The following is a 57,671-nucleotide window of genomic DNA, read 5'->3' on the forward strand; positions in this document are numbered from 1 at the left end:
GTGAATTTAATGAGGGTAGACAGCGGTATAGACAACAGCGCGCCTGTCAGCGCAGCTGCAGAAGTAGTACGTTTCCAGAAGAAGCCCAATATAAAGATAGCAAATACGCCGGGGGAGATAAAGCCGGTATATTCCTGGATGTATTGGAAGCCCTGATCCAGGTTACTAAGCTGGGGCGCTACTATCACGGCCACGATGGTGGCAACAATAATAGCTATACGGCCTGTTTTCACCAGGTGCTGCTCTGTAGCATCTTTCTTGAAGAAGTGCCTGTAAATATCGAGCGTAAAGATGGTGCTGATACTGTTGGCTTTACCTGCCAGGGAAGCCACAATGGCGGCTGTTAGCGCTGCGAAGGAAAGCCCTTTCAGGCCTACCGGCAACAGGTTGAGCAGCACAGGATAGGCATGGTCCGGTTTCACCGTTCCGGAAGCATCAACCATCTCCTGCTGAAATCCTCCGTTTTTATACAATACATAAGCAGCAATCCCGGGCAGCACCACAATCACCGGCATCAGGAGCTTCAGGAAAGCAGCAAAGAGGATACCACCGCGGGCTGTTTTCAGATCTGCGCCCAGCGCACGCTGAGTGATATATTGGTTACAACCCCAGTAGTTCAGGTTCACGATCCACATACCGCCTATCAGCACCGTAAGACCGGGCAAATCATTATAGTGAGGATTGGATTTGTCTAAGATCATGTGGAAGTGCTCCGGCGCTACTTTACGCAGCTGACCGAGGCCCTGAAGGAGCCCGCTGCCACCAAAATGTTCTGCCACCAGGTTCAGGGCCAGGTAAGTGGTGGCCAAACCACCCAGGATCAGGAAGAACACCTGGATCACATCCGTATAACCGATCACCTTCATACCACCCAGTGTGATGAATACGGAAAAGATGGCTAGTCCCAGTACGCAGGTGGTGAAGCTGAACCCGGAAATCTCATGCACCGCCAGCGCGCCCAGGTATAAGATGGAAGTAAGGTTCACGAAAACGTACAGCAGCAGCCAGAAGACAGCCATGACCGTTGCTACCCGGTTATCATACCGCTGTGCGAGGAATTGCGGCATGGTGTAGATCTTATTCTTAAGATATACGGGTATAAAAAATATCGCCACAATCACCAGCGTGGCAGCCGCCATCCACTCGTAGGTAGAGATAGCGAGGCCCATTGCAAAACCGGAGCCGGACATCCCGATGAACTGCTCTGCAGAAATGTTGGATGCGATAAGGGAAGCGCCAATGGCCCACCAGGTAAGAGATCCTTCTGCCAGGAAGAAGTCCTTTGTATCAGTGGTGGCCTTCTTTTTCTTCCTGTAGATATAAATGCCGTAACCGGCCACGATAACAAAGTACACCAGAAACACGGCGTAGTCCAGGAATTGTAAGCTCTTTTGCATAATTATTTAACGTGGTGTTGAATAATGGCTTTATTTTTTGAATAACATGAAATCAAATAGCAATTGGGTTGCGATTTGGTAAAAAACGGATCAATATAGGAAAGTATTTTGGTTTAGAGAAAAATAGTCGTTAGTTGTCAGTCGTTAGTTGTCAGTTGTCAGGGATCGAAGCGGACCAGGCCGACGTCTACTAACAACTGACAACTAACGACTGACAACTGACGACTGACAACTGACAACTGACAACTGTCGACTGTCGCCTAACGACTGAGCATCATTCCCGCCAGCTCCTCTCCTACGGCGCTGCCGATGGCCACGCCCATGCCGCCCATGCGTACGCCAAGGAAAATATTTTCGGACCAGGGCCGGAGGATGGGCTGCTTGTTGGGGCCGAAGGCCATGATGCCGGTCCAGCGGTCGGCGATAGTAAAGGAGCGTCCCGGCAGGATCACGGTACGTAATTTTTCTTCGAGCGCCTCCTGGATCCGGCTATTGAGATCGAATGCAGTGGTGGCTTCCCCCGTAAAGTCAAGGTTGCGGCCTCCGCCGAAAAGTACCCTTCCCTCCAGTTCACGGAAATAGAAATAGCCTTCGTCCATATGGAAGATGCCTTTAAAGGGCAGCCCCGGAATGGGGTTGGTGATGAGCACCTGGCCACGGCCTGGCTGCAGCTCCAGTTCGGGGAGGAGCGTTTTGGTAAAGGCGTTGGTGCAGATGGCCAGCTTGCTGCAATGGAAAGGAATTTCTTCCGGTACGGCATTCTGCTGCACAATAACGTTCACGCCAGTACGTGTTTCTTCCAGGCGCAGGGCATTACAGCCTGTCTTAATCTCCACTTTCTTCTCAATGGCCAGGTCGATAAGGGCGCGCATCATTTTGCCTGTATGCAGTTCGCCTTCATAGTTATTCTGCACCAGGGCGCGGGCATAGGCAGCATTAAATGCAAAGCGCGGTATATGATCATTTACAAGCGTGAAGGCTGCGCCGCCCAATACGGGTTGCAAGAGATCATTGGTGGCAGACAGCAAATCCAGGGCAGGCAGTTCCTGTTCGCTGATCAGCTCATAGCTGCCTTGCTCGCGGTAGCCAATGCGCTCATCTCCCAGGCGTTGCCGCAGCATTTGCAGGCCTTTACGGCGTTGGGCCACCAGGGCAATAGTTTGTTCAGGAGACAGGGTCTTCAGGTCTGCCAGTATTTCGGTAAGGCTGCCAATACATGCAAAGCCAGCATTCCTGGTGCTGGCGCCCGTGGGTAGTAAAGCTCTTTCGAGCACCATCACCCTGGCCCGGGGCTCACGCTCCTTTAGGCTGATAGCGGCAGACAGGCCTACGATGCCGCTACCCAATACGATATGATCATATTGCAGCAGGCTTTGTTTTTCCCAATAACTCAGCATGGAGTAGCATTAGGTATTAATACCACCTTGCCCTGCACATGGTGCGTTTCTAGCAGCTCATGCGCTTTGGCCACCTCTTTCAATGAGAAAACGGCCGCTACTTTTACCGTCAGCTTTCCGTCTGCCATCAGGACGGCGATCTGTTCCATGCGCGCGCCGGAAGGCCTTACAATAGGCCAGATCACCTGGGCCTGCTTGTCCTTCGCCTTCGCCAGCACGGCAGGATCGTCTTTATACATGGAGGGCAGGCAAACCATCGTGCCGCCGGGTTTGATGATATCAAGGGAACGTAGAGAGGTTTCGCCGCCCATCATGTCGATCACTACATCTACCGGCTGTATCGCTTCTTCGAAACGCTGTTCCCGGTAGTCGATCACTTCATTGGCGCCCAGCTCTTTTACCCAGGCGTGGTTCGGGGCAGAAGCCGTACCAATCACATAAGCGCCTGTGATGCGCGCCAGCTGTACAGCAATATGCCCTACTCCACCTGCAGCGGCATGGATCAATACGCGCATACCTGCTTTGAGCCTGGCGTGGTCAGCCAATGCTTCCAGGGCGGTGAGGGCGGCCAGCGGCGTAGCACCGGCCATCTCGTCTGGTATATTATCAGGGATGAGGGCAAACTCGTCTTCCTGTACTACGGCAAATTGGGCATAAGCATTCGCAGGCTTGGGGAAATTGCTCATACCGAAAATACGGTCTCCGGGCTTGAATTTGTGAGCCCCCTGTCCCGCGTCTGCTATCTGGCCGGCTATATCCCAGCCCAGTATGGCGGGGAGGGTGAATTGTGCTGCCTGTCCTTTGCCTGTACGTGTTTTGTAATCTACCGGGTTCAATCCGGCTGCCTTGATCTTCACCAGCAGTTGTCCGGCGGATGGCCGGGGTATGGGAACATCTGCTATCTTAAAGGCGCCGGCATCTCCGAACCGGGGTAATATCGCTGCTTCCATCGTTGGATCGTTTTATATTCTTGCTCAATTTTGCTGCCATTCCGGGCCTGCCAAAGTGATAACGCATCCAGAGCCTGCCTGCGTATTAAAAGAATAGTTAAAACAGTTCCTTTCCCGACAGCTACACCAAATATCCGAACAAATTATCGTCTTTGTTCAATTCCGTATAATGGAAATTGTATTGGCGGAGCCTGGCGACCAGCCTGTCATAATCTTCCCGCTTCCTGAGCTCTATTCCTACCAGCGCTGGGCCGGTTTCTTTATTGTGTTTCTGGATGTACTCAAAACGCGTAATATCATCATTAGGGCCCAGCACATTGTTGAGCAGGTCTTTGAGCGCGCCCGGCCTTTGTGCAAAGCGGATAATGAAATAATGCTTCAGGCCTTCATATAACAAGGAGCGTTCCTTGATCTCCTGCATACGGTCTATATCATTGTTGCTGCCGCTTACGATGCACACCACGCGCTTGCCTTTGATTTCATCCGCAAAATCGTCGAGGGCAGCGATAGACAGTGCGCCTGCGGGTTCTACTACGATAGCGTCTTCATTGTACAATTTAAGAATGGTAGAGCATACCTTTCCTTCCGGCACCAGGTGCATTTTGCTGAGCACTTCTTTGCAGATGCTGAACGTTAGCTGCCCTACTCTTTTAACAGCAGCGCCGTCTACAAAGCGGTCAATTTCGTTGAGGGTAACAGGTGCGCCGTTCTCCAAAGCGCGCAGCATAGAAGGAGCGCCTTCGGGCTCTACGCCTACGATGGTGGTTTGCGGACTGTATGTTTTAAAATAAGTGCCTACACCTGCAGATAATCCACCGCCACCCACCGGTACAAAGAGGTAATCTACCAGGGGCTGGTCTTCGAGGATCTCCACGGCAACGGTGCCTTGTCCTTCAATGATGCGGGGATCATCGAAAGGCGGGATAAAGGTCATGCCGTGCTCTTTGGTGAAAGCCTGCGCTTCCTGGGCGCAATCATCAAAGGTATCGCCTACGAGCTCGATGCGGATATGATCGCCCCCGAACATGGTCACCTGGTTCACTTTCTGCTTGGGTGTGATGATTGGCATGAACACTACGCCATGGATGCCCATCTGGCGGCAGGCATAGGCAAAGCCCTGGGCATGGTTGCCTGCACTGGCGCAGGTAACGCCGTTCTCCAGCTGTTTGCGGTCAAGGGTGCTGAGCAGGTTATAAGCGCCGCGCAGTTTATACGAGCGTACGATCTGCATGTCTTCCCTTTTCAGGTATACATCACAATTGTAACGCCGGGAGAGGGTGGCGCTATAGGTAAGCGGCGTGCGGTTCACCACCGGTTTCAGTTTCACTGCAGCTTCGAGGATGCCGGGGACACCTACACTGCTCACGACTTCAGACATAATTACTAATTTGCTTCTATGGGTGATAATTAAGAATTAATAATTAATGATTAATAATAGCAAGGCAGTTCCTGGACGAAACGCAACTATTAAAATTAAGAATCGCAGGGCAATGTTCCATGAAACACCTCCGCTGCGATTATTAATTATTAATTCTTAATTGTTAATTGCTCTACTTGCCGGGACGCAGCTTACGCACAGCGGCGCCAGCCTGCCACATTTCGCTTTCGCGCAGTTCTTTCAGTTCTTCGTTCAGCTTTTCGCGGTAGTCTGCCTGGCTGTTGGAAGCGATAGAGCGGGCAGCTTCTTTACCAGCAGCTACGCTTGCATACAGCTCGTCGAATACGGGTTGGGTAGCGTCTTTGAACTTCTTCCACCAATCCAGTGCACCACGCTGAGCGGTAGTAGAACAGTTAGCATACATCCAGTCCATACCATTCTCTGCTACCAGCGGCATCAGGGATTGTGTCAGCTCTTCAACTGTTTCATTGAAAGCTTCAGAAGGAGAGTGACCATTCCTGCGCAGTGTTTCGTACTGAGCAGCGAAGATGCCCTGGATGCAACCCATCAGGGTACCACGCTCACCGGTCAGATCGCTGAATACTTCTTTCTTGAAATCTGTTTCAAACAGGTAACCGGAACCTACACCGATACCCAGGGCGATCACGCGCTCACGGGCTTTACCGGTAGCATCCTGGAAGATAGCAAAGCTGGAGTTCAGGCCCTGACCAGCGAGGAACAACCTGCGCAGGGAAGTACCGGAACCTTTGGGAGCTACCAGGATCACATCTACATCAGCAGGAGGAATGATGCCAGTCTGGTCTTTGTAAGTAATACCAAAGCCATGGGAAAAGTACAATGCCTTACCGGGAGTAAGATACTGCTTCAATGTAGGCCACAGCGTGATCTGGCCAGCATCAGACAGCAGGAACTGGATGATGGTGCCTTTCTGTGCAGCTTCTTCGATCTCGAACAGTGTTTTACCAGGTACCCAACCGTCAGCAACGGCTTTGTCCCAGGTTTTTGAATCCTTACGCTGACCAATGATCACATTAAAGCCATTGTCTTTCAGGTTCAATGCCTGGCCGGGGCCTTGCACGCCGTAACCGATGATAGCGATGGTTTCGTTCTTCAGCACTTCTCTCGCCTTTTCCATGGGGAATTCTTCTCTGGTTACTACGTCTTCCAGTACCCCGCCAAAATTGATGGTTGCCATGTTTTGTTTAGTTGTTAGTTTTAAGTTATCAGTTTATCAGTCGTTAGTCATTAGTCGTTAGTCGTTAGTGAATGCAGCGAATATCATCTCCGCGTTAATCACTAACGACTAACGACTAATGACTGACGACTATTTAGCTAAAATTATCTGCTTCTTTTGCCGCCAGTTCTTTCAGGTGATCATGAAAACGGCGGCTCCATTTTACAATGGCTACGCGGCCGCTTTTGGAATATTCGATCAGGCCATATGGCTCCAGCTTCTTCAGCATGTCTATCAGCTCCTGCTGGTGGCCTGTTTTTTCTATGACGAAATAATCGGCGGTGATCGTGAGAATGCGCGCGTGATTATCCCGGATCAGTTGCTCGATATTACCGTTGTGCAGCGACTTGGTAGAGATCTTGTACAGCGCCAGTTCCTGGTACACCACTTCATCTTCCTCATGTACAAAAGCACGGTGGATCTCTATCAGCTTTTCTATCTGACCTACTACTTTATCCAGCTTTTCACGTTCAGACAATACCGTGATGATGAACTTGTACACACCCGGTATCTCTGTCTCTGCAGTGGTAAGGCTGGTGATATTAATGCCCCTGCGGGTAAAGATAACGGTGATACGATTGGTGATCCCTATACGGTCTTCCGTGTATACCGTTACTGTATATTCTTTTTGCATACTTTCTACAGTTATAATGATGACTACTCCAGCCTGATGTGTGAAATAGGCGCACCGGCCGGTACCATGGGAAATACGTTGTCTTCTTTCTCTACCACTACTTCCAGCAGGTAAGCGCCTTTTGTTTGCAGCATTTCATCTACCGCTGCGCTGATCTCTGCTCTTTCCGTTACTTTCCTGCCGGGCACATAGAAGCCTTTGGCGATCTGTACGAAATCAGGGTTGATCATCTCAGTGGAGGAGTAGCGTTTGTCGAAGAACAGCTGCTGCCACTGGCGTACCATGCCCAGGAAGTTGTTATTGAGGATGACGATCTTTACGCCTATTTCCGATTGATAGATAGTGCCCAGCTCCTGTAAGGTCATCTGGAAGCAACCATCTCCTATGATAGCCACCACTTCTTTTTCGGGCGTGCCTACCTTGGCGCCCATAGCGGCAGGCAATGCAAAGCCCATGGTACCCATACCACCGGAGGTGATGTTGGTGTTCGGGTCCTGGAAGCGATAGTAACGGGAAGCGATCATCTGGTGCTGGCCTACATCTGTTACCAGGATGGCGTGACCACCTGTTTTCTCAGAGATAAGGCGGATCACTTCTGCCATTTTCAGCTGACCTTCTGTAGGATACAGCTCACGCTTGCTCACTTTCTCTTCTTCCAGCAGATCTGCTTCTTTAAAGCCCTGGATCCATTCGTCGTGACGCTGTTCCTTTATCTTAGGCAGCAATGCCTGCAGCGCCGCTTTTGCATCTGCATGTACGGCGGCATCGGCCTTGATGATCTTGTTGATCTCTGCTTTATCTATTTCTATGTGCACCACTTTTGCCTGGCGGGCATAGGAGCTCACATCGCCGGTGATACGGTCGTCAAAGCGCATCCCTACTGCAATCAGCACATCACACTCATTGGTCTTGATATTGGGACCATAGTTACCGTGCATACCAAGGTAGCCTACATAGAGCGGATGATCTACCGGTACGGCAGACAGGCCCAATAAAGTAGAGGCGATAGGGATCTGTGCTTTCTCAGCAAAGGCGATCAGCTCCTGCTGTGCATCAGCGATCAGTACACCGTGGCCGCAGAGAATATAAGGTTTCTTTGCGCTGTTAATAAGCGCTGCAGCCGCTTCCACTTCCTCTTCCTTCAGCTCAGGTACCGGGTGATAGCTGCGGATGTATTCACATTTCTTATACTCGAAATCCATTTTGGCCACCTGCGCGTTCTTAGTGATATCTACCAGCACCGGGCCGGGACGGCCGTTGCGTGCAATGTAGAACGCTTTGGCAATAGCGCCGGGAATATCTTCCGCACGTGTTACCTGGATGTTCCATTTAGTGATAGGCATGGTGATACCTATTACATCTGTTTCCTGGAAAGCATCTGTGCCCAGGAGATGCGCGGCTACCTGTCCGGTGATGCATACCATAGGCGTTGAGTCCATATGCGCATCTGCCAGGCCTGTTACCAGGTTGGTAGCGCCGGGGCCTGAAGTGGCAAACACCACACCTACCCTGCCGGATGCACGGGCATACCCCTGCGCAGCATGGGTAGCGCCCTGTTCGTGCCGGACCAGTATATGATGGACCTGATCCTGGAAATCGTACAGTGCATCATAAATTGGCATGATAGCGCCGCCGGGGTACCCGAAAATGGTCTCTACTCCTTCTGCTATGAGGGAGCGGATGACCGCTTCTGAACCTGTTATGGATTTAACAGGCGCAGTAGCTGCGGGCGCTGGCTTATCGGCCGGCTTAGCTTTCATCGGTAACACATCCTTCTGTGGCATTTTTAACAAGTTTTGCGTATTTAAATAATATACCGTTAGATGCTTTCAGCGCGGGCTGTTGCCACTGGGCCCTGCGGGCGGCCAGTTCTGCATCGCTCACTTCCACATTGATCGTGTTCTTCACTGCATCTATCTCTATCATATCATTGTCTTTAACCAGCGCAATGGTACCACCTTCAAAGGCCTCAGGCACAATGTGCCCTACCACGAAACCGTGGGTACCACCGGAGAAACGTCCGTCTGTGATCAGCGCAACGTTCTTGCCCAGGCCTGCGCCCATGATGGCGGAGGTAGGCTTCAGCATTTCAGGCATGCCGGGTGCGCCTTTCGGGCCCACGTGACGTATCACTACCACATCTCCATCTTTCACGCGGCCGCTCTGGATACCGGCGATCAGCTCGAACTCTCCATCAAATACCCTAGCAGGGCCGCGGAAACGTTCGCCTTCTTTACCGGTGATCTTGGCAACGGAGCCTTTTTCAGCCAGGTTGCCGTACAGGATCTGGATATGGCCGCTTTCTTTCAGGGGCTTATCCAGGGGGAAGATGATCTTCTGTGTTTCGAAATCAATATCAGGCACGGATGCCAGGTTCTCTGCCAGGGTTTTACCGGTTACGGTCATACAATGGCCGTGCAGGCGTCCCTGTTTGAGCAGGTATTTCATTACCAGGGGAACACCGCCAATGTTGTGCAGGTCTTCCATCAGGTATTTACCACTGGGTTTCAGATCGGCGATCAGCGGTGTTTTGTCGCTGATGCGCTGAAAATCGTCCTGGGTAAGATTGATACCTACAGACCTTGCGATGGCGATGAGGTGCAGTACCGCGTTGGTGCTGCCTCCCAGGGCGATGATCACAGTGAGCGCGTTCTCGAACGCCTCAAAGGTCATAATGTCGCGGGGTTTGATATCTCTTTCCAGCAGCAGGCGGATGTATTGACCTGCGTCTTTGCACTCCTGGATCTTTTCCTTGCTCAGGGCAGGGTTAGAAGAGCTGTAGGGCAGGCTCATACCCAGGGCTTCTGCGGCGCTGGACATGGTATTGGCAGTGTACATACCGCCACAGGCGCCGGCGCCAGGGCAGGAATGCTGTACAATACCTTTGAAATCCGCTTCATCCAGCTGGCCGGCCAGTTTCTGGCCCAGGGCTTCAAAAGCGGAGATGATGTTCAGGTCCTGTCCTTTATATTTACCGGGAGCGATGGTGCCACCGTACACCATGATGGAAGGGCGGTTAAGGCGGCCCATGGCCATCAGGGAGCCGGGCATGTTCTTATCGCAGCCAGGTACGGCGATGAGGGCGTCGTAATACTGGGCGCCGCACACGGTTTCAATGGAATCTGCGATCAGGTCGCGGCTTACCAGGGAATAGCGCATACCTTCCGTACCGTTGGAGATGCCATCGCTGACGCCGATGGTATGAAAGGTCAATCCTACCAGGTTATTGGCCCAAACGCCTGCTTTGACCTCTTTGGCGAGGTCGTTCAGGTGCATGTTACAGGTGTTGCCGTCGTAGCCCATGCTCACGACGCCCACCTGGGCTTTTTTCAGGTCCTCCTCTGTAAGTCCTATCCCGTACAGCATGGCCTGTGCGGCCGGTTGCGTAGGGTCTTGCGTGATCGTTTTACTGTATTTGTTCAGTTCCATTTGCCGTTTATTACTTCTCCGCCAGCTGGCGGATTAAAAAAACATATTCCTTTACCCACTCCGCCGGCTGGCGGAGGGATTTATCAGGCTACAAAATAGTCAGTATAATCGGGAGGCGCCAAACCAACAATTTCCGGTTACCCGGTATTCAACTCCCCGCTTTTTTGGCTCAAACCCTTTACTGTACTGGAAATCGGGAGACCGAAATTCCGGAGTTCAAAGGAATCCCGGGATGTGGGTTGCGGATTTCCACACCACCGGTCCGGGCTCAGGCTACCTTTGCTTCGCGTTTGAATTCTTTTTCGAGCACACGGGCTTTATAGGCCTGCTGCAGTACTTTACCGAGGGATTCTGCCCATGGTTTGCTGAAGCCCTGACCATCCAGTGAGTCCCAGCCGATCACTTCTGCGGCGGTACCACAATAGAACACGCTTTCTGCCTCTCTCAGCTCTTCGATGGTGAATAATTTCTGCTCCAGGGGAATATCCAGTTCCCTGCACAGCTCAATCACTGTAGCGCGGGTAATACCTGGCAGGATGTTGCCCGGAGGAGGAGTGAACAGTTTACCGTTCTTTTCGAAGAAGATATTGGCGCCGGGGCCTTCTGCTACATAACCGTTAATATCCAGCAGCAGGGCTTCGTCATAACCTTTCTCCTTGGCTTCCTGCGAAGCGAGGATGGAGTTTACATATAAACCGGCTGATTTGGATTCGATCTGGAAGGCTTTAGGGTTGGGGCGTTGGTAGGAGGAGGTCATTACGCGGAGGAGTTTTTCGCCGAGGTACGCACCCCACTCCCACGCACAGATCAGGATATGCGCTTCGCTGGCTGCTTTCAGGGTCATATTCGGCGGACAGAACACCAGCGGGCGGATATAAGCCTCTTCAAAATTATTCAGCTCCAGTATTTTATAACTGGCTTTGATCAGCTCATCGTTGTTAAACTTGTAAGGGATGTGGATCAGGTCGCAGGAGCGCTTGAGGCGGTCAAAATGCTCTTCTGCCTTGAAGATCTTGATCTCTCCCTTTTCAGTTTTGTAAGCACGGATACCTTCAAATACTGCATATCCATAGTGCAGGGATTGGCCATACAGGTCAGTTTTAGCCTCAGTGGCTTTCAGATACTCACCGTTAAAATAAAGAATGGTGTTCTCGTTGTAGTAGCTGTACATATGATTTTGAATTATGACTTCTTTAATTATTGTTTGATGTTTGATTGCTGTCCCAAAAAAAAAGCCTTCCTCTTTGCGGAGGAAGGCGATCCATATCTTAGTGATGATTATACACGTCAACCTATCCTCCATATTGGCGGCTTATAATGACAACGACAACCACGACCAGCGTAATAGCCCAATTGAGCTGCGGTACGATGTGATTGAGTTTATTATTGTCTTTATTTACCCACATGGAGGTTTCTTTATTTTTTACTGTGACTACAAATGTATTAGTCAATGCACGAAAAACCAATACCGCTAAAAAATTTTGATATTTCGCAACCAAATATACTGTTTTTGAAAATATTGAAATTTTTGTGGCGGAGTTTAGACGGTTTCTAAAGAAATCGAAAGATATTTATATATCATTCCCTGCTTTGGAGAGGCATTTGCGGATCACGGCCTGCAAACCGGCTTCTTTTTCCATCAAACGCTCCAGTAAGGTCAGCTGGTTCATGGCGCGGTCAAAGTTATGCTCCGGGTATTTAATGGGATAATAGATATCGCCATTCAGGAAATCCGTCAGGAAACGGATGCCCTGCATATAGATCATAAACTTGCCTGCATAGAACAGCTGTTCCCTTTCCACACTGGTAAGGCTGTCGCCCACTTCAGAGAGGTATCCCTCCATCAGCGCTTCATAATATTCGTCGCGGATGTGGATCTGGCAACAGTCCCGCTCTTCTTCAGACACCGGGCTTACGTAGGTACGCACCATATCGCCCAGGTCAGAGATCACCTTGCCGGGCATCAGCGTATCCAGGTCGCATACACAGAGGCCTTTATAGGTATCCTTATGCAGCAGCACGTTATTGATCTTGGTATCGTGGTGCATAAGCCGGTCGCGGAAACGGGGATCTGTTTTCAGCCTTTCGTAGGTAACGGCGATATCTGAATAGCGCAGGAAAGCGGCGGTCAGCTCAGCCGCCTGCCGACGGCGCTCTTCTTTAGCATGCCGGATAGCATCCTGGAAGGCGCTGTAGCGCAGGGTGAGATTATGGAAATTGGGAATGGTAGGCCGGAAGGGCTGCAGGTTGATGCCGTCCAGGTTCCTGGCCAGGCGCCCGAACTGCCGGGCAGCTTCATAGGCCTGGGTAGGATCATCGGCCTGGTCTACCGTTACCGAATCTGCGATGAAGGGGATCATGCGCCAGTATTCGTCTTCCAGTATGAACAGCTCCTCTCCTTCCACCGTAGCCACCGGTGTGATGAACAGGTAGCCGGGATGATGCTGTGCAAGATAATCAGACGCCAGGCGCTGATTACGCGCGATCACTTCCGGCTCCCTGAACACGGACACATTGATCCGCTGCAATACAAAACGGTTGCCGTCCGGCTTTTGCAGCAGAAAAGTATTGTTGATATGACCACTGCCGAACTTTTTAATGTCCGTAGCCGGGTCATCGATCCCGAATGCTTTCAGGATAAGGGAATGCGGTCTTATTTCCATAAATTATCGGGATATTCCCCTTTGGCTACCAGTTCATTCAGGCTGGCCTGAACGCCCGGTGCATCTTCCTTGTAAGTAACGCCAAACCACTGGGAGCTGGTGGGTATTACATTTACCACGCCCTGTTTGCTCTGGATGAAATGGTCTACAACGATGGGAATAAAGAATTCTGATTTAGGATTGTCTCCGCTCTTGCGCAGGAAGGTGCTGAACTCTTTTTCGCTCAGGTCGAACACAGAAGGATGGAAGCCCCAGAAGTTCATGGATACCGGCGTATCAGGGCTCAGCGGATGTTTTTCACCATCGCCGTCTTCATACACGATCTGGCTGCCGTCTTTGTAGATCTTGGTCCTTTCGTTAATCGCGGCCAGGTTGCCTTCGCCGTTGGCAGCGCATACACCGCGGGATACAGAACCGTGCTCGCTGATGGTTTTACCCAGCTCATAGCCGATCACGCTGTATACGTCGGGCTTGCATTTGTTATTCAAAAAGGCGGCTGCTTTTTCGAAAGCATCACGGCCGTAGAAGTCGTCTGCATTGATCACGGCAAAAGGCTCGTTGATAGCGTTCTTCGCACACAATACTGCATGCGCGGTGCCCCAGGGCTTGGTGCGCTCTGCGGGGATAGAATAGCCGTTCACAAAGGCGCTCATCTCCTGGTATACATAATCTGTAGCGGCGCGGCCTTTCAGTTTGGGCTCAAAGATCTCTTTGAATTCCTTTTCAAAATCCTTGCGGATGATGAATACGATCTTACCGAAACCGGCGCGTATAGCATCAAAAATGGAATAATCAACGATGGTTTCGCCGCTGGGGCCAAACTGTTGTATCTGCTTTAAGCTGCCGTACCGGCTTGCCATACCTGCTGCCAGAATCAATAAAGTCGGTTTCATTTGTTCAGACTAGTTTTTAATTTTCAAATCTTTAGCTAAAATATCGGCGATAAATTTAATCATTAAGAAGTATTTTACGCGATCTTTTCCGGGAAAATGGAAATATTAATAATCAGGTGATGATCCTCAGTTCCCTCATTGCGAGGCGTGGCGGGATAGAACAACCGGGGCTCCCGTCCCGTCATTGCGAGGCCCGCAGGGGCCTGTGAAGAGCAGGGCCGAAGCAATCTTTTAATTAATTTTTCGCGGAGCTTGTGTTAAAACATTGCTTCGTCGCTCTACGCACAAGGCTTTACTGCTCCGCGCAATGACGGACACTTACAAGCACCCTGGGCTGAGGCAAAATGGGTGTAACTCACCTACTTAACGTAGTAATACAGTAAGAGATCTACGCAAAAACAAACTATCGCTATAAACATGAAAAAATTTCTAGTGTCATCTCTGGGCTTGTTGCTATCCATTGCAGCAGCAGCACAACAAGCACCGGCAACAATCAGTATCATTCCACAGCCAAAATCTGTTCAGCCACTCAGCGGCAGCTTTAAACCTTCCAAACAGACCCTTATCCTGTATGGAGACCCGGAAGCCCAGAAGGTGGCCGAACTACTAAGCACCTACCTGAAAAACAACCACGGCATCACCCTCTCTGCTCACCAGACCAAAGCCATGGCCGCTAATGGCCAGATCATGGTGATCCAGGACAATAATCTGCCTGCTGAAGGATACAACCTGACCGTAAACGATCAGATCATCCAGCTGCGCGGCAACGGCGCAGGCCTGTTCTATGGCCTGCAAACACTGGAACAGCTGATCCGCGGAGAAGGCACCGCTGTAGAAGTGCCTTCCGTAAAGATCAGCGACGAACCGCGTTTTGCGTACCGCGGACTGATGCTGGACGCCGGCCGCCACTTCTTTCCCGTATCCTACATCAAACAGTTCATTGATGTAATGGCGCAATATAAATTCAACCGCTTCCACTGGCACCTTACAGAAGACCAGGGCTGGCACATCGAGATCCAGCAATATCCGCGCCTGCAGGAAGTGGCCTCCACCCGTAAGGAAACAGTTATTGGCCACGCCGCTCGCAGCAAAACCTACGATGGCAAGCCGCATGGCGGTTATTATACCCAGGAAGAAGTAAAGGACATTGTAAAATATGCAGCAGCCCGCCATATCACCATCATCCCCGAAATAGAGATGCCCGGTCACTCAGAAGCCGTACTGGCAGCCTATCCCAACCTGGGATGCACCGGCGGCCCCTACGAAGTGGCTACCACCTGGGGCGTGCACAAAGAAGTGTATTGCGCCGGTAACGACTCTGTATACACTTTCCTGGAAAATGTACTGACAGAAGTAATGGACCTCTTCCCCGGCAAATACATCCACATCGGTGGCGATGAATGTCCTAAAGACCGCTGGAAGACCTGCCCCAAATGCCAGGCCCGCATCAAAGCCCTGGGCCTGAAAGACGAACATGCTTTACAGAGCTATTTCATCCAGCGTATGGAGAAATTCGTGAACAGCAAAGGTCGCCAGATCATCGGCTGGGACGAGATCCTGGAAGGCGGCCTGGCTCCCAACGCCACGGTAATGAGCTGGCGCGGCGAAGCAGGCGGTATTGCAGCAGCGAAACAAAAGCATGATGTGATCATGACGCCCAATACCTACCTGTATCTCGACTACTACCAGGGCAATCCATCCAGCGAACCGCTGAACATCGGCGGCTTCCTGCCCCTGCAGGCAGTGTATAATTATGAGCCGCTGCCGCACTCTCTCACAGCGGCAGAACAGAAATATATCAAAGGCGTACAGGCCAACGTGTGGACAGAATACATGCCTACTCCCGAAGTAGTGGATTATATGACCTGGCCCCGCGCCCTGGCCGTATCAGAGATCACCTGGTCTGGCGAAGACAAGAAGAACTATACCAACTTCCTGGAAAGACTGCCTGGACAACTGGCCCGCCTGGATAAAGAAGGCGTGCCCTTCCGCATACCAGAGCCCGCGGGATTGGAAAACAACGTGAGCACCGCATCCCACACCACGGTGACACTGCGCCCGCTGGTGGAAGGCGCTACCATTTATTACACTACTGATGGCAGCGAGCCAACGGTGAACAGTAAACGTTATGCTGAGCCGGTGGCGCTTACGCTGCGCAAAGAGCCGGTAACGCTCAAATGCATTGTAGTAACGCCTTCCGGCCGTAAGAGCAGTGTATACAGCGCATCCTACGTACGTCGTGATTATAAGGCAGCCCTTAACGCAACGCCTGCGAATAAAGGAGTTAAATTCTCCGCTTACTTCCGCGCCTTCAGGCAGGCTAAACAGATCGGCGGACCAGCAGACAGCAGTGGTGTGCAAAGCTCCTTTGATATCCGCCCCTTCCTGCCGAAAGATGCTTTCAGCGTAGCTTACGAAGGCTATCTGAAAGCTGATACTGACGCCATTTACGAGTTTAACCTGAAATGCGACGATGGCGCTGTGCTGTATGTAGATGACGAACTGGAACTGGATAATGACGGCGAGCATGCACCGCTGGATAAAACAGCTATCCTGCCGCTGCGCAAGGGTTTCCATAAAGTAAAGCTGCTGTACTTCAATGCTGGCGGCGGCGCTGAACTGAACCTGGGTGTGCGGACAAAAGGAAGTGTTGTAAATTTGAGAAATGCACTGTTTAATTAGCAGCTGGCTGTTAGCTGTTAGCTTTTAGCTAAATGCCAGCAGCCAGCAGCTAAAAGCTTTACTCTTGATAGACTACTCTAACATCATATTACAATCGATACAACCAGCATGGCTGCCCGATCAGATCGAGGCAGCCATGCTGCGTTTAGACCTGCTGCACCCGGAAGTATCCGGCAATAAATGGTTTAAGCTCCGCTATAATCTTGATGAAGCAAAGGCAAAGGGGAAAACGCATATCGTGACCTTCGGCGGCGCCTGGTCTAATCATATTGCGGCTACAGCCGCAGCCTGCTATATGGACGGTATATCATGTACGGGCATTATCAGGGGAGAAGCCGCACCGGCGCTGAGCCCTACTTTGGAGCAGGCGCAGCGCTATGGTATGCATCTGCATTTTGTAAGCCGCGAAACCTACCGCCAGAAAGCAATGATCCATTGGGAAGACCAGTACCCCAACAGCTTTATCATCCCCGAAGGAGGCCATAATGCAGCAGGAGCCATGGGTTGCAAAGAAATACTGCCCCTGGTTGCTTACGAGCACTTCACACATATTGCCTGCGCAGTAGGCACAGGCACCACCCTCGCTGGCCTGATCAACAGCGCTTTAGCACAGCAGAAAGTATTAGGTTTCCCGGTGCTGAAAGGGGCGGAATACCTGCAACGGGAGGTGGAAGCACTGCTGGATCCTACTGCAGCTGCACCCTGGCGGCTGCTGCATGATTTCCACCTGGGCGGCTATGCCAAGGTTAGCCCTGAACTGATCACCTTTATCAATACTTTTTACCACGAAACCCAAGTCCCCCTGGATATTATCTACACCGGGAAAATGGTGCTGGGCGTACAACAGCTGCTACAGCAAGGCTACTTTCCACCCGGCAGCCGTATACTGTTGGTGCACACGGGCGGGCTCCAGGGCAATCTTTCATTGGCCCCGGGCGTTCTATGCTTTTGAGAAATCCAGGTTCCAAAAATTCCAAATCCCAAAATTTAAATTCTAAATTTGGGACCGAATTTTATATCCCAATCATCGGATGTTGGAACTTGGGATCCGGACTTTGGACTTTGGAATTTTGTATTGTTGTATGAAGCAGATCGCGCGTTTATCTTTTGTTATATTGCTACTCTCTTTTTCTACGCTGTCAGTCAAAGCACAGGTACAGGCAGAGGCACAGACGCAGCAGTATACGCCCCCCGTATTACCCGATTTCATGGCCTTGATAAAAACCGGTAAGATCCAGCTGGAATGGCTGTCCGGCTTTACCAATGTAAGGCAGATCGGGATCCAGCGTTCATTGGACAGCGTGCTGAACTTCTATACCATCGCTTACGCTTCCTATCCTACCCAGACCAGGAACGTATTTTTAGATAACAAACCTTTACCCGGCAGCAATTACTACCGCCTGTTCATCCTGTTTGACAATGGCAGGTATATGTACAGTAAGACTATCCTGGCTGTACAGGACAGTACCATTGCCGCCAACCAGAAGCTGACCGTGGAAGACATCAAAGACCTGAAAGGAGGACCTCCCGGCACATCAGAAAAAACGCCTGAAAAAGTGGTATGGCATCCTTCCAATACTATATACACCACTGCAGACGGTAATATAAATATCAACCTGCCCGACGCTGCCGATAAAAAATACTCCGTTAAATTCTATGAGCCCAATGGGGTATTCCTCTTCGAGATAGACCAGGTAAAATCTCCCTTCCTGATCCTGGAAAAGGCCATTTTCCTGCACTCCGGCTGGTTCAATTTTGAGCTGTATGAGGATGGTAAGCTGAAGGAGAAATGGAGCTTCTTTATTCCCCTGAATTACCGGTCATAGTACTATTTTAACAAAAAACGCAGGGAGCAAGGAAACAGCAAGGATAGAGCAAGGATACTGCAAGGATAAAGCAAGGATCATACGGTTAAAATGGTATCAGTAACCGATACTGATATTATTTTAACGAAATGCTTTGGAGCAACGATATTGCAAGGAGAACACAAGGAGAAGACAAGGTGAAGCCTAAGAGAAGACCGGTAAAATACTATCGGGCTTCCAGCAGATCAGCCCCAAACACTTCTGCAAAATGCTTTTTAAGCGCTGCCTTTACATCTTCCGGTGCTACGGGCCTGCCTAATTCTACATGCATGGAGGCCACTTTCTTATCCGTTATCCCGCAGGGAATAATATTATTGAAATAATCCAGGTCGGTATTTACATTGAGGGCAAAGCCATGCATGGTGACCCAGCGGCTGCAGCGTACCCCCATCGCACATATTTTACGCGCTTTGGCAGGGTTGTCCGCATCCAGCCATACACCGGTCTCACCGGCAGAGCGCCCGGCCGGGATGCCGAAATCTGCCAGGGTACGGATCACGGTCTCTTCCAGGGAGCGGAGGTAGCGGCCCAGATCAGTAAAAAAGAGCTCCAGGTCCAGTATGGGATAGCCCACTATCTGCCCTGGCCCGTGGAAGGTAATGTCTCCTCCCCGGTTGGTGGGCACGAAGCTGATGGCCTTTTCCTGCAGCTGTTGCTCACTGATGAGGAGGTTTTCAATGTGGCCGCTTTTACCGAGGGTATATACGGGCGGATGTTCGCAAAAGAGTAAATAGTTGGCAGTTGTCAGTTGAAAGTTGTCAGTTGAACGGCTGGCATCCAGTTTTATACGCACGTTTTCCTGTAAAAGTTTCTCCTGGTAGTCCCATGCCTGTTGATAATCAATCAGCCCCAGGTCATTTACGTTTATCTGTTGTTTCATTTTTAAGCTGTTAGCTGTTGGCTGCTAGCTGTTAGCGCTTACCGTTTGTCAGGAGCTAAGGGCTTACAGCTGTTAAATACAGGGCACAAAGTTAAGCTATTAGCTGCTAGATATTAGCTGCTGGCTGTTAGCGCTTGCCGTTTGCCAGGTGGTAAGGGCTTATAGGGTATTAATAGGCTAATAGCCAGCAGCTAAAAGCTAACAGCTAATTAATCTATCTTTGCAAAAACTTAACACCGAAAATGGCTGAAGAATTGCTGGAACTGGAAGATGAGCTGGAAAACGGAGAAGGCAGTGAGGAACTGTACGAGCGGGTGAATATTGTGGTAGATAAAGGACAGGAACCTCTCAGAATAGACAAATTCCTGATGAACCGGGTGGAAGGCGCCACCCGTAATAAAATACAACAGGCCTGCGATGCCGCGATGGTGCTGGTGAATGAAAAACCGGCTAAATCCAATTACAAGGTGAAGCCGGGCGACCGCATCGTTGTATTTTCCAGCAAAAGCCCCGAGAGCACTGAAGTGGTGCCCGAAAACCTGCCATTGAATATCGTGTATGAGGATGAGGACCTCATGATCATCAATAAACCAGCCGGCATGGTGGTACACCCCGGTTGCGGCAATTATACCGGCACCCTGGTGAACGGCCTGGCCTGGTACCTGGGCGACGAAACAACGCGTAGTGCCGTAATACCGGAGATCCCCCGCTTCGGACTGGTGCACCGCATCGATAAGAACACCAGCGGCCTGCTGGTAGTGGCCAAATCAGATAAGGCCATGAACGACCTGGCCAAACAGTTCTTCGACCATACCGTACAACGACAGTACCTGGCCCTGGTGTGGGGCGATTTTGAAGAAGACGAAGGCACCATCGTAGCACACGTGGGCCGTCACCAGCGCTTCCGCAAGATCATGGACGCCTACCCCGACGGCGAATATGGCAAGGAAGCCATCACCCACTATAAAGTACTGGAACGTTTTAACTATGTAACGCTGATCGCCTGCAGGCTGGAAACCGGCCGTACGCACCAGATCAGGGTACATATGCAGCATACCGGCCACCCCCTCTTTAATGATGATACCTATGGAGGCGACCGTATCGTGAAAGGTACCGTATTCGCAAAGTACAAACAGTTCATAGAGAATTGTTTCGAAATGATCCCCCGGCATGCCCTGCATGCACAGACATTAGGGTTCACACATCCCCGTACCCGGCAGCATATACAGTTTGAAAGCCCGTTACCGGACGATTTCAGACAAGTGCTGGAAAAATGGAAAAGATATGTGACGGCCAAACCTCTGGAAGAGTAAATCGGGATTTGGAATTTTCATATAATATATTGCGGACTCTGCGTATACTTGCATGGTGATTCCTGCGTTAGAGGGGATGGAATATCAGCCATAGACTATGAAGCTTACCGTACCGGACTATCCTAAAAAAAAAGGCAGCCCTAAGGGCTACCTTGTGCGGCTGTTGCCAGCTGCATTGTGCAAACTTTCTCTCTGGGCACGAAGTTAGCTTACCAATGCATTTTATTCGCTAATCAGATGTTAATGGTTCTGAGATAGTTACTGCATTCGAAAGCAGGTTCTATGAAAAAAATAATCTATATATCTTAAATTCTATTAATTTAGCGCCGATCACCCATGTCCTCCATGAGAAGCCTTTGCCCTTTCCCTATACCGAAACCTGTGGTACTGCTGGTATCCCTTATTGCTATCAGCCTCATACTGCCGCCTCATTTATCCTATGCCGCCGCCAGCAAGGTTTGGCTTACACCGTTCACTATTTCCTCTACCTGTGTGAATGCAGACAGTAAGTTCACGATCACGGATGAAATGGGGATCGACTCTGTGAAGTGGGACTTTGGCGATGCAGGATCCGGCGCGCAGAATACGTCTACAGACGTATCGCCTACACACGTGTTCGCCAACCTGGGCACTTATACGGTGACGCTCATCGCTTACCGGGCAGGCGTGGCTGATACCACTACCCAGGCTGTTACCATCGTAACGCCTATCCCCTATAATTTCCCGGAACCGACAGATACTACGCTGTGTGAAGGACAAAGCCTTGTGCTGAACGGGCCCGTAATAGCAGGCGCTACCTATGAATGGTCGCGCCCCGACTCTGTTGGCGCCAGCATTGTAGCCGATACTACCACTACCTATAAACTGAAAGTGAACGGCTGCCAGATCCAGGACTCCGTGAATGTATACTTTATCACGATGCCGGATTTTGACCTGGGAGACGATCACCTGCTCTGCGTGAACGAGGCGCTTCGCCTGGACGCAACTTCCCAGAATGGCCTCTACCAGTGGTATAAAGACTTTGCCCCCATTCCCGGCGAAACCGGGTCTACCTATGTGGTAACCACCAGCGGTACCTACAGCGTGGAGGTGAACGCCCAGGGCTGCGGCATCTTCCGGGATACTGTTGTGCTTAATTTTGGCGGAAACCCGCATCCCTTCTCATTAGGGCCGGATACCCTGCTGTGCCCGGGAGAATCTGTTACCATTACTGCCACCGTGCCGGGCGCCACACCCAGTGCTTACCAATGGAGCACAGGCAGCAAGAACCCTTCGGTGACGGTAAGCAGCCCTTATACCCTCTGGGTATTTGTGACGGTGAACGGCGGAGAGTGTGAAGTGCTGGATACTATCCGGGTTGATTATAACCGCCTGCGCGGGGTGAACCTGGGCAATGATACCTCCGTGTGTAAGGGAGAACGCCTGGTGCTATCGGCGGATTTCGGCAATGGCACCTATCTCTGGCAGGACGGTTCAGACCAGGCTACCTATTATGTGCGGGAGACCGGCTATTACTATGTACGCGCCCAGATAGGCCGCTGCATCTCCATGGATACCATCCACGTAACTTACGAGGATACCCTGCGCATCAACCTCGGGCCTGATACCACCCTATGCCGCGGAGAGCGGCTCAGGCTGAGCCCACTGGGCGCCGGTAACAATTATAAATGGCAGGACAGCACTACTGTGCCCACCTATATCGCTACCACTGCGGGCTACTATGCCGTGGTGGCCAATAATTCCTGCGGACGCGCTACTGACTCTGTACGTGTACAGTTAAAGGACTGTGACTGCCAGGTGTACCTGCCCACGGCATTCAGTCCGAATAACGATGGCCGCAATGATCTTTTCCGGCCCATATACCGCTGTGAGCTGGCCGACTTCAAGCTCAGTGTGTACGACCGCTGGGGGGCACGGGTGTTTTATACAACAGATCCGGGCGTTGGGTGGACAGGCCGCCAGAAAGGCGTGGAGCTGAACATGGGTACCTACATCTGGATCATGGAATACCGCAACGCCAATACCCAAGAGCTGTTCAGAAAAAACGGAACCGTAACGGTGGTGTATTAATCCAGCCTGAAGCGGGCGATGAAAGAAGCGGTCTCCCTCTTTTTAAAGGGTACATCCCAGGTACCGTCGTAGGTAACCAGTGCGGGAATGAGGAGATCGTTCTTTTTGGTCATTTGCACATCCATCCGCACATTAAAATCGAATACCCATGTTTTGTAGGAAAGCGAATACTTGCGCCCTACGATCTCGAAATTATCCTTGTTAAAATAGGTGATCAGCTCATTGATCACGACGTCTGCCTGGTTGATCCGGCTCAGGTCTTTTTTGGCTGTGGCCGCAAATACATAGCAGGAAACGCCCAGGTAGTCTGCCGCGGAGATGGCGAAATCGTAAAAGCGCATAACGTCATGGTCAAAGATGGCTACTTTAGGGCCGACAATAGGCACGCCCTTTACCGGTTTACCGGGATTAAAGATCAGCTGCTTCAGCTGCGCCTTGTGCTTGGCCATGCTGCCTTTATCTGTTTCCACAGATTCGCCGTTGGCGTCTACGCATACCGTGCCTTTTGTGAAGAAAAGATTGCCGTATAGTTCGGCGGTATAGTAGTTATATTCTCCTTTGGCATTGTAAAAATCGCCGGTGGTTTTTTCATTCAGTACTTCCATGGAGCGGCAGCGGCCGTTCATGGTCTGGCGGGTCTCGCTTTTCAGGGATGCTTTTATTTCACCTTTTTTATCATAGAGGCGGATATCGTTATCAGCGGTAAAGCCCAGCAGGCGCAAGTTTCTAAAGGCGCGGTAAAAGGTGGTATCTTCTTCCACCCGTTTAATGAAGCTATTTACGTCAAAGCCTATACGTTTCGCATTCACGATCACTTCATCCAGGTTCACGATCATTCCTTTATATCGGGCAGTATCCTGGGCATAGGCTTTTTGAAAGTGCAACAGTCCGGTGATGAGGGTACCGGCTAAGGCCATTCTGAATATTCGCATTCATGCAAATTAGAAAAAAACTGCGGATGTGGGTTAGTCAGAATTATTACACTCTGTAGCTTCATCTGCTACGATGCGCAGGAGGTGATCTTTGATAGCGGGGGGAGGCGGAATGGCCTGTAAGCGGATATACTGTTCCATATCCCGGCGGCAGGCCTCTACTTCTGTGGCGAGGTCGGGAAACTGGGCCATGGCGGCTTCCAGCTCCCGGGCTTCTTCTGCAGTGGCCATACCGGCTACATAGAGCTCGATAATACCGGACGATATGAAACGTTGTACGTTCACGGATTATAATGATTTTAGTAAACTTCTTAATCGGGTCATAGCAAGACGCGTCCTTGTTTTCACAGTACCTAAAGGGATGTTTAAGATCGCAGCGATTTCCTCCTGGGTACACCCTTTATAGTACGACAAGTCAATTATGACGCGTTGCTCCTTATTCAGTTTCTCCAGGACCCGTGAGAGCCCCAGATGATCAGTAGATTGGTAAACGGTTAGATGACCTGTATATAAATGTACGTCATCGCCGACATCTTGGATTTTTTGTTCAAATCTATGTGATTTGGACCGTAGCATATCGATAGCCGTATTGCGGGCAATATTGAGCATCCAGGTGAACAGGCGGCCTTTCTCCTCGTTATAGCGGTCTATATTGCGCCATATCTTCAGGAAAACCTCCTGCAGGGTATCGCCTGCGGCGTTTTCGTCGTTCAGGATCTTCAGGACAACACCGTAGAGGGCGGGGGAATAATGATCATATAAGTAGCTGAATACCCGCTGGTTCCTGGCTTTGAGCCCATGCACCAATTCTTGTTCCGTATATGTAAAATCGGATTCCACATTAAATCTAATGGTGAATAATGTCTAAAGCGGGCAGGGGGTATGAATGGAATGCGAATTTAATTAATAATGAAGAATGAATAATTAATAATTCCGGATACTTAGGCTTCGGTGAGGCAATTGTTTGGTTACTATTAATTGTTGGGGTACTTGCATTATAATTATTAACTATTAATTATTAATTGTTAATTGCTTTCCCGGCCAGGAATACCTGGTCCAGTGCAGGGGTGGTATTGCCGCCTTTCTTCTCCAGGGTGATGATGAATACCTGGGCGGCGCTTACTTCCTTCATTTTCTGCAGGGCGTGCTGCTGCTGGCCCATTTCAAAAACGCCTGCGTCTACGGGTTTACCGTTCACTACTGCCCACAGCTGGTATTGCTGATCGGCAGCTGGTTCGGGTAAAGACAGGGCCAGGAGGTATACTTCTTTTGTCTGGGTATTCCAGCCGATGGCGGCCAATTGGCCGGTATGTTTGCCGGTGCCCGAGAGGCGGGTCCATTTCAGGGCCGGGTCTTTCAGGAGGCTGAGCTCCTTTTCGAGGGCCTGCTGCCTGGCCTGGTATACTTTGGTTTGCTGTGTCAGTGTTGCTTCGCTGGCGGCCAGCTCGCTAGATTTCTGCAGGTATGTTTTATACTCGCGGGCATAGTAAAAATTGAAGCCTACGCTGATGATCAGCAGTAAGATCGCTCCAATGGCCAGGTATAACCATGTTTGAGCGGCGTTAATATTCAATGCAGGCATTTTGAACGGCGTCTCCTCCTCCCCTGCTGCTGCCTCGGGCCGCCGCAGCTCTTCGGGCAGGAGCTGTTCTCCTTCCGGCTGCGTTTCATTTTCTATGGCATCGAGTATGCGGTTGCGGATAGCTTTGGGAGGTTTTACGGCGCTCAGTTCTACATACAGCTCCATATCCTGGCGGCAGGCCTCTACGGCTGCCCTGATCTCAGGAAATTCGGCAATGGCATTTTCCACTTCCCTGGCTTCCCGTTCTGAAACGAGACCTACCACATAACTTTCAATGATCCCGGACGATATGTAGCGTTGAACATCCACCTTGACTATACCTGTTTTAAGATATTTCTTAATTGAATAATGGCATTGCGCATTCTTGTCTTAACCGTTCCCAGTGGCATGTCGAGCAGCTTCGCAATCTCTTCCTGGGTGCAGCCACGGTAATAGGCCAGGTCGATGATGGTGCGTTGTTCCTTGTTTAGCTGGTCCAGCACTTTAGACAGGCCCAGGTGATCTACGGATTGCTGTACGACCAGCTGTTCCTGGTGGCCGTTCCCGATCTCCTGCATTTTCTGTCCCAGCTTGTGTGCGCGGGAGCGCAGGGTATCGATGGCTGTATTGCGTGCAATATTCAGCATCCAGGTAAACAAACGGCCTTTATCAACGTCATACCGCTCAATACCACGCCAGATCTTCAAAAAGATCTCCTGTAACACGTCTACAGCCGTGTTCTCGTCGTTCACTACTTTGAGCGCTACGCCATATAATGCGGGTGAATAGTGATCATATACGTAACTGAACACTTTTTCATCACGGGCTTTCAGGCCCTGAACTAATTCAGCTTCAGTATATGTTAAAGAGGGTCGCAAGTCAGACACTAGGATAGTTAAGTAATAGCTGGAGCCAAAATAGTAGCTTTTTTTTACATTACAAAATTTCCTTCTATTTTATTTATGGAAAATCATTTTGTAATCTGTGCCAATTTTTCCTTTAGAGATATCTTCCAGTTTGCCTTTTAGCATTCTGCGCTTAAGCGGTTTCAGGTAATCGATGAATAATTTGCCTTCGATGTGATCGTATTCATGGAAGATCACCCTGGCGGTGATGCCATGGAAAGTCCTTTCGTGGGGATGGAAATTTTCGTCCAGATAGCGGAGGCGGATCTTTTCGGGGCGGTATACGTCTTCCCGGATCTTTGGTATGCTGAGGCAGCCTTCATTATAAGGCCATTCGTCTCCTTCTGTTGCTACCTGGTGGGCGTTGATGAAAACCTGCTTTACACCGTGGTCTCCGGGGTACTCGTCTTTTTCATCTTCTTCCAGGTTATTGATGATCTGCTCACTGTCTATTACAAACAAACGGATAGGCTTATTGATCTGCGGCGCTGCCAGTCCTACCCCGCTGGAAGCGTACATGGTTTCCCACATATTAGCGATGAGCTGCTGCAAGTTAGGATAGTCGGGCGTAATGTCTTCACATACTTTTCTGAGCACCGGATGTCCGTATGCTGCTATCGGTAAAATCATGTATAGCGTGTTTTAAAAAAAGCAAAGGTACGAAATAGCTATTAGCTTTTAGCAGTTAGCCATTAGCTAAAAGCTAGCAGCTAAAGGCCAGCAGCTTATTTATACTGTAAATATTCCTGCAAAAGAATAGTAGCGCTTATTTCGTCTACGAGGGCCTTGTTCTGGCGGTCCTTTTTCTTCAGGCCGCTGTCCAGCATGGAGCGGGTAGCCAGTTTGGAGGTAAAGCGTTCGTCTATCTTTTTCACGGGTATCTCCGGGAAATGCTTGTGAAGGATGCGGATACATTCCGTTACCAGGGCGGTGGCGTCTGTGGCGCTTCCATCCAGGTTTTTAGGTTCGCCGATAATGATCTCTGTAACGGTTTCGGCGGCCATGTATTTTTTCAGGAAAGGGATGAGCTCATGGGTAGGTACGGTGGTGAGCCCGTTGGCGATCAGCTGCAGCGGATCTGTAACGGCCAGGCCGGTCCGCTTTTTACCATAATCAATTGAAAGTATTCGTCCCATTAAAAAGTTTGAGGTTTGAAGTTTGAGGTTTGAGGTTTGAGGTTCGTTAGAGGTTAGAAGTTCTGGATATGTCGTCTTGCCTGCGGCCACCTGCTTTTCAGACAGATACCTGTATTGAACCTGGAACTTCTAACGAACTTCAGACCTCAAACTTCAAACCTCAAACATTAAAAAACATATCGGCGATCACAAATACGCCATATACCACACTGGCAATGCCGTTGGTGGTCATAAAGGCCAGGTTCACCCGGCTCAGGTCATGCGGCTTTACCAGCAGGTGCTGAGATACCAGCATGATGATGAACACGGCGGCCCCGATCCAGTACAGCCAGCTGAAATGGCCGGTAAGACCAATGGTGATCACCAGCGCTGCCGATACTACATGCAGTACTTCAGAAAAACGCAGGGCGCCCGGCTTTCCCAGCCAGGCCGGGATGGAATTGAGGGACTGGGAGCGGTCAAACTCCACGTCCTGCAGCGCGTAGATAATATCAAAACCAGATACCCAGCACAGTACCAGCACGGATACCATGACGGGCAATATGGCGAAATAACCGGTAACGGAAAGAAAAGCGCCTATCGGAGCCAGGGACAGGCCCAGGCCCAGCACCAGGTGGCAAAGGGCGGTGAAGCGCTTGGTATAGCTGTAGCCCAGCACTACCAGCAGGGCCACCGGCGACAGGAAGAAACAGAGCCGGTTGATGAACCAGGCGCAGAGCATGAACAGTACGGCGTTGCCGATCACAAAATAAAGGGCTTTATTGGCGGCGATCACACCGGCGGGTATTTCCCGTTTGGCGGTACGCGGGTTGCGCTTATCAATATCGGCATCCAGCCAGCGGTTAAAAGCCATAGCAGCGCTGCGGGCAAATACCATGCAGAGCACTACCAGCAGAAAGGTTTGCCAGTGGAAGGGATGGGCCTCTTTTACAGTGGCCATAAAGAATCCCGTCATGGCAAAGGGCATGGCAAATATGGTGTGACTGAACTTTACGAGCGATAGATACTTATTAACGGTAGTAAGCATATTTCACAGATTGAAGTTTCAAGTTTGAAGTTTGAGGTTTGAGGTTGGTTAGAGGTTCCGGGTTCAATACAGGTATCTGTCTGAAAAGCAGGTGGCCGGCAGCCAAGCCGACATATCCAGAACTTCTAACCTCTAACGAACCTCAAACTTCAATTCTCAAACATTCAGCTTCAAACTTTCTTTAGTTTTGCAAATATATCCCAAACAACAATACCGGCGCTCACTGAAATATTAAGGGAATGTTTCATGCCGAGCTGGGGGATCTCGATACATCCATCCACCTGTTGCATCACGGCTGCATCCACCCCGGATACTTCGTTGCCGAATACCAGCGCCAGGGGTTTATCTGCACCAGGTACATAATCATCCAGCATGACGCTTTTCTCTGCCTGTTCAATGGCCATAACGGCAAACCCGTCTGCCTGCAGGCGCTGTACTGCTTCCAGCGTGGTTTCGCTATAATCCCAGGCCACTGTTTCGGTAGCGCCCAGCGCTGTTTTATGAATATCCCGGTGAGGCGGCACCGGCGTGTATCCGCATAAGATGATGCCCTGCAACAGAAAAGCATCTGCGGTACGGAATACTGAACCTACGTTATGCATGCTCCTCACATTATCCAGCACCAGCACCACCGGCGTTTTATCCGCCTCCCTGAACTGGTGAATGGTTTTACGGCCCAACTCGGCCATGGTTAGTTTGCGCATAGACGCAAAGGTAATATATTTGCGGCCTATGGCTAAAAGCAAATCGGAAGAAACCCCGCTCATGCAACAGCACAATGCCATCAAGGCAAAGTATCCTGATGCCGTGCTGCTTTTCCGGGTAGGCGACTTTTATGAAACCTTTAATGAGGATGCCGTGATCGCCGCCCGGGTATTGGGTATTGTGTTAACCAAAAGGGCCAATGGCGCTGCTTCTTATGTAGACCTGGCCGGCTTTCCGCATCATGCATTGGACACCTACCTCCATAAGCTGGTGAAGGCAGGGCACCGCGTGGCTGTGTGCGACCAGCTGGAAGATCCTAAAAGTGTAAAAGGCATTGTAAAACGCGGGGTAACAGAAATGGTGACCCCGGGTGTGGCTATTAATGATAAACTGCTGGAGAATGCCAGTAACAACTTCCTGGCCGCCGTGCACTTTGGAGCTAACAACACCGGCGTAGCTTTCCTCGACATCTCTACCGGCGAGTTCTTTGTAGCGCAGGGCAACACCGAGTATATCGATAAGCTGCTGCAAAGCTTCAGGCCCGCGGAAGTGATCTTTGCGAAACAGCAACAGAAAAATTTCCGTCAAACCTTCGGCACCCGTTTTTATACATATACACTGGAAGAGTGGATCTTTACCACCCAGTATGCAGAAGAAACCCTGCTGAAACAGTTCGGCACCCATTCGCTCAAAGGCTTTGGTGTAGACGAGCTGCACGATGCCCACATCGCCGCAGGCGCTACCCTGCATTACCTGAAAGATACCGAGCATCCGCACCTGCAGCACATCACCGGTATGCAGCGGATAGACCAGGATGATTTCCTGTGGATGGACCGCTTTACCGTACGCAACCTGGAACTGCTGAACAGCAGCGTGGAGAACGGGCATACCCTGCTCAAGGTACTGGATAATACCGTTAGCCCGATGGGCGCCCGCCTGCTGAAACGCTGGCTGGTATTCCCCTTGCGCGATATCCGGCAGATCAATGAAAGACTGGATGTAGTGGAATTCTTTATCTGCGAAACAGACCTGGCCAAAGGTCTGCAGCAACACTTGAAGCAGGCAGGCGACCTGGAAAGGCTGGTATCCAAGATCCCCTTAAAAAAGATCAACCCGCGGGAAGTAATGCAGCTGGCCAAAGCCCTGCAGCAGGTACAGGCCATACAGGAGCTGCTGGCCAATACAGACAATGCTTACCTGCAAAAGCTGCATCAATTGCTGAACCATTGCCCTGTTATATTAGACCGCATCCTGCAACAGGTAACGGAAACTCCGCCGGTATTAGCCATTAAAGGCGGTGTGATCCGCGAGGGCATCCACCCGGAACTGGACAAGCTGCGGCAGATCGCCAGCTCCGGTAAGGAATACCTCCTGCGGATCCAGCAAACAGAATCAGAGGCCACGGGGATCCCTTCCCTGAAAGTAGCCTTCAATAATGTATTCGGCTACTACCTGGAAGTGACCAACGCGCATCGCAATAAAGTGCCTGCCACCTGGATCCGTAAACAAACACTGGCTAACGCCGAAAGATATATTACGCCGGAGCTGAAGGAATACGAAGAGAAGATCACCGGCGCGGAAGAAAAGATCCTGGCCCTGGAAATACAGCTGTTTGATGAGCTGCTGGCTGCCCTGCAGGATTACATCGTGCCCATACAGCAGAATGCACATGCCCTTGCCAGGATAGACTGCCTGCTTTGCTTTGCCTCCAACGCGCTGCAGTACAAATACCGCCGCCCGCTGATCACAGAAGACTATACCCTGGATATTAAAGACGGCCGCCACCCAGTGATCGAACGCGGGCTGCCGGCAGGAGAATCCTACGTAGCCAATGACCTCCTGCTGGACCAGGAACAACAGCAGATCATCATTCTTACTGGTCCGAACATGAGCGGTAAATCAGCCCTCCTGCGGCAAACCGCATTGATCACCCTGATGGCGCACATGGGTAGCTTTGTTCCTGCAGCTGCTGCTACTATCGGCTTAACAGATAAGATATTTACGCGTGTAGGCGCTTCCGATAACCTGAGCGGCGGGGAATCCACCTTCATGGTAGAGATGAACGAAACCGCCAGCATCATCAACAACATTACACCCCGCAGCCTGGTGATCCTGGATGAAATAGGGCGCGGCACCAGTACCTACGACGGCATCTCCATTGCCTGGAGCATTGTAGAGTACCTGCACGACATGACGCCGCACAAGCCTAAAACATTATTCGCTACGCACTATCATGAGCTGAACGAACTGGAGAACAAACATGGGCGTGTGAAAAATTTCCATATTACCAATATGGAATCGGGCAACAAGGTGATCTTCCTGCGCAAGCTGGCCCCCGGCGGCAGCCGTCACAGCTTCGGTATCCATGTGGCTAAAATGGCCGGCATGCCGGCGGCGCTGGTATCCCGCGCCAATGAAGTGCTGACCCAGCTGGAAGAAAAACATATTGATGCACCGCTGCAACAAAACGTAAAGAACATTGCGGCGCCAGCTACGAAAGTACAGCTCAGTATTTTTGACGCGCATAGCGATACCTTTAAACAGATCCGTGAAAAGCTGGATCATGTGGATATTAACCGGCTTACACCAGTGGAAGCTTTGCTGAAACTGAGCGAGATCAAAGAACTGCTGAAATAATTATCTTAACTGGTTGTCTTCATAGCTATTGCATTTGCAATTGTTATGAAGACAATTTCTTTTTAAGATTAGCAAAGATTAGCAGTCACGGCAATACGAAAAACGCTTATATTCGTTAAGACATTTTTAGCCCTTTTATTTGTTAATCTAATAACCATTATTCTATGAAGAGATTATTCCCTATTGCATTGATGCTATGCCTTTTTGTTTCCCTGTCCAGCTTTGCTCCTGTACATCCTAAGGTTACCGTGATCAAGAAAGGTACGATGAGATACTCTTTCCCGATCTACGGTAGTACTACCGGCAGAGTGGGAGCGGGTGGCCCCATAGGCACTATTTACTATACGGTAAATGGTGGCGGAACCACACCCTCTAATATCCAGTTCACTACCGGGCCTAGCGGTACCGGCACTTCGCTGGGTACTTATCCTTTCAGCTTAAGCTCGCCCGGCAATTATCTGGCTACCGGTATGCAGACGCAAACATCTATTACCGCTACTTATTTTCATGTCAGCTCTGCCTGCGGTTCCGATTATTGCATGGAGTTCATTCGTGGCCTTGGTGATTAAACGACTTAAGACAACTGCAATAAACAAACAGCCTTCCCATAATGCGGGAAGGCTGTTTGTTTTAACATAAGCATCGTTTCCTGTGTATGCTTATGTATAAGACAGTAATTATCGTTTATACCACTACTCTATTTATCGTTCCATTCATCTGTTCTGAAAGATGAAGCAGGCAAGCCTTCTGTGTTAAACAGGGTGCCTACCACCCAGGAACGAAATGCATAGCGAACAGCTACGGGGCTTTTTACTTCATCACTTTTGAGTGCAATACCACTGCCGGTGATCCAGGCGTTGGCCGGATGGAACACTTTATCGGCACCGGCCACTTCAAAATCTGATAAGGACTTACCGAAGGTGCTAAGGCCGTTGGTTGCATAATCAAATGACAGCTTCACGGTATCAGCAGCTACTTCCATCGACTTGTACACGGGCCCTGAATAGGGAATACCTTTAAAGCCATATGTTTTTGCCAATGCCCAGTATAAAAGACGTTTAGCGATGATGGTTTTGTCTGGAGGATGGATGTTGTTCTCCATACCTACATCCATGCTTACCGCCATCCCTGCATTGGGGATTTCCGGCAGTGCTTTCAGCTGGGCCTCTCTGAGCAGGCCGGTTTCTCCTTTGTCGCCGCTATAGGTGTAAGGGGCGATCTGTACATAGTAGAATGGCCATTCGCCGCAGTCCCAGGCTGTTCTCCAGGCCTTCACCATGGCAGGCATCAGGCGCTGGTATTGTGCGGCGCGTGCGCGGTTGGCCTCTCCCTGGTACCAGAGCATTCCTTTTATATTAAACCCTACCAGGGGCGTTACCATGCCATTATATAAAGCGGTAGCGTCGTTACGGTCGGGTTTCAAAGTTTCTTTGGAGAGTATTTTTATTTCACTGGCAAAAGGCTGTAAGCTCTGCTCATCCATCCAGGCTTCTATCACGGTGCCGCCCCAGGTAGTTTCAATAACGCCTACCGGTACTTTCAGTTTTTCGTGGAGCATTTTTGCAAACTGGTAGCCTACTGCGCTGAACCCGGCCACACTTTCTGCCGTTGCCTGTTCCCAGGATGCATTGCAGGTGGTTTGCGGCGTCCTGGATACGTTGCGGGGCACGTTGAACAACCGTATCTGCGGGTCGTCTGCATCCATCAGCAGATCAGCCGTATGCAGCACCGGCTGGTTCTTAAACCCTTTTACGGGCATTTCCATGTTAGACTGGCCCGAGCATAACCATACTTCGCCAATGAGGATGTTCTCCAGCTTTACCGGTTTACCATCTGAAATTGTGATCTCGTAAGGCCCGCCGGCTGCCGGGGTTTGCACTTTTACTTTCCAGGCGCCGTCTGGTCCTGCTTTTACGGTATACTGCCGTTTGTTCCAGGAGGTGGTGACGCTTACTTTAGCGTTCGCGGTGGCGGTTCCCCAGAGGGCTGCCTCAGATTGCCGTTGCAATACCATGTTGCTGCCAATCACGGCAGGCAGGGTAACGCTGGCGGATGCACTCAATGACAGTACAAAAAATAGGAAAATGACTAGCTTCTTCATAGTGGAATTGAAATGATGAATAATAAAGCGCCAAAAAATAACAATAAAACCGGCGCTATGCAAGCTTATTTCAGCCAGATATCCAAGCGGCCGCCTCTTGCCAGCTGCTCATGGGTGACGAACAGGCTGCTGAGCCGTACATCGTTCCATAAAACTTTATCAATATAAGCGGCCTGCGCATTTTGTTTATGTACGGTGATGACGGTCTCCCGGTTAGCGGACAGCTGCAAAACGATGTTGTCAAACAAAGGCACACAAAGCGCATAATTACCGGACACAGGATCCACGGGGTACAGGCCCATGGCAGCGAATACATACCAGGCAGACATCTGCCCCGCATCATCGTTGCCGCTCAGGCCACCCGGGCCGTCTGCATATTCTGTTTCCAGGATACGGCGTACCTGCCGCTGCGTTTTCCAGGGCGATGCCGTATAATTATAAAGGAAAGGTATCTGGTGCCCCGGCTCGTTGCCATGCCAGTACTCCCCTTTTTCAAAAAGACTATCCAGCGCGGCCTCCAGGCACGGCATGCCGCCCATCAATGCTGCCAGGCCCGGTATATCCTGCGGTACGTAGAAGGTGCACTGGCGGGGTGTGCCTTCTGTGATGAAAGACATTTTCTGGTCCGGGTAGAACGGCGTACACCAGTTACCGTTAGCATAACGGCCTCTCATAAAACCGGTGGCAGTATCAAACACATGGCGGTAGTTTTGCGCCCGCTGCATCAGTAATGTATAGTCTTCATCTTTGCCAAGCGCTTTGGCCATCATGGCCAGGGCATAGTCGTCATAGGCGTACTCGAGTGTGCGGGATACCTGCTCGCGCTTATGGAAGGCGTCGGGCACGCTGTCTTCCAGCGGAACATATCCATATTGCAGGTAGGATGTCAGCGCGCGGCGGCCTTTACCATCCAGATATTCAGCGCGGGAAGGCGTGTCAAAAGCATTGCGGCGCATCAGCGTATAGGCGGCGTTGCCGTCGTAGCGGTTGATCCCTTTCAGCCAGGCAGAAGCGATAAAAGCGATAGCATGATCACCTACCATGGCGCAGGTGTAGCTGTTCCAACAGGGAAAGATCGGCAGCCAGCCGCCCTGTTGTCCTTTGCGGACAAGAGAGGCCGCCATATCATTCACTTTATCCGGGAAAAGTATTTCCAGCAGGGGCAGCTGCGCGCGGTAGATATCCCACATGGAGAAATCGTCATAATAGTTCCCTTCTTTCAGCAGGTCTTGTTCATACTGGTGTGCAAATTGAGGATAGGCGCCATCCACATCATTAAATAAACGGGGATGCTGCAGGCTGTGGTAAAGGGCGGTATAAAAAATACGTTTTTCTGCTTCGCCCTGCCCCTGTACCTGGATCTGCCGCAGGGCTCTCTCCCAGGTAAAAGCACATCTCGCTCTGGTAGCTGCCAGGTCCCAGCTGTGGATCTCTGCCTGCAGGTTGTTGCGGGCGGCGGCAATACTGGTAAAGGAGGTGCCTACACGAATCCGCACCCGCTCTCCTGCCCTGGCCTTGAAGCCTATATAGGCGCCGTTATTGAAAGTACCTTTTACGCTGAAGGGCCGCTCTAGCTGTACCACAAAATAGCCGCTGAAACCAGCCGGTTGTCCCCATCCCTGGTAAATGCGATGGACGGGATTGTAACCGCTGATCTCACGCAGGGCGGTATCTATCTGCACATGCCCTTGCTGCTGGTCGCTGTTGGGCATTACCAGCAGGTAGAAGCTGTCTGCCCGTTGCATGGTGAACTGCAGCAGGCTGCTACGGGCCAGGGCAGTCATTTCAGCGGTGATGCCATAGCGGTCCAGCTGTACGCGGTAGTAGTCTGGCGCGGCGGTCTCCTGTGCATGTGAGTAAGGCGCTGCAAAATCGGCTGGCTGTGTGCGCAGGGAGCCGGTGATCGGCATGATGGTCACGCTGCCATAGTCCTGTGTGCAGGAGCCGCTGAGCCAGTGGGTACCACGGAAGCCGCTCAGCTTTTCATCTTTATAATAATAGGGAGCCAGGCATTTCTGTTCGCTGGTGCGGGTTTGGGGTGTCCACTGCGTCATGGCGAAAGGCGTGCCTACTGCCGGTATGGTATTGGCGAGGCGTTCGGTGCCTTCGCCATGTTTCAGGGCGGCGGCGGTAGTACTATTGGCGGTGCCGGTGAGCGGCTGTACGTAGGACAAGCGCCATTTTGGCTGGGCTTGTAAGACGCCGGCGCCCAGGAGGGTGATCAATATGGTAAGGCGAAGCTTCATAACGGTAAATGCACAAAATACATTTTCCGCTGGTAAAAAAAAGGTCCCGGGCATAAGCCCGGGACCTGTCATAGCTGTTTTATAGGTATAGGAATAAAGCAGTTTATGGCATCCAGAACGGCTTGGCGTATACCAGGTCCTTATCAGCTACTTTGGCGTAGTTCACAGCGTTCCTGCTACGTTCGTTGGCAGGATACTGTAAACGGAAGCCGGGTACAGGTGTGGTAGGAGAAGTGTTATCTACCGGGAACCAGAGTTTAGGATATCCGCTTCTTCTCATCTCAGCCCATGCCTGGTTATTCTGCATTACATGGAAGTTTACCCATTTCTGCAGGCCAATTTTATTCAGGTTGGTTTCTCTTACAGTACCATAGGCCACCAGCGGATGAGCGAGCAGTAAAACGATCTCATTCTCAGTGGGTGGAGTCTGGTGTGTGCCATACTCGCTCAGCAGATGGATTTTTTCGTAGTAATATTTGATAGATTGACGAATGCCCTGCTCATAGTATGTTTTGGCAGATCCGCCACCCCATCTTTCATACGCTTCTGCTACCAGGAAGTAAGTTTCCGCAACAGTGAAAACAATGCCGGGGAAGAACTGGTTCCGAACAAAGGTAGTGCTGTCCATCACAGAAACCAGCTTGTTGGTAACCATGCTGTCCTGCTGTGTTCTGTTCATTGTTTTAGGCAATCCCTGGAAGATACCGTTTTTGTTCTTTGTATAGAAAAGCCTTAAACGGGGATCGCCTGAAGGATCCATTAGGGAGTCTACCATGTAGTCAGGAGCATAGTTGCGGTTCTGTCCGAATGCATCCACCAGGTTGGTCTGCAGATCTGGTTTTCCGGCAGCCAGCTGTACGTTATCGTCAACACTGGAAAGTACGGGATACAGGGTGGGATTACCCAGGATCTCCTGCACCAGTGTTCTTGCCCTGGTTTCGTCTACATTGGATATACGCATTGCCAGGCGCAGCATAAGCGAGTTGGCATAGCGGCGCCATTTCATGATGTCGCCTTTCATCAGGATATCCTGCTTGGCCAGTTTGTTCAGGTAGAACTGTTCCGGCTGTACGTTAGCAAGCCACTGGCTGATACTTTTCAGGTTAATGAGTGCTGAATCATATATCTCACTGGCTTTATCATAGGCAGGCAATTTGAGCTCACCGGTACCATTCAGCGCAGCTGCTTCGGTAAAGGGAATATCACCCCACATATCTACCATCTGGGTAGCCTGGTCATACAGGAAAATGCGGGCAGTTTGCATGAACAACTTGTAGCCTTCTCTTTCTGCATCCGTCTCCAGCGCATTGTACAGCTTTTCCATTTCGCGATAGTTGGGCAAAGGTGCTGTCCAGTTACCATCGCCACCGGTAGGCGTATAGAAGTCATCCCAGCGATCCTGCAGATAGCCACCGGCCTGCTCATATCTGCGACCATCACTAAAAGTAGCCGTAGTTTGTGTATAAGAGCCCAGCGTGGTGGATACAAAGGTGAACAGGTTCCAATAGTCGGGGAATACCCTCCTGCTCTTAAATACACCGGTATATAAACCGTCTATGGTACCTTTGGTGGTTTTTTCCGGATTGTAGTATTTATCATCAAAAGATGATTTTTTACATGCCGAAATAAAACCCAGCACCGGTGCCAGCATTAATATTATCAGAATATTCTTCTTCATTTTTTTCAATTTTTGGCTTGATCAATTAAAAGCTCAGTTTCAGATTTGCACCGATTGTACGGGATGCAGCACTTGAACCCTGATCTATTCCCTGGCTTACAAAGCTGGAACCTATACCCACTTCAGGATCGAGGTTGGGCAGGGTTTTGTAGAAGTAGAACAGGTTGCGTCCAAAGAGGCCAACGGTCAGGTTCTGTACTTTCGCTTTGTTGGCAAGCCTTACCGGCAGGGTGTAGTTCAGCGATACTTCACGCAGCTTGATAAAGTTGTTGTCATATACTGCAGTTTTGTAAGAGTTAGTGCTGCTACCACCGCTACCGGCGTAGTTACCCCAGGTGTAAGTGTTAAAGTAGTATTCCGGTGCTGAAATGATCTTGTCGTTCTTTTTACCGGTTGCGTCAACGCCATCCAGTATCATACCATCATCATACTTGGTACCGCCCGCGATAGGAGTAAGGCTTCTGTTACCAGCGGCATCTTCATAGTAAGTTATACCGCCGCGGCCAGCATCCCTGTACTGCAGTGTGCTTTTAAATATACCAGCACCTGTCATATAGTAGTTGGTTGTAGAGAGGATCTGTCCACCCCAACGGAAGTCTACCAGGAAGGCGAAATTCCAGTTCTTATAATGCAGGTTGTTGCTAAGACCACCTACCATGTCAGCCTGGATGTTACCTGCTTTTATGCGTGTATTGAAATCACTGTCGTATAAGCCGTCAGAGTTAATGATGTATTTACCATCTGCATCTTTCTTATAATCCCACACGATGATATCACCTGCTGCCTCTCCGATTTTAGCAATTACCTGTGCAGAACCGCCATCCAGGTCGAAAAGCTGGAGCTGGCTGAGTCCCGTCTTGAGGCTTTTCAGTTTGTTCCTGTTATGGGCAATAGTAGCACGGATGTTCCACTCAAAATCTCTTTTTGCTATCGGAGTAGCATAGATAGCTGCTTCTATACCATAGTTGTTCAGGTCACCCACATTCTGCCATACTGATCTGGCGCCTGTAGAAGTAGGTTGGTCCAGTCTGGAGATCTGGTTTTTGATAACGTTATTGTAATAAGACACATCAAAACCGAGACGGTTCTCATACATTTTGGTTTCCCATCCTACCTCATATTCATGCTTGAACTCCGGCTTCAACGCATCGTTGCCATATTCACCGTTGGGATACAGCAGGGCTGTACCGTTAACAGAAGCACCATTATACACGATATTAGCCTTGTAAATATCGGGCGGCGTTGCAGCCACACCGTAAGATGCCCTTAGCTTACTGTAGTCAATAAAGTTGGGCAGGTGCAGCGCACGGCTCAGCTCCAGTGAAAGGCTTACGCTGGGATAAAAATAGGCGTTCTTGCCAGGGGCCAGCGTAGACACTCTTTCATAACGGCCGGTACCTTCCAGGAACAGGAAGTTCCTATAGCCCAGGCCTACGATACCAAATAAACCATCCTGCAGGTAGGAAGTCCTCCTGGTCTGATCTTTTCCAACCAACGCATTCTTGGAAGCGCTCAGGGTAAACCAGTTTTCCTGTAACAGGCCTCCGTCTGTTCTCGTGTAGTTATAACGGTTATCCTGTTTACGGGCCTGGTAACCTACGCTGGTGTTCAGGGAGAATTTGGAAGACAGATCTTTATTATAGGAAAGCAACAAGTCTGCATAGGCAATGCTGTACTGGTTGCTTGCACTACCGTATTCGCCAGACTCACCGAATGCTATCGGATACTCTGCATAGTTTCTTGTTTCCGCAGTGTAACCGGTAAAGTCGTTACCCATACGGCCGCGGAATTTCACTCCTTTGCCAAAGTCATAGTTCAGGGTAAAGCTGGATATTACGCGGTTAGACTTTTCGTCATAGCTGTTCTTCAGCTGCTTCCAGAGGAAGTTCATGAAGTCATTGGCACGGATATTCACTTTCAGCGCTTCTGCGGGATCTTTCTGGGTTTCATCAAATCTTACCCATTTATATCCTTTGGAGGTCTGATACTTTCTCAGGTAAACATCCATGTCATCAGCAGCGCTGAAGAAACCATCATAGTTAGCAGTGATACGGTTGATCTGCTCAGGACGATTATGCACAAACTCATTCACGTAAGTGATCACCAGGTCTGTGCTCAGCCTGTTGTTTACTTTATAGGTAGTGTTAAAGTTGAAGGTGTTTTTTTCCTGTTTACCGCCGATCTGTATGCCTTTGTAATCATTGCGGGTATAAGAGAAACGGTAGGTATTCTTTTCGCTAGAGTTACTGAGCGCTATATTGGCTATTGAGCTGTAACCTGTCTGGTAGAACTTCTTCCATGCATCATCATGTCCTACGTATTTAACCGTGCTGCCATCCCAGTATAAAACGTCGCTGCCATCGAATTTGGGACCGAACTGGCCTTCTGCGCGATAGTTGGGTCTTTTGTCAGGTCTGCCGTCTCCGGTCACATCATTATATAACCATCCTGCTGCGTCTGTGCCATAGGTGGCCATATTATACTTACGGGGACGTCCAGGGCCGTATTCTGTCTGAACATCAGGCAGTACGGCAGCTTTCTCCATACCGTAAGAGTAGTTGAAGTCAACACCCAGGCCTGCTTTTCTTGAGCCGCTCTTAGTGGTGATCATCACCACGCCGTTACTACCGCTGGAACCATACAGGGCAGTTGCAGCAGCGCCTTTCAGGATGTCTACGTTTTGGATGTTATCAGGGTTGATGTCCAGCAAGCTGTTACCACGGATACGGCTATCGCTGTAGTAACCATCGTTGTTGATCTGGTCGTTACGGATAGGTACACCATCCACAACGATCAGCGGCTGGTTATCACCGTTGATAGAGTTCAGGCCCCTGATCTTAATGATAGCCGCACTGGTACCACCACCGGGTGCAGTCTGGATGCTTACACCGGCAGCTTTACCATACAATGCAGAAGCAAAGTTGGTAGGAGATGCTTTCTGAATTTCTTCACCGGTTACGTTGGATACAGCGTAACCCAGTTTACGGCGCTCTTTCTTGATACCCATAGCTGTTACTACGACTTCATTCAGGCCCCTGCTGTCCGGCGCCATGCGGATAGCCAGCGACACACGGCCATTTAAGGGCACATCCTGCCTTAAATAACCTATATACGTGAAAACGAGTGCTCCCTCAGGGTCGGCACTCAGTCTAAAAGCACCATTCTGGTCAGTCAGCGTACCATTGGAAGTATTTTTTTCCTGTACACTCACACCCACCAGCGGGCTTCCTTTTTCATCCTGCACGATACCAGCTATGGTTTTCTTTTCCTGTGCCAAAACAATATTGGTGCACAAAAGGAAAAGTACCGCGCAAAAGAGGAGCGATCTTTTCATTTTACTCTTTTTTAGATTAATACTTATAGTGTTAAAAGCGGTTATATACGATCAATGATTGGCATAGTTATTCGCATCCGGTTTGGATGATAATGTATCAGCTAACAATAGTTATTCGTCGTTTCGCACCAGGCCTACATTTCAGGTATAAGGAATAATTATTGCCGCACGCGCTTACGCGTTATGCAACGCCTGGTTCATGTTACAATTGAAGGGTAAATTTCTTTCATACTCATAGGTTTTCATTAGGTTTTCAAAAGGGAATCCCACTGTTGGCGCTACTAACAAAACAGGCTTTTCAGCGGATATTCATAGTATAGTATTTACGAAAAAATGTATTATAATATGATGTAATATAGTAATTTATTAAACAATCGTAAAAATTATTATATATCTGTCACTGTTGTCCCTTCAGGGCTAAATATTGTCTCCGGCAAAACCCATCGCCTTCCTAACCTATTCCTGATAAATTGATACTCCAATACCTCGCCGCATAGCTTGCCTGCTAGCACAATACATCTAATTATGTCTTATAATAAAAGAACATTAATTATTGATGATTGATTACTACACAATCAGTTAACGACACCCAAACATAGATAAATTTTTTTTAATTTACAAGCTTATACCATCATTTTCAACAAAATAGTTAAAACAGGGTCACTGCACAGCAAAAAAAGACCACGGTCAATGACCGTGGTCTTTGTGCTTAAAATAGTGATCTAAACTTTATTTATCCCACCAAACACGCGAAGTAAGGAGGTCTGCAGCTGGCGTCAGGTGGCTTACCCCCGCCTTGTAATTGTCTGCATTGCTTAATTGTTCTGTCGATAAATAGATCATCCTGCGGGGAATAGTACCGCCGGTAACATTACCAGGATACACTACCGGCGTCAATTTCGGGTATCCAGACCTGCGCCAGTTGCTCCAGGTCTCCGTGAAATTGAAGATGGTGGCCGCCCAATATTGGGTGTTGATCTTTTCGAGCGCTGTCTCCACCGAAGACTGATCTAACGGATGCGCAGCTACGTAATTTTGTATATCGCCGGCAGCAATGGCTGCTACCGGATCAAACTGCGCCATCTGCTGCATAGCGCCTGATACGCCGTTGGCATAGTGCTGTGCGGCGGTGCCAGGCACATTCCAGTTACGGATCTTTGCTTCTGCCAGCAGCAGCTCAGATTCTGCATAAGTGAGCACAAAATCAGTGCCGTTGCGTTTCATGAATACATTTACACGCGGACGCGAATATTTGCCCAGCGGCGCAATATCATCACCGGTGCCGGTGCCGCCGGGATAATCCGCACGTTTACGGATATCCGTAGCGCCGCCCAGCAGATCGTAACCATTGGGCAAACCAATCTGTACACTTGAGTCTGTGTTACCGGTAAGGCTCTCATTGCTATTGTTGGCCAGTCCCGCAGGAGGCACCTCTCCTATCACGCCCAGGCGGGGATCTTTATTCGCCCTCAGGAAATCAATAAAGGTTTTGCTCCAGCGTACTTCCCTGAAGTCGTCGCCCGTGAGCAATGCATTGGAAGTATTATCCTGTGCCTTGGTAGCATCGCATACTACGTAGGCATTATCACTTACCCCGCTTAAGGTGCCACCTGCAGCCGCCTTCTCTGCCCATTGCCGTGCAGTAACAGGATCTACCTTTGTTAAACGCATGGCCACGCGTAACATCAGTGAATAACCAAACCTTTTCCATTTGGCGATATCGCCTTTGTAGAAAAGATCATTCACCGGCGCAGGCTGGGAAGCATCCAGGGCAGTGATGGCGGTATCCAGCTGCTTCAGCATGAGGTTATAGATATCCTGCTGACGGTCATACTTAGGCTTGGTAATGCCATCCTTTGCACGGTTGGCTTCTGTGTATGGCACATCACCATAAGCATCTGTACAACGTTGCAGGATCAGCACATACATGATCTTACCGATATTATACAGGTTAACATCCTTGTCCTTTGTGAGCCGCATCATTTCATAGATCCTGCTGGAGTTGGAATAACACTCTGAAAAGATTCTCCCCTGGTAATCGGTAGAGCCGCCGGTATTGACATACTTATCTCCATTACCATAGTAGTTGAAGGTAGAAGCCAGGATCTGCATGCTGGTGCTGGGATACAGGAGCTGCGAATAACCCGGGCTGGCAAAATTGTACTGTGCAAAGCTGAGCAGGGAATTGGGATCGAAATTCTCTTCGGTGCCCTGCGTTGGATCTGTGTTGATCTCATCAAATTTCTTTGTGCACCCTGTCAGCAGTACCACCGCCACGATGCTGATATATAAACAAATCTTTTGCATAGTCATTACTACTTTTTGAATTTAAAGTTCACATTCACACCATAGGTCCGTACGGCCGGCAGGTTGCCGCCTTCCAGGCCCGCTGCCTTTATATCAGAGGAGAAACCGGCTTCCGGGTCAATATTAGGCGTACGTTTCATCATGGTCCACAGGTTCCTGCCTACCAGTGAAATGGCGATAGACTGGAAAGGCGTGTGCTCAAACCATCCTGCAGGGAAGGTATAGCCCAGGGTAACCTGCCGCAGTTTGATAAAGCTGCCGTCAAATACAGACAGCGAAGAGATATTCTGCGCTAACTGCGGATAGTAATTGTAAGCCGCTACATTGGTAGTGTTGGGAGCGCCGCTTTCTGTTACGCCCTGCGCTACTACACCGGTTTCCCTGCCATCCAGCGTCATCTTGTTAAGACCGTCTACAATTGAATAGTAGTTGGTGGCGGAGAGGATCTTGTTGTTATACTTGAAATCTATCAGGAAAGACAGGTTGAAGTTCTTGTACGCAAAGTCGTTGTTTAAACCACCGAAAACATTGGGCAGTGCAGATCCCATGGGTTTAATATCGCCGCGCTCAGGAATGCCGTTATCGCCGATGATCACGTTGCCTTTATCATCCCTCTTATAATCGTACGCCATGATCTGCGCCATGGGCAGTCCTTTCACGATGGCCACGTTGCCGTTGCCGGGCCTGTAGGCGGTCAGGTTGATGGCCGCAGGATTTTCCGTACCATCTATATCCACTACCAGGTTCTTCACGTAGGTGATGTTAAAAGAAGCATTCCACGTGAATGACTTAGTCTGTATGGGTGTACCATTCAGCATCGCTTCCACGCCGCTGTTGCGGGTGGCGCCAAGGTTCAGTGTTTGCGTCAGGAAGCCGGATGCGTTGGAAATGGTAGCAGAGATGATCTCTCCATTGGTCTGGCGGCGGAAATAAGACACATCCAGTCCGAGCCTGTTCTCCAGGAACTTCAGCTCTGTGCCCACTTCAAACTCCTTGAGGCGATAAGGCTGCAGATCAAGATTGGGCAGGTTATCATCAAAAGTGCCCAGCGGCTGACCATTGATGGTATTGGAGATCTTATAGTACTGTTGCGTTTTATACGGCTGCGCCTCACCGCTGGTTTGCGCGTAGGAAGCGCGTAACTTACCGTAGCTCAGGAAGGGGAGGTGCGTTAGCTCGGAGAAGATAAAGCTACCGGTTACAGAAGGCGTAAAGATGCCCCTGTTGTTGCTGGGCAAGGTAGAGAACACGTCATAACGGCCGGTAGTCCCTATGTTCAGAAAACCTTTATAGGTGAAGTCGGCAGTATAGTAAGCAGAATTGGTTTGCAGCTCCTGGTACAGGTAATTGGATGACAGGTTGGTGAGGTTAGACGGCACATACAGGTAAGGTATGATGAACTGGCTGCCGTTCATGCCTACTGTCTGATCTATCCACTTACGCATGTTACCACCCACGGAGAAATCACCGTCTATGTCTTTGGTGATGGATTTGTGCGCGCCGATCAGCACATCCGTGTTCAGTTCTGAGATCTGCCTTTTGGAAAGATCATTCAGCCTGCCGGTACCGCCGCTGCTGTAGGCAGTGCCCCAGGGCTCCACGGTAAGGTAATTTTCATTGGTAAGATCATAACCGACACGGCCCTGCGCATACAGCCAGTCGGTAAGGTCATAACGTGCCGCCACGGCGCTGATTAAACGTTTTCTGTCAATGTTATTTACAAACTGGTTCACCACAAACCAGGGATTGGTCTTGTAGATATCATCCGTGTATACCGTCTCCGCTCCTCTTTTGCTGGCGTCGTAGCCGGGCTGTAAGGCTACCTGGTTCACGTTGGGGGCCAGCAGGGTAATGCCGTAGTTGGCGTTCTGGGGCGCATCACTCAACCAGGGCCGGTTCTTGTTGTTCTCATCAACATAGTTGGCCATTACCGTTACTTTCAGTTTATCCATTACCTGTTGGTTGATGTTGAGGTTAACCGTCTTTCTGTCAAGGCCACTGTTCCGGAGCACAGACTGGTTATTGACACTGGAAAGCGAGAGACGGAATGCGCCCGTTTCCCAGCCGCCGCTCGTAGAAACGGTATTGGTGAAGGTGGGCGCCAGGCGGTAGAATTTTTGGATGTTATTGGTAACAGGCGAATAGGGATATTCTTTCCCATCCAGCTGTATAGTAGGTTTGCCATCCATCTTCTCGCCCCAGGCGCTGATACCTGTTCTGGCAGCCATGGCAGCATCTGTAGGACGTTGTCCCTGTGCGCCCTGACCATATACATACTGAAAATCGGTATTGTTCACCGCCTGGTCAAACTGCAGGTTAGTATTGTATTCTATGGCCAGCTTGCCGCCTTTCTTGCCGCTCTTGGTAGTGATCAGGATGACGCCGTTGGAGGCCCTGGTACCATATAATGCAGCGGCGGTGGCGCCTTTCAGCACAGTCATGTTCTCAATATCATCAGGGTTGATACTGCTGATACCATCGCCCTTATCTGCTCCGCCATACTGACCGGCAGTGCCGCGGTTGGTATTATCCATCGGCACACCGTCTATTACAAACAAGGGAGAGCCGCCATTAAAGCTGGTAACGCCTCTCAGGTTAATACGGGCAGAAGAGCCGGGGCCGCCGCTTACGCCGCTCACATTCAAACCGGCTACACGGCCTTCCAGTGAATAAGCTACGTTGGATTCCCTGGCTTTATCCATCAGATCACCGCCTACTTTACTCACTGCATAGCCCAGTTTGCGTGATTCTTTCTGGATACCCAATGCTGTTACTACTACTTCTCCCAGGCCTTTGGTATCAGGCGCTAGCTTTACCTGCAAAGCAGACTGGCCATTCACCGGGATCTCCTGGCGGCCAAAACCGATAAAGGTAAAAACCAGTGTGGCGCCGGGACCTGCCTGAATAGTAAAGGCGCCTTTGGCATCGGTAACAGTACCGTTGCTGGTACCTTTTTCCTGTACGGTAACTCCTTGCAGCACGCTCCCTGCGGGATCCTGCACAGTTCCTGTGATTGTTTTCTTTTCCTGTGCTGAGACAATAGCATAGCCCAACAGCATGAGGAAAGCGCATAACAATAGCGATCTCTTCATTTTCTGTGATTTTAATGAATAGTTAAATAGGTGACGAAATAAATCCCCTGGCGTATGTTCAATACGCTTTACATGCAGTAGCCCTGGTTAGAATTGTTTACGAGTTTGTTGTATTACGCGCGGTTTCCGTTAATGCGCATGGTCATTTCCGATTTTACATATACATGGTCCGATTTTTTTTATTTAACGGTTACGTTCATACGTGTTAGTTACAGGTAACATAACGCTCATTGTCCACACTAAAATTATTTAGCATAGGCATTAAATAAAAAAGAACCCGCAACACACATTTCATTGGTAGTTCGCCAGGTTCTTTTAATTAATTGTTAAACTTAGATAAAAAAATTAAAACGCAAAAATTAAAAATGAAAAACTGTAGCCAAATGCAGCGCTTACTTTTTGTTTCCATCTTCTCTAACAGAAGACTGTCGTATTTCGAGTGTGGGTGATAATACTAAATGATGTGATGTATTGGAAGCATGATCCAGCTCTTTCATCAGTACATCCACTATCTGGCGGCCTATTTCTCCGATAGGTTGAGATACACAGGTAATAGAGGGGCTATGCAGGCGGAACAGGTCATGATCGTCAAAACTTACCATACCAACGTCTGCTCCTATACGAAGACCGAGAGAGCGGATACTTTCAATGCCATATATGCCGAGGTAGTTAGTGGCAAAGAATACCGCGTCCACTTTGGCGGCTTTCAGGAATTTGGTGATCTCCTGTGTATGACCCGCCCTGTCCATATCAAAGGGCAGTTTCTTTACAATGTTCTTATTGAAGGTGATTCCGTGTTTCTTCAGCGCAGCTACAAATCCTTCCATGCGCTGTTTCATCTGCACCTGATCTGAAGTGGTGGTGACGATCGCTATTTTCTTATACCCCTGGGCAATCAGGTGGCTGGTGGCCGCAAAAGCGCCCTGGTAGTTATCCACCACCACGTAGTGAGAATCTACGTTAGGCAGGTAGCGGTCCATCAGTACCACCGGCTTGCGAACCATTTTAAGGAGCTCGATCTCCTTCTCCATGTTCTTGGTAGGGGTAATAATATACCCATCTACCTGCCGGTACTTCAGTACCTCCAGTAGTCCCCTTGCCTTTTCACTGTTGTCTTCCGTACTGCCATACAATACCTTGTATCCATGCTTATCGGCTTCATCCTCTACCACTTTAGCCACGTTTGCCCAGAAATTGTTGGCAATGTCCTCCACGATCAGTCCCAGGGTTTTGGTCTTGCCGGTTCGTAAGCCCCTGGCCAGCTGGTTAGGCTTGTATTTGAGCTTGTTGGCAATTTTGAGTATCTTTTTACTAACCTGATCGCTGATCCGCTTCTCCTTAGCCTTGCCGTTCAGTACAAAAGAAACAGTAGTAGGAGACACCCCCGCCTGTTTAGCGATGTCCTTTATAGAAATTCCTTTCATCCGTCTAGTATAATCTGGTTATAATATAGTTTGTGGTCCGGGTGTGCCTGAATCTCCAACTGAGCACGGGTATAAGCCGCTCAATCGATTTAGCCCTGTGTAAAATACAAAAATACTTGTCAAAATTACAATAGGCATTACAATAGCTAAATTACGCTAAATGATATTTTTTTAACCAAAAATTAATAAATTGGCATCAATCATAGGAAAGATTCCCGTGGGGGAGGGAAAGAGCGTTGGACCAACAGGAGTGTAAAAACGACCATCTGCCGCCCGGAAGCTCCATCAAGGACAGTAAAATATATTTTTTTCAAATGAAACTGAGCATAAACGGATGAAACCCATCCTCATCAAAGTTGGGGCTTTTGCCGATAACCAGATCACTATTATAGAGCGTTGTGATCCATATTTTAATACACCCTTCCATTTTCACCCGGAATGCGAGCTGGTATATGTTACCGAAAGCCATGGGAAGAGGATCGTAGGAGACAGCATTGAGAGCTTTGACGTAGGCGACATGGTATTCCTGGGCCCCAATATCCCCCATGTGTGGTATAACGACGAAGACTACTACAAAGGCCTGGAGCAGCTCAAAGCCAGGTCTGTGGTGATCTACTTCCCGAAAGACATCTTCGGCGACAAATTCTACGGCCTGCCGGAGACCAAAGCCCTTTCGGAGTTGTTCCACCGGGCGCAAAGGGGTATGAAGATCATTGGCGATACCCATGATAAGTTAAGGGACGAAATACTGTCCCTCCCCAAAAAGGAGGGGCTGGACAGGATCATTTCCCTGCTGAACATCCTGAAAACCCTTTCCGAGACCAGGGATTTCTACTTCCTGGCCAGTACCGGCTACTCTCATGCCTTTAATATTAAGGATAACCATAAGATAGACGAGGTGTTTAAGTACGTGATGAACAACTTTTCCAAGGAAATATCCCTGCATGACGTAGCCAGCATCACCAACCTCTCACCCCAGTCTTTCTGCCGCTTCTTTAAGAACCGTACCAAAAAGTCATTTGTGCAGTTCCTGAACGAGGTCCGGATCGGGCACGCCTGCAAACGGCTCACGGAGGAAGACTGGTCGATCGCGGAGATCGCCTACTCCTGCGGCTTCAAGAACCTGTCCAACTTTAACCGCTTCTTTAAGGAAATAGTGGGTAAAACGCCTAAGGAATATAAAAATGAGCTGAGACTGAAGGAAGCATAATTTTTTTTTCTCATTTCAAAACATTATCCTAATTTTCATTCCACGGTAGTATAGGAAAAAGCGCTGTTATCGTTTTTATCAACCATTTCTTGTACCTGTAATTGTCCTGATGTACAGCAACTATCCAGATCAACAGTTACTTAACTTGCTGAAAGCCGACAATGTAGCGGCTTTTAACGCGATCTATGACCGTTACAGCAAGCCATTGTACCTGTATATCCTGAGTAAGCTCGAAACCAGTGAGATCAGCAAGGATGTACTGCAGGACCTCTTTGTTTCCCTCTGGGAGAAAAGAAAACAGCTGCAGATCAGCGAATCGCTTAAATCCTACCTCTACCAGGGGGCCAGGCACAAGATCATCGACATTTACCGGAAGAACAGCTCTTACCGCAAGTACCTCCAGCAACTGATCGAACATTTTGACGCCCAGCCGGAAAATATCACCGAAACCGTTGATTATAAGGCCAAAAACCAGGAAATACTGGAGGCCATCAACCATTTACCGGGTCGCATGAAAGAAATATTCATGCTAAGCCGCCTTGAACATCAATCCATTGAACAGATCGCACAAAGGTTAGGGCTTTCCCAGCAAACCGTCAAGAACCAGATCACAAAAGCGCTGAAAATTCTGCGCTCGCACACAGAAACAGGCAACGGGTAGTACCAGTAAACGGCTTGTACGACTACTTGTAAACCTTAAATGAGAAACGGTGGATACAGAACATATAAAAAATATACTGGAGCGCTATACGAAGGGACAATGCACGGCTGAAGAATCCATGGTCATTGAGCAATGGTTTGAAGGCGTTAACAGGCATAGTTCGCCCCCCGTACCCGACGAAGATCTGCCCCTGCAGCTGGAAGCGGTCAAACAAAGCATACAGGAAAAGATACAGGTGCCCCGCACCCGCCGGCTGCGCCCCTGGTATTATATAGCTGCCGCCGCCAGTGTACTGCTGGTAAGCGGCGCCTGGCTCTTTACATATTTGAAAACATCCCGCGTGGCTGCCCCGGCCGCTGCGCCCATGGCCAAAACCTCGCCTGCCAAAAGCAGCCGCAGCGTGAAGAACGGCTTTGTACAGCTCAGCACCGCCAAAGGCGCTACCGAACGCATCGTGCTTTCTGACGGCAGCACCATCGTGTTGAACGCCTCCAGCCGCATACGCTACCCACAGCAATTCTCCGCCGCCGGCAGAGACGTTTACCTGGAAGAGGGAGAAGCTTTCTTTACCGTAGCCCCTAACCAGGAAAACGCTTTTACCGTGCACACAGGCGATATTCATACCACGGCGCTGGGCACCACCTTCAACATCAGAGATTATGCACATGAGCGCCGCATCACCGTGGCCCTTCTCAGCGGCAAAGTGAAGATAGACCGTACCCATAACGGCAACCCCGAGGGTAACGCAGTGATATTAATGCCCAACGAACAGGTACACTACAATGTGCAGTCCCTTCAGCTGGTAAAATCCACCTTTACCAAAGCAGAAGAGATCACCGGATGGAAGCAGGGCTACCTCGTATTCAAAGACGCGTCATACAATGAAGTAATAACCGAAATAGAAAACCGGTACGGAGTTACCATCATCAACCAAAGTGACAAAAAGGAATGGAAGTATACAGGCTTCTTCAAAGAAGAAAGCCTCCAGGATGTGATAGAGACCATATGCCTTGCCAAGTCCCTTTCTTATTCTATCAGCAACGACACTATCGTGCTGAAAAACAGCCGCTAGCATTTAGCCATTAGCTCTTAGTCTTTGCCGACGCTAACAGCTAGTAGCCAGAAGCTAACTGCCAATAGCTTACACAAATGCCCACGACCGTAAGATCATACTTCCGCCTGGCAGGTATGACTGCCGGCCTGCTGCTCCTACTGCTGCCGGTTGCGGGTACTATTTTGCCTATACTTGTGAGCATAGACGCCAAAAACAAACCCCTGGAAGCGGTGATGACAGCCATCGCCACCCAGACAGGCCTGAACTTCCACTACGACAAAGCCGACCTGAGCCAGCAGCTAAAAAAGAAAATAAGCCTTCACTGTAATAAAACCCCTATCGATGAAGTATTGCAGCTGCTAAGCAGTCAAACCGGGCTCAAATTCGTCTTAAAAGAAGATAAGATCATTGTAGGGGCAGCTGCAGATAGCGCAGCGGGCACTGAGCTGCAACATCTTGCCCTGGCCGAAAAAGAGATCACAGGGCATATATCCGATCCGCAGGGCCGCCCCTTGCCCGGCGCCACCATACTGGTAAAGAATACGTCCAGGGGTGCACAGGCTGCAGCAGACGGTAGCTTCTCCATAAAAGGTACCGCCGCCGATGTATTGGTATTCCGCTCCGTAGGACACCTGCATAAGGAAGCCGCCATCGGCGACAACAACGAGATCAACATCACCCTGCAAGAAAATATCAAAGGCCTGAACGAATTCGTGGTGACGGCCCTGGGTATCTCCAAACAAACCAGCGAACTGACCTACTCCACCCAGCAGCTAAGCAACGAAGACCTGGCGCGCGTAAAAGATGTGAACGTGATCAACAGCCTTTCCGGTAAAATAGCGGGTGTCAATATTTTCCGCAGTGCATCCGGCATCGGCGGCTCTGCCAGGGTGATCCTGAGAGGGAATAAATCCACCCGCGAGAACCAGCCCTTATATATCATAGATGGAGTGCCCATGGCCAACTACACCCCTTCCCAACCGGCCAATATCTGGGGAGAATCCTCCAGCATTGTGGGCAACAGCGGACGGGATGGCGGTGACGGCATCTCCAACCTGAACCCCGATGATATTGAAACCATCAGCGTACTCAAAGGCGCCTCTGCCGCCGCCTTATATGGCAGCCAGGCCGCTAACGGCGTGATCGTGATCACCACTAAAAAAGGCAGGCCCGGTAAAGGGCATATCAACCTTTCTTCAGACCTTACCATAGAAACGCCCATGCGCCTGCCCAAACTGCAATACCGTTATGGGCAAACGATCCTGCCGTATACAGATGACAAAGGGAATCCCCAGCCGGGAGCAGCCGACAGCTGGGGAGCACCGGTAAATGCACCGGACCATGTAAAGCCTTTTTTCAATACAGGCGTCACCTTTACCAACTCCCTTTCCTTCAGCGGCGGACTGGATAAAGCGCCCTCCTACTTCTCGTATTCCAATACTACCAATAAAGGTATACTACCCAATAGTAAGCTGGACCGTCATACCTTTAACTACAGGGGCTCGCTGCGCCTGCTGGACAACCGCCTGGTAATAGATGGTAATGTCACCTTCATGCTGCAGAAAGCCCTGAACCGCTCTGCCAGCGGCCTCTATTTCAACCCGCTTACAGGCTTGTACAATTTCCCCAGACGGCTTGATTTCAAGGCCTATCAGCAGTATGAATACTTCGACCCTTCCCGCAACCTGATGCTGCAAAACTGGTGGAATATCCGCAACGATAAGGAATGGATAGGCCAGGACGATCAGCAAAACCCTTACTGGCTCCTGTACAGAAGCCTCCGCGAAGAGAACAGGACCCGCAGCATGGGCTCCCTTTCCATGAAATACCAGCTGGCCAGCTGGCTGAGTATCCAGGCGAGGGGCAGTTTTGACCGCTCTTATGACCAGTATGAGCTGAAGGCTTATGCAGGTACCCAAACCGTACTTTCGCCGCCCAACGGGCGCTATACGCTCGAAAAAGAGACCAATACACAGCTGTATGGAGACCTCATCCTGAGCGCGGCCCGTAAGCTGAATGACCACCTGCGCCTGTCGGCCACCCTGGGCAGCAGCATCATGGACGTAAAGGCGCATGACAGAACATTGATCAGCACCAATCAGAATGCCAACCCGGGACTGAGCATCGCCAATCACTTTTCCGTAGCAGATATTTCCAGCAAAGCCCTGGACGCACAACAATACATTGAACGGAAACAGCTGCAGGCCGTATTTGCCAGCGCACAGCTGGGCTACAGGGAATTTCTCTTCCTGGACCTTACAGGACGTAACGACTGGTCAAGCACCTTTGCCTACACGCCCATTGCAGACAAAGGATACTTCTACTACTCCACCGGGCTGGCAGCGATCCTGAGCGAGATGGTGAAACTGCCATCATCCATAAACTTTGCCAAGCTGCGCGTTTCCTATGCCAGGGTAGGCAATGATATTGCGCCCTATATGTCAAACCCCTCCCGCTTTACCTTACAGACAGTGGCCGGTGTGACAAGGATCTCGTTCAACACGCGCGCGCCCTACCCCGGCGTGTACCTGAAACCGGAAGACAACCGCTCTGTAGAAGCCGGTGCAGAAGTACGCCTGCTGGACAGCCGCATTAATCTTGATCTTACCTGGTATAAGAACAATAACTACCAGCAATATATGGAAGTGCCTGCGCCTCCTGGCAGCGGCTACCTCTTTTACTCTACCAACCTGGGTAACATACAGAATACCGGGCTGGAAGCTACCATAACGCTGGTGCCCATACGCAATAAAACGTTCAGGTGGCAGTCTGCTGTCAATTACAGCTTTAACAGGAACAGGGTGATCAGGCTCACCGATCCGGACATACCAGGAGCAGGCCCGGACAATTATTTCATCCTGACCGATTTCCAGACAAACATGTACGGCTCCTTCATCAAGGAAGGCGGCTCATGGGGAGATATCTACAGCAATAAAGAGCTGTACAGGAATGATAAAGGACAGTATGTAATAGATGGCGACGGGCACCTGAAAACCAATAAAGACCTGCTGAAGAATGTAGGCAATCCAAACCCGCGCTTTACCCTGGGCTGGAATAATACCCTGGACTATAAAGGCCTTACGCTCAGCTTCCTGGTGGACGGGAAGTTTGGCGGTAAAGTGATGAGCATTACACAGGCCATCCTGGATGAATACGGCGTAAGCGAAGCCAGCGCCCGGGCGCGGGATAATGGAGGCGTGGCGTTGAACGCCGTAAACGAGAACGGCGCGCCCTTCTCCGGCAAATATGATGCACAGAAATACTATAATACCATAGGCGGCCGGGCAGGCATCGGCGAACTGTATATGTACGATGCCACCAACATCCGCCTGCGCGAAATATCGCTTAGCTGGCAGCTGCCTATCCGCGCTAAATGGATACGGCACTTGCAGGCAGGCATTACAGGCAGGAACCTTTGCTTCTTTACACTGCATGCGCCTTTTGATCCGGAAGTTTCCATGAGCTCCGGTAACGGCCTGCAGGGTATCGATGTATTTGGCCAGCCTGCATTGAGAAGTATCGGAATGAATATCAGGGTGGGATTTTAAGCTAACAAGTGAAATACAATTAGTGAAATGTGGTTTGTTCCAAATATGTTCAAACGTGTGATACTGGTATCCTTCGTGTGTGAGGTGCTGTGCAGTGCATGCACCAAAAACTTTGAGGATATCAACAGGAATCCTTATGATTTTAATGAGGACGAACTGAAGCCCGACCTGAAATTGCTGGGCGAGCCGCTGGTGCAAACCATGCTCAACATCATCGTCAGCAACGATCCTGCCACGGCGCAGGTGCAGCAGAACCTGATAGGTGATATCTACTCAGGCTATATGATGACGCCCACACCCTTTGAATCTAACCGTAACAATACCACCTACGATCTGCTGGATAACTGGAACAATCACGTATGGACGGTAGCCTATGGCAACGTCATGCCTAATTGCAAATTTGTACAGGAAAAATCCAAAGGCCAGTATTCCGATTTCTATGCCTGGGCCCAGCTGTTGCGCGTAGCGGCCATGCACCGCGTAAGCGATGTGTTCGGGCCCATTATCTATACAAAATACGGTATGATCAATCCAGACCGTAGCATTGATTACGATACCCAGCAGGAAGCCTACAATGCTTTTTTTGCAGACCTTGCCCAGGCCATCGATACGCTTACCGCCTATGCCGCGCCCCACATCAAAAGCAATTTTACAGCATTTGATCTTGCCTACGGCGGCGACTATATTAAATGGGTAAAGTTTGCCAATACCCTGCGCCTGCGCCTGGCCATCCGCATCTCAGCGGTTAGCCCGGAAAAGGCACGCGCAGAAGGAGAAGCTGCCCTGGGCCACCCGCTCGGATTGCTCACATCACCGGCAGATAATTTCAGTATCAATATCAACCCGGTATCACACCCATTATATGTGATCTGCTATAAATGGAACGATATCCGCATGGGTGCACCCATGGAATCAATTATGACCGGCTATCACGATCCGAGGCTGCCCTCCTACTTTGCCTGCTCAGACACCCGCGACTCTTCGTATAACGGTATACGTAATGGTGTGAACATTAGCAGCCGGGATACCTACAGTGGCTTCTCCAAACTGTCTATGCGCCAGTTCGCTGATAACAGGATCCAGCTGATGACCGCTGCAGAGGCCTGGTTCCTGAAAGCAGAAGCCGCTCTCTACGGCTGGAAGAATGCAGGCGATGCGGGCAGCAATTACGAGAACGGTGTTCGCAGCTCCTTTGCACAATACCAGCTGGACCCCTATTTTTCAGCATACATCAGCAACCACTCCTACAAGCCCAAACCTTATACAGATCCCAGGAATGCAGTCAACAATATACCCGCCGGCAGCGCTCACCTGAGCAAGATCACCATTCAGTGGCAAGAGAATGCTCCAACGGCAGAGAAGCTGGAGCGTATCATTACACAAAAGTGGATCGCCATGTTTCCCGAAGGAGAAGAAGCCTGGGCTGAATTCCGCCGCACCGGCTATCCTAAGTTATTCCCCGTGGTATTAAACTACAGCGGCGGAAAGATCCCAACGGATAAATTCATACGCCGTATCAGCTTCCCGCAGCTGGAATATGCTACTAATCCCGCCGGCGTGTCAAGGGCCGTACAAGCCCTTGGCGGGCCTGACAATGGCGGCACGCCCTTATGGTGGGACAAGCAATAAGCCGTACCTTTAAGAAAATCAAACCACGCTTATGGATGTGAACGTTTTCTGGTTCCGCCGTGATCTGCGGCTGGAAGATAATGCAGGATTATATCACGCACTGAAAAAGGACAAGCCCGTATTGCCCATCTTTATTTTCGATACTGATATACTGGATCAGCTGGATAATAAAGCAGACCATCGCGTGGAATTCATTCACACCGCCCTTGAAAAGCTGCAGGCGCAGCTGGTTACAAAAGGCGCTTCGCTGGAAGTATATCACGGCAAGCCCGTGCAGGCCTTTAAACAATTGCTGTCAACATATAACATCGGTAAAGTATTTACCAATCATGACTATGAGCCCTATGCCATTGCAAGAGATAATGCCGTACGCAAACTGCTGCAGGACAACGGCGTTGCTTTTGACACCTACAAAGACCAGGTGATCTTTGAGAAAAGTGAAGTGGTAAAGGACGACGGAAGACCCTATACCGTGTTCACGCCTTACAGCAAGCGCTGGCTGGCTACACTGGAAGCGCACTATACGGAAAGCCACCCGGTAGAACGGCACCTTGATAATTTCTTTCAGCAGCATCCCGTGCAGCTGCCCTCCCTGCAATCGATCGGGTTTAAGCCAAGCGGCCGGCCCTTCCCTCCTCCTATACCGGATGACAATACCCTGCGGCATTATGAAAAGCAACGCGATTTCCCGGCCATTGAAGGCACCAGCAAGATTGGTGTGCACCTGCGCTTTGGCACCGCCAGCATCCGCTCCCTTGTAAGCCGTGCGCAAGCACTCAGCCCCGTTTACCTGAAAGAACTGATATGGCGTGAGTTCTACCAGATGATCCTCTGGCATTTTCCGCATGTGGGACAAGGCAAAGCTTTCAGACCGGAATATGATCATATCAGCTGGCGGGATAATGAAAAAGAGTTTGAGCGCTGGTGTAATGGCACCACAGGCTATCCCATTGTGGATGCCGGTATGCGGGAACTCAGTGCAACCGGTTTCATGCACAACCGGGTACGCATGATCACCGCCTCTTTTCTGGCCAAACACCTGCTGATAGACTGGCGCTGGGGCGAGGCCTGGTTTGCTGAAAAGCTGCTGGATTATGATCTGGCCTCCAATAACGGCAACTGGCAATGGGCCGCCGGCACCGGTTGCGACGCCGCACCGTATTTCCGGATCTTCAATCCCAGCCTTCAGACAAAAAAATTTGATCCGCAGCTGGCATACATCAGGAAATGGATTCCCGAACTGGATAGCCTGGATTATCCACAACCGATTGTAGCGCATGAATTTGCCCGGCAACGTTGCCTGGAAGCATATAGTAAAGCCCTGAAGAGAGTATATCCATAGAAATACGTAACTTTAACCGGTAGGTTTTTTGCTTGCATTCTGCGTTATGCGTCAGGAACACCACAACGGTAATATGTTGCATATTACCGGGTTCAAAAACGGTAATACCGCTTCGTTCAGCTACTATTATGAGCTGTTTTACACTCCGCTCCGTTTCTTTGCCGAACAGATGACCGGGGACAGGGCCGCTGCTGCCGATATAGTGGCGGACATTTTTATTAAGCTATGGCAAAAACGTGCAAACTTTCATACGGAAGCAAACATCAAGGCATTTTTGTACATCAGCACCAGGAATGCCTGTTTCGATTTTCAGAAACATCTTCGCATTATTAAACG

Annotated in this window: 42 protein-coding genes (2 of these 42 running past the window's edge); 14 read left to right on the forward strand and 28 right to left on the reverse strand. The window is 50.0% G+C overall.

From position 1 onward, the window contains the following. From ACR9Y8_RS10375 to ACR9Y8_RS10425, 11 genes are all read right to left on the reverse strand, one after another. On the reverse strand, positions 1–1,397 hold the 5' portion of the coding sequence (locus ACR9Y8_RS10375) for a sodium/sugar symporter (protein ID WP_481213187.1). Its footprint begins 214 nt before the window's first position; 1,397 of the gene's 1,611 nt are visible here — the first part of the coding sequence; it begins with the start codon at positions 1,395–1,397; the stop codon falls past the left edge of the window. Between the two features lie 260 nt (positions 1,398–1,657). Then, entirely contained in the window at positions 1,658–2,794 is a 1,137-nt protein-coding gene (locus ACR9Y8_RS10380; RefSeq protein WP_481213188.1) for an NAD(P)/FAD-dependent oxidoreductase, read from the reverse strand. Further along, positions 2,788–3,744, reverse strand: a complete 957-nt coding sequence (locus tag ACR9Y8_RS10385) for an NADP-dependent oxidoreductase (protein WP_481213189.1) — start codon at positions 3,742–3,744, stop codon at positions 2,788–2,790. The genes ACR9Y8_RS10380 and ACR9Y8_RS10385 overlap by 7 nt, the downstream gene beginning before the upstream one ends. Before the next feature lie 121 nt (positions 3,745–3,865). Continuing rightward, positions 3,866–5,122 (reverse strand): threonine ammonia-lyase IlvA, encoded by a 1,257-nt coding sequence (gene ilvA, locus ACR9Y8_RS10390; RefSeq protein WP_481213190.1) that lies wholly within the window; start codon positions 5,120–5,122, stop codon positions 3,866–3,868. Between the two features lie 172 nt (positions 5,123–5,294). Continuing rightward, a complete protein-coding gene (ilvC, locus tag ACR9Y8_RS10395) occupies positions 5,295–6,338 on the reverse strand; it encodes a ketol-acid reductoisomerase (RefSeq protein WP_481213191.1) in 1,044 nt (347 codons plus the stop codon). A 133-nt stretch (positions 6,339–6,471) separates the two neighbouring features. After that, complete coding sequence (gene ilvN, locus ACR9Y8_RS10400) at positions 6,472–7,011, reverse strand: acetolactate synthase small subunit (RefSeq protein ID WP_481213192.1); 540 nt, start codon at positions 7,009–7,011, stop codon at positions 6,472–6,474. 23 nt (positions 7,012–7,034) lie between these two features. Then, positions 7,035–8,795 carry a biosynthetic-type acetolactate synthase large subunit gene (ilvB, locus tag ACR9Y8_RS10405; RefSeq protein ID WP_481213193.1) on the reverse strand — a complete coding sequence of 587 codons (1,761 nt, stop codon included), beginning with the start codon at positions 8,793–8,795 and terminating at the stop codon, positions 7,035–7,037. Next, positions 8,761–10,440, reverse strand: coding sequence for a dihydroxy-acid dehydratase (gene ilvD, locus ACR9Y8_RS10410; protein WP_481213194.1), 1,680 nt, complete (start codon positions 10,438–10,440; stop codon positions 8,761–8,763). The genes ilvB and ilvD overlap by 35 nt, the downstream gene beginning before the upstream one ends. 268 nt (positions 10,441–10,708) lie before the next feature. Further along, positions 10,709–11,611, reverse strand: coding sequence for a branched-chain amino acid transaminase (locus ACR9Y8_RS10415; RefSeq protein ID WP_481213195.1), 903 nt, complete (start codon positions 11,609–11,611; stop codon positions 10,709–10,711). A 400-nt stretch (positions 11,612–12,011) separates the two neighbouring features. Further along, positions 12,012–13,103 carry a phosphotransferase enzyme family protein gene (locus ACR9Y8_RS10420; protein ID WP_481213196.1) on the reverse strand — a complete coding sequence of 364 codons (1,092 nt, stop codon included), beginning with the start codon at positions 13,101–13,103 and terminating at the stop codon, positions 12,012–12,014. Continuing rightward, entirely contained in the window at positions 13,094–13,996 is a 903-nt protein-coding gene (locus ACR9Y8_RS10425; RefSeq protein WP_481213197.1) for a sugar phosphate nucleotidyltransferase, read from the reverse strand. The genes ACR9Y8_RS10420 and ACR9Y8_RS10425 overlap by 10 nt, the downstream gene beginning before the upstream one ends. 417 nt (positions 13,997–14,413) lie before the next feature. Between ACR9Y8_RS10425 and ACR9Y8_RS10430 the strand changes: the two genes are divergently transcribed. The 3 genes from ACR9Y8_RS10430 to ACR9Y8_RS10440 all read left to right on the forward strand — a co-directional run bounded on the left by ACR9Y8_RS10430 (position 14,414) and on the right by ACR9Y8_RS10440 (position 18,504). Continuing rightward, positions 14,414–16,678 (forward strand): family 20 glycosylhydrolase, encoded by a 2,265-nt coding sequence (locus ACR9Y8_RS10430; protein WP_481213198.1) that lies wholly within the window; start codon positions 14,414–14,416, stop codon positions 16,676–16,678. Between the two features lie 64 nt (positions 16,679–16,742). Continuing rightward, a complete protein-coding gene (locus ACR9Y8_RS10435) occupies positions 16,743–17,630 on the forward strand; it encodes a 1-aminocyclopropane-1-carboxylate deaminase/D-cysteine desulfhydrase (protein WP_481213199.1) in 888 nt (295 codons plus the stop codon). A gap of 130 nt (positions 17,631–17,760) precedes the next feature. Next, positions 17,761–18,504, forward strand: coding sequence for a hypothetical protein (locus tag ACR9Y8_RS10440; protein WP_481213200.1), 744 nt, complete (start codon positions 17,761–17,763; stop codon positions 18,502–18,504). Positions 18,505–18,709: 205 nt separating this feature from the next. Here the strand turns inward: ACR9Y8_RS10440 and lipB are convergent, their stop codons facing one another. Next, positions 18,710–19,423 (reverse strand): lipoyl(octanoyl) transferase LipB, encoded by a 714-nt coding sequence (gene lipB, locus ACR9Y8_RS10445; protein WP_481213201.1) that lies wholly within the window; start codon positions 19,421–19,423, stop codon positions 18,710–18,712. A 242-nt stretch (positions 19,424–19,665) separates the two neighbouring features. Here lipB and ACR9Y8_RS10450 point away from each other — a divergent pair, with 242 nt between their 5' ends. Continuing rightward, the gene (locus tag ACR9Y8_RS10450; RefSeq protein WP_481213202.1) at positions 19,666–20,736 is read left to right on the forward strand and encodes an RluA family pseudouridine synthase; all 1,071 of its coding nucleotides are present in this window, start codon (positions 19,666–19,668) and stop codon (positions 20,734–20,736) included. Between the two features lie 345 nt (positions 20,737–21,081). After that, positions 21,082–22,806 carry a T9SS type B sorting domain-containing protein gene (locus ACR9Y8_RS10455; RefSeq protein WP_481213203.1) on the forward strand — a complete coding sequence of 575 codons (1,725 nt, stop codon included), beginning with the start codon at positions 21,082–21,084 and terminating at the stop codon, positions 22,804–22,806. Here ACR9Y8_RS10455 and ACR9Y8_RS10460 read toward each other — a convergent pair. The 9 genes from ACR9Y8_RS10460 to ACR9Y8_RS10500 all read right to left on the reverse strand — a co-directional run bounded on the left by ACR9Y8_RS10460 (position 22,803) and on the right by ACR9Y8_RS10500 (position 29,071). Continuing rightward, on the reverse strand, positions 22,803–23,738 hold the full coding sequence (locus ACR9Y8_RS10460) for a hypothetical protein (protein ID WP_481213204.1): 936 nt from the start codon (positions 23,736–23,738) through the stop codon (positions 22,803–22,805). The two genes, ACR9Y8_RS10455 and ACR9Y8_RS10460, sit on opposite strands and share 4 nt — an antisense overlap. A 33-nt stretch (positions 23,739–23,771) precedes the next feature. Beyond that, complete coding sequence (locus tag ACR9Y8_RS10465) at positions 23,772–24,023, reverse strand: hypothetical protein (protein WP_481213205.1); 252 nt, start codon at positions 24,021–24,023, stop codon at positions 23,772–23,774. A gap of 3 nt (positions 24,024–24,026) precedes the next feature. After that, the gene (locus ACR9Y8_RS10470) at positions 24,027–24,578 is read right to left on the reverse strand and encodes an RNA polymerase sigma factor (RefSeq protein WP_481213206.1); all 552 of its coding nucleotides are present in this window, start codon (positions 24,576–24,578) and stop codon (positions 24,027–24,029) included. Positions 24,579–24,756: 178 nt separating this feature from the next. Beyond that, on the reverse strand, positions 24,757–25,629 hold the full coding sequence (locus ACR9Y8_RS10475) for an anti-sigma factor (protein WP_481213207.1): 873 nt from the start codon (positions 25,627–25,629) through the stop codon (positions 24,757–24,759). A gap of 5 nt (positions 25,630–25,634) precedes the next feature. Then, positions 25,635–26,177, reverse strand: coding sequence for an RNA polymerase sigma factor (locus tag ACR9Y8_RS10480; protein WP_481213208.1), 543 nt, complete (start codon positions 26,175–26,177; stop codon positions 25,635–25,637). Between the two features lie 78 nt (positions 26,178–26,255). Then, complete coding sequence (gene def, locus ACR9Y8_RS10485; RefSeq protein ID WP_481213209.1) at positions 26,256–26,834, reverse strand: peptide deformylase; 579 nt, start codon at positions 26,832–26,834, stop codon at positions 26,256–26,258. Positions 26,835–26,929: 95 nt separating this feature from the next. Next, positions 26,930–27,340 carry a Holliday junction resolvase RuvX gene (gene ruvX / locus ACR9Y8_RS10490; protein ID WP_481213210.1) on the reverse strand — a complete coding sequence of 137 codons (411 nt, stop codon included), beginning with the start codon at positions 27,338–27,340 and terminating at the stop codon, positions 26,930–26,932. 160 nt (positions 27,341–27,500) lie between these two features. Next, on the reverse strand, positions 27,501–28,367 hold the full coding sequence (locus ACR9Y8_RS10495) for a UbiA-like polyprenyltransferase (RefSeq protein WP_481213211.1): 867 nt from the start codon (positions 28,365–28,367) through the stop codon (positions 27,501–27,503). Positions 28,368–28,537: 170 nt separating this feature from the next. Continuing rightward, positions 28,538–29,071 (reverse strand): RNA methyltransferase, encoded by a 534-nt coding sequence (locus ACR9Y8_RS10500; RefSeq protein ID WP_481213212.1) that lies wholly within the window; start codon positions 29,069–29,071, stop codon positions 28,538–28,540. Between the two features lie 28 nt (positions 29,072–29,099). On the opposite strand from ACR9Y8_RS10500, the gene mutS reads away from it, so the two are divergent. After that, the gene (gene mutS, locus ACR9Y8_RS10505) at positions 29,100–31,709 is read left to right on the forward strand and encodes a DNA mismatch repair protein MutS (RefSeq protein ID WP_481213213.1); all 2,610 of its coding nucleotides are present in this window, start codon (positions 29,100–29,102) and stop codon (positions 31,707–31,709) included. Positions 31,710–31,873: 164 nt separating this feature from the next. Next, positions 31,874–32,278 (forward strand): hypothetical protein, encoded by a 405-nt coding sequence (locus tag ACR9Y8_RS10510; RefSeq protein ID WP_481213214.1) that lies wholly within the window; start codon positions 31,874–31,876, stop codon positions 32,276–32,278. A gap of 128 nt (positions 32,279–32,406) precedes the next feature. Here the strand turns inward: ACR9Y8_RS10510 and ACR9Y8_RS10515 are convergent, their stop codons facing one another. From ACR9Y8_RS10515 to ACR9Y8_RS10545, 7 genes are all read right to left on the reverse strand, one after another. Then, a complete protein-coding gene (locus ACR9Y8_RS10515; protein WP_481213215.1) occupies positions 32,407–33,810 on the reverse strand; it encodes a sialate O-acetylesterase in 1,404 nt (467 codons plus the stop codon). Positions 33,811–33,875: 65 nt separating this feature from the next. Then, on the reverse strand, positions 33,876–36,056 hold the full coding sequence (locus tag ACR9Y8_RS10520; RefSeq protein ID WP_481213216.1) for a GH92 family glycosyl hydrolase: 2,181 nt from the start codon (positions 36,054–36,056) through the stop codon (positions 33,876–33,878). Between the two features lie 103 nt (positions 36,057–36,159). Continuing rightward, entirely contained in the window at positions 36,160–37,734 is a 1,575-nt protein-coding gene (locus ACR9Y8_RS10525) for a SusD/RagB family nutrient-binding outer membrane lipoprotein (RefSeq protein ID WP_481213217.1), read from the reverse strand. 25 nt (positions 37,735–37,759) lie between these two features. Beyond that, entirely contained in the window at positions 37,760–41,068 is a 3,309-nt protein-coding gene (locus ACR9Y8_RS10530; protein ID WP_481213218.1) for a SusC/RagA family TonB-linked outer membrane protein, read from the reverse strand. Between the two features lie 729 nt (positions 41,069–41,797). Beyond that, the gene (locus ACR9Y8_RS10535) at positions 41,798–43,375 is read right to left on the reverse strand and encodes a SusD/RagB family nutrient-binding outer membrane lipoprotein (RefSeq protein ID WP_481213219.1); all 1,578 of its coding nucleotides are present in this window, start codon (positions 43,373–43,375) and stop codon (positions 41,798–41,800) included. Positions 43,376–43,383: 8 nt separating this feature from the next. Further along, a complete protein-coding gene (locus tag ACR9Y8_RS10540) occupies positions 43,384–46,467 on the reverse strand; it encodes a SusC/RagA family TonB-linked outer membrane protein (RefSeq protein WP_481213220.1) in 3,084 nt (1,027 codons plus the stop codon). Positions 46,468–46,859: 392 nt separating this feature from the next. After that, on the reverse strand, positions 46,860–47,891 hold the full coding sequence (locus tag ACR9Y8_RS10545; RefSeq protein ID WP_481213221.1) for a LacI family DNA-binding transcriptional regulator: 1,032 nt from the start codon (positions 47,889–47,891) through the stop codon (positions 46,860–46,862). A 334-nt stretch (positions 47,892–48,225) separates the two neighbouring features. Here ACR9Y8_RS10545 and ACR9Y8_RS10550 point away from each other — a divergent pair, with 334 nt between their 5' ends. From ACR9Y8_RS10550 to ACR9Y8_RS10580, 7 genes are all read left to right on the forward strand, one after another. Continuing rightward, the gene (locus ACR9Y8_RS10550) at positions 48,226–49,101 is read left to right on the forward strand and encodes an AraC family transcriptional regulator (RefSeq protein ID WP_481213222.1); all 876 of its coding nucleotides are present in this window, start codon (positions 48,226–48,228) and stop codon (positions 49,099–49,101) included. Positions 49,102–49,246: 145 nt separating this feature from the next. Continuing rightward, the gene (locus ACR9Y8_RS10555; protein WP_481213223.1) at positions 49,247–49,762 is read left to right on the forward strand and encodes an RNA polymerase sigma factor; all 516 of its coding nucleotides are present in this window, start codon (positions 49,247–49,249) and stop codon (positions 49,760–49,762) included. 49 nt (positions 49,763–49,811) lie between these two features. Continuing rightward, positions 49,812–50,834 carry a FecR family protein gene (locus tag ACR9Y8_RS10560; RefSeq protein ID WP_481213224.1) on the forward strand — a complete coding sequence of 341 codons (1,023 nt, stop codon included), beginning with the start codon at positions 49,812–49,814 and terminating at the stop codon, positions 50,832–50,834. A gap of 77 nt (positions 50,835–50,911) precedes the next feature. Continuing rightward, the gene (locus ACR9Y8_RS10565; RefSeq protein WP_481213225.1) at positions 50,912–54,364 is read left to right on the forward strand and encodes a SusC/RagA family TonB-linked outer membrane protein; all 3,453 of its coding nucleotides are present in this window, start codon (positions 50,912–50,914) and stop codon (positions 54,362–54,364) included. A 27-nt stretch (positions 54,365–54,391) separates the two neighbouring features. Then, the gene (locus ACR9Y8_RS10570) at positions 54,392–55,993 is read left to right on the forward strand and encodes a SusD/RagB family nutrient-binding outer membrane lipoprotein (RefSeq protein WP_481213226.1); all 1,602 of its coding nucleotides are present in this window, start codon (positions 54,392–54,394) and stop codon (positions 55,991–55,993) included. A gap of 31 nt (positions 55,994–56,024) precedes the next feature. Next, entirely contained in the window at positions 56,025–57,335 is a 1,311-nt protein-coding gene (locus tag ACR9Y8_RS10575; protein ID WP_481213227.1) for a cryptochrome/photolyase family protein, read from the forward strand. A gap of 46 nt (positions 57,336–57,381) precedes the next feature. Beyond that, positions 57,382–57,671, forward strand: the 5' portion of a protein-coding gene (locus ACR9Y8_RS10580) for an RNA polymerase sigma-70 factor (RefSeq protein WP_481213228.1). The gene runs 316 nt beyond the window's last position; 290 of the gene's 606 nt are visible here — the first part of the coding sequence; it begins with the start codon at positions 57,382–57,384; its stop codon lies off the right edge, out of view.

This window comes from Chitinophaga sp. SVR4-12A, assembly GCF_056754765.1.

Bases quoted from the DNA above. Each gene is read 5' to 3' on its own strand.
- ACR9Y8_RS10380 (WP_481213188.1), bottom strand. From the start codon at position 2,794: ATGCTGAGTTATTGGGAAAAACAAAGCCTGCTGCAATATGATCATATC.
- ACR9Y8_RS10385 (WP_481213189.1), bottom strand. From the start codon at position 3,744: ATGGAAGCAGCGATATTACCCCGGTTCGGAGATGCCGGCGCCTTTAAG.
- ilvA (WP_481213190.1), bottom strand. From the start codon at position 5,122: ATGTCTGAAGTCGTGAGCAGTGTAGGTGTCCCCGGCATCCTCGAAGCT.
- ilvC (WP_481213191.1), bottom strand. From the start codon at position 6,338: ATGGCAACCATCAATTTTGGCGGGGTACTGGAAGACGTAGTAACCAGA.
- ilvN (WP_481213192.1), bottom strand. From the start codon at position 7,011: ATGCAAAAAGAATATACAGTAACGGTATACACGGAAGACCGTATAGGG.
- ilvB (WP_481213193.1), bottom strand. From the start codon at position 8,795: ATGCCACAGAAGGATGTGTTACCGATGAAAGCTAAGCCGGCCGATAAG.
- ilvD (WP_481213194.1), bottom strand. From the start codon at position 10,440: ATGGAACTGAACAAATACAGTAAAACGATCACGCAAGACCCTACGCAA.
- ACR9Y8_RS10415 (WP_481213195.1), bottom strand. From the start codon at position 11,611: ATGTACAGCTACTACAACGAGAACACCATTCTTTATTTTAACGGTGAG.
- ACR9Y8_RS10420 (WP_481213196.1), bottom strand. From the start codon at position 13,103: ATGGAAATAAGACCGCATTCCCTTATCCTGAAAGCATTCGGGATCGAT.
- ACR9Y8_RS10425 (WP_481213197.1), bottom strand. From the start codon at position 13,996: ATGAAACCGACTTTATTGATTCTGGCAGCAGGTATGGCAAGCCGGTAC.
- ACR9Y8_RS10430 (WP_481213198.1), top strand. From the start codon at position 14,414: ATGAAAAAATTTCTAGTGTCATCTCTGGGCTTGTTGCTATCCATTGCA.
- ACR9Y8_RS10440 (WP_481213200.1), top strand. From the start codon at position 17,761: ATGAAGCAGATCGCGCGTTTATCTTTTGTTATATTGCTACTCTCTTTT.
- lipB (WP_481213201.1), bottom strand. From the start codon at position 19,423: ATGAAACAACAGATAAACGTAAATGACCTGGGGCTGATTGATTATCAA.
- ACR9Y8_RS10450 (WP_481213202.1), top strand. From the start codon at position 19,666: ATGGCTGAAGAATTGCTGGAACTGGAAGATGAGCTGGAAAACGGAGAA.
- ACR9Y8_RS10455 (WP_481213203.1), top strand. From the start codon at position 21,082: ATGAGAAGCCTTTGCCCTTTCCCTATACCGAAACCTGTGGTACTGCTG.
- ACR9Y8_RS10460 (WP_481213204.1), bottom strand. From the start codon at position 23,738: ATGCGAATATTCAGAATGGCCTTAGCCGGTACCCTCATCACCGGACTG.
- def (WP_481213209.1), bottom strand. From the start codon at position 26,834: ATGATTTTACCGATAGCAGCATACGGACATCCGGTGCTCAGAAAAGTA.
- ruvX (WP_481213210.1), bottom strand. From the start codon at position 27,340: ATGGGACGAATACTTTCAATTGATTATGGTAAAAAGCGGACCGGCCTG.
- ACR9Y8_RS10495 (WP_481213211.1), bottom strand. From the start codon at position 28,367: ATGCTTACTACCGTTAATAAGTATCTATCGCTCGTAAAGTTCAGTCAC.
- ACR9Y8_RS10500 (WP_481213212.1), bottom strand. From the start codon at position 29,071: ATGCGCAAACTAACCATGGCCGAGTTGGGCCGTAAAACCATTCACCAG.
- mutS (WP_481213213.1), top strand. From the start codon at position 29,100: ATGGCTAAAAGCAAATCGGAAGAAACCCCGCTCATGCAACAGCACAAT.
- ACR9Y8_RS10510 (WP_481213214.1), top strand. From the start codon at position 31,874: ATGAAGAGATTATTCCCTATTGCATTGATGCTATGCCTTTTTGTTTCC.
- ACR9Y8_RS10515 (WP_481213215.1), bottom strand. From the start codon at position 33,810: ATGAAGAAGCTAGTCATTTTCCTATTTTTTGTACTGTCATTGAGTGCA.
- ACR9Y8_RS10520 (WP_481213216.1), bottom strand. From the start codon at position 36,056: ATGAAGCTTCGCCTTACCATATTGATCACCCTCCTGGGCGCCGGCGTC.
- ACR9Y8_RS10525 (WP_481213217.1), bottom strand. From the start codon at position 37,734: ATGAAGAAGAATATTCTGATAATATTAATGCTGGCACCGGTGCTGGGT.
- ACR9Y8_RS10530 (WP_481213218.1), bottom strand. From the start codon at position 41,068: ATGAAAAGATCGCTCCTCTTTTGCGCGGTACTTTTCCTTTTGTGCACC.
- ACR9Y8_RS10535 (WP_481213219.1), bottom strand. From the start codon at position 43,375: ATGCAAAAGATTTGTTTATATATCAGCATCGTGGCGGTGGTACTGCTG.
- ACR9Y8_RS10540 (WP_481213220.1), bottom strand. From the start codon at position 46,467: ATGAAGAGATCGCTATTGTTATGCGCTTTCCTCATGCTGTTGGGCTAT.
- ACR9Y8_RS10545 (WP_481213221.1), bottom strand. From the start codon at position 47,891: ATGAAAGGAATTTCTATAAAGGACATCGCTAAACAGGCGGGGGTGTCT.
- ACR9Y8_RS10550 (WP_481213222.1), top strand. From the start codon at position 48,226: ATGAAACCCATCCTCATCAAAGTTGGGGCTTTTGCCGATAACCAGATC.
- ACR9Y8_RS10565 (WP_481213225.1), top strand. From the start codon at position 50,912: ATGCCCACGACCGTAAGATCATACTTCCGCCTGGCAGGTATGACTGCC.
- ACR9Y8_RS10570 (WP_481213226.1), top strand. From the start codon at position 54,392: ATGTGGTTTGTTCCAAATATGTTCAAACGTGTGATACTGGTATCCTTC.
- ACR9Y8_RS10575 (WP_481213227.1), top strand. From the start codon at position 56,025: ATGGATGTGAACGTTTTCTGGTTCCGCCGTGATCTGCGGCTGGAAGAT.